This window comes from Corynebacterium sp. sy017, from assembly GCF_017918135.1.
GTDB lineage: Bacteria > Actinomycetota > Actinomycetes > Mycobacteriales > Mycobacteriaceae > Corynebacterium.
This window is the reverse complement of sequence record NZ_RZUE01000002.1, coordinates 519,044-576,714: the sequence shown is the minus strand read 5'-3', so window position 1 is coordinate 576,714 and position 57,671 is coordinate 519,044. Positions and strand designations below refer to the sequence as shown.

Sequence of the window (57,671 nt, the reverse complement as noted above, 5' to 3'; positions counted from 1 at the left end):
GATAGATAGTGGAAAAAGGACCTAGACCACCATGTACAGTGAGCTGTTTTTCTAAAAAAGCATGGTCGAGTGGTATGCGATTCCTGGTTTGTGACGTAGTCATGCATGCGGCGGAGTCCTCAGTGGAATTCATGGTCACATTCTAAGGTTTTCCCTAGTTTTACTTGTTCTAATACCCCTCACATACCCCCACACTAGAAAAGTTTTACATACAATACTAAATTAGTAAAACATGACTATTTCCTCATATTCTGTGGACACTTCTTCCCTTCCTGGAAAAATGACCACCGCTGAAAAAATTTCCGACCTCATCACACGCCGTCGCAAAGCACTCCTGCCACTAGGAAAAGCAGCGCTAGCAAAAGTACGCAGTCAAGGCCGGCTTAGCGCACGCGATCGCCTCGAGTATCTACTTGATGAAGGCTCATTTATCGAAACCGATCAGCTTGCCAAGCATCGCACTTTTTCTTTTTCCATGCAGGAAAAACGTCCAGAAACCGATGGAATCATCACTGGATGGGGCACTATCGACGGGCGGGAAGTCTGCATTTTCTCCCAAGACGGCACCGTGTTCGGTGGCGCATTAGGAGAAGTCTATGGAGAAAAAATGTGCAAAATAATGCGACTAGCCGTCGACACAGGGCGCCCCCTCATTGGGCTTTATGAAGGTGCCGGAGCACGCATTCAAGACGGTGCCGTCTCTCTGGATCTCATCGCGCAAACTTTCTATCACAACATCAACGCCTCCGGTGTCGTGCCACAAATATCAGTAATCATGGGCTCCAGCGCTGGTGGAAATGCGTATTCACCAGCACTGACCGACTTTGTCATCATGGTAGAAAATAGTGCCAAGATGTTTGTTACCGGTCCCGATGTAATTAAAACAGTCACCGGAGAGGAAGTTTCCCAAGAACAATTAGGTGGGGCAGCCATACATATGACCACCGCAGGAAACTCCCACTACACTGCCGAAAGCGATAAAGACGCACTTGACTTCGTCGCTGATCTCATCAGTTTTCTTCCAGATAATAATCGCTGCGTTGCCCCTATCACTGATCATCACGTCGATGAAGGCACTATCGACTCTTGTCTCACCCCCGACGATATGCGCCTCGACACCATTATCCCAGATTCCCCCAGCATCCCCTATGACGTTCATGAGGTCATCAGTGCGCTTACCGACGATGGTGATTATCTTGAAATTCAAGCTCAGCGTGCAGAAAATGTGGTCATCGCCTTCGGGCGCATTGAAGGACAATCAGTTGGTTTTGTCGCCAATCAACCCACACAATTGGCTGGATGTTTGGATATCGATTCCGCAGAAAAGGCAGCAAGATTTATTCGCACCTGCGATGCCTTTAACATCCCTATCATTATGCTGGTCGACGTTCCGGGATTCCTCCCGGGAACTAACCAAGAACACGGTGGCATTTTGCGTCGAGGAGCTAAATTACTCTATGCCTATGGGGAAGCAACAGTACCAAAAATTACAGTCACAATGCGTAAAGCCTATGGTGGGGCATATTGCGTTATGGGTTCTAAAGGTCTTGGTGCTGATGTTAATTTCGCATGGCCAACAGCACAGATTGCAGTTATGGGTGCCGCAGGTGCCGTCGGATTTTTGCACAGAAAAGAAATAACCGCAGCCACAAAAAATGGAATGAGTGCAGAAAATATCGCAGAACTTATCCATTCTTTTGAGCGCGAATATGAAGATCAGATGCTTACCCCCTATCTCGCTGCTGAGCGTGGTTTGATTGACGCAGTTATTTTGCCCAGAGAGACACGCAGTCAACTAGCCAGAAATTTGCGTTTACTCAGAACAAAGCACGTACAGCGCCCCGCACGCAAGCACGGAAATATCCCCCTTTAGCACCCCCTTTTTCCGTTTTCTTTTCCTTTTCTTTTCTTCGATCGAACTTTTTTAACAAAACAGTTCACATAACAAGTCTTGACAACCTAAACTAGGAAAACATGACTGCCACACTCAATAATAATGCCGATAATCAGGCACCAGATCTTTCTACCACCGCTGGTAAACTTGCAGATCTTCGTGCTCGACTTGCCGAGGCACAAGCCCCAATGGGGCAAGCTGCCGTTGAAAAAACCCATGAAGCTGGAAAGAAAACAGCTCGTGAGCGTATCGAATACCTCCTTGATGAAGGGTCATTCGTTGAAGTAGACGCATTAGCACGTCACCGTTCTAAAAACTTTGGTCTTGATGCAAAACGTCCAGTCACTGATGGTGTCGTTACCGGTTATGGCACTATCGACGGAAGAAAAGTGTGTGTATTCTCCCAGGACGGCGCTATTTTCGGCGGTGCACTTGGAGAAGTTTATGGTGAGAAAATCGTCAAAATCATGGATCTCGCCATTAAAACTGGGGTACCTCTCATTGGTATCAATGAAGGTGCCGGCGCTCGTATTCAAGAGGGCGTAGTATCTCTCGGATTGTATTCACAGATTTTCTACCGCAATACCCTTGCCTCAGGTGTTATTCCACAGATTTCACTTATCATGGGCGCTTGTGCAGGTGGACACGTATATTCACCAGCTCTTACCGACTTCATCATCATGGTTGATAAGACATCCAAGATGTTCATCACCGGCCCAGATGTCATCAAGACCGTTACTGGCGAAGAAGTCACTCAAGAAGAACTCGGTGGTGCACATACTCATATGGCAACCTCAGGTACTTCGCACTACACTGCTGCCGATGATGCTGACGCTCTTGATTGGGTACGCGACCTTGTTGGGTTCCTCCCCTCTAATAACCGCGCTGAAGCTCCTCGTGAGCAAGCTGAGATTATGGTTGGTTCCATCCAGGACAACATCACGGATTCTGATCTCGAACTCGACACTCTCATCCCTGATTCACCCAACCAGCCTTATGACATGAAAGATGTCATTACACGCGTTCTCGATGATGAAGATTTCTTCGAGATTCAAGAAGGCTATGCAGGCAATATCATTACTGGTTTCGGTCGAGTCGAAGGACGTTCTGTGGGCATCGTTGCTAACCAGCCAACAGAGTTCGCCGGCTGTCTTGACATTAAAGCATCAGAGAAAGCAGCACGCTTTATCCGCACCTGCGATGCGTTTAACATTCCTATCATCGAGTTCGTCGATGTACCAGGGTTCTTGCCTGGAACAAACCAAGAATATGACGGCATTATTCGTCGTGGCGCTAAATTGCTCTACGCTTACTCAGAGGCTACCGTCGGAAAAATTACTGTTATTACCCGTAAGTCTTATGGTGGCGCATACTGCGTTATGGGTTCCAAAGATATGGGTGCAGATCTCGTTTTTGCTTGGCCAACAGCACAAATTGCCGTCATGGGTGCAGCAGGAGCTGTGGGATTCATCTACCGCAAAGAGCTTAAGGCTGCAGCAGCCGAAGGTAAGGATGTAACCGCAGTCGCTAAGGAATACGAACGCGAATATGAAGAAACTCTCGTTAATCCATATATGGCAGCCGAGCGTGGTTTCGTTGACGCAGTTATTCCGCCATCAGAGACTCGTGGGCAAATCATCGAAGGCTTGCGCCTCTTGGATCGTAAAGTGGTCAATGTCCCAGCAAAGAAGCACGGTAATATCCCACTGTAATGCTTAACAATACGTTGTTGTTCGTTGTTACAGTCCACACAGGAAGATGAATGCCATGTCCGAAAAAGAAAACACTGAGGCCCAGCAGCCAGAAAAGCAGCCTTTTCTGCGCGTTCTCAAAGGCAATCCTAGTGCCAGTGAAGTTGCCGCCCTCACCGTTTTATTCGCTGGTCTTGCTCAGTCCAGCAGTCAAGAACTTGAGCGCGAACGCAACCTTTGGGGCAATATCGAGGAACGACTCCGCAAACCTGCTACCTATAATCCAACAGCGTTTCGCAATGTGAGTTTCTTCTAAGCACTCAGGCTTATCAGCACGTTATCAGGGATCTTAGCATTCTCTTTGCTAAGATCCCTTAACTATGCGCATTGTTCTTGCTTCTGCTTCTCCCTCTCGTAAAGCAATTTTGCTTTCTGCAGGCGTCGAACCGCACATACATCCAGCCCATGTTGATGAGGAGAAACTCATTGCGCAGCTCCACAAGCACAACGCCACACCAGAGCATATCGTTACAGAGCTTGCCACAGCCAAAGCACAATCTATTGCCCCGCAGTATCCGCATGATGTAATCATTGGTGGAGATTCCATGCTGCTTATCGACGGCGCACTTCAAGGAAAACCACACACAATCGACAACACAATCGCTAGGTGGAAAGCACAACGCTCGAAAACTGCGCAACTTATTACAGGGCACCACATTATTACGCCACAAGGTACGCATAGTGAAGCATCATGCACCACTGTGCATTTTGCGAATCCGAATGATGAAGATATCGAGGCATACGCACGAAGTGGTGAACCGCTAAAATGCGCTGGCGCTTTTACGCTAGAGGCATTAGGCGGATGGTTCATCGATAAAATCGAGGGTGACCCCTCTAGCGTAATCGGTTTATCACTTCCTGTTGTTCGTCGAGCGCTTTATCGCTGCGGCTATAGTGTTTCTGATTTTTGGTCTGCTGCTCCCCCAGGGTCGAATCTCTGAGCATCATCTTTCCATATCTTCACATCGGGCAAAAACTTTGGCAGAATCAGTTTTATGACAAAGTTCAACGATATGCTTGCGCCGCCTCCTGTCACACTACCTGCAGAACATATTTCTAGTTCCGTGTCCTATAGCACTGTTCTCGAGCATCCAGACAGCCCACTCATGTGGGCTACCTTGGCAGAAGAAGCAATTGCTCACGCTGCCACTGACCAGGAAAAAGCAACTGCTTATGCTTTCGCCCGAACAGGATATCACCGTAGTCTCGATAGGTTGCGTGCTCATGGTTGGAAAGGCTGGGGTCCAGTACCTTTCACACATGAACCTAATCAAGGTGTGTTGCGAGCAATTGCCGCACTAGGAAAAGCCTCACTGATGATTAACGATCAAAACGAGTACGACCGTATTCGACAAATGCTTTCCGACGCTGACCCTAGCTGTGTTGCCACCTTACTTGACGCATAACTGCCAGGCTTGAGCCGCTGTGCTCAAGCCCACGTTACTTGGGTGTATTAACTTTTTTCTTCCCACATTGGCAGCACCTGTACTTTATTTCTCCTGAGGAACTCCCTCATCCCTGGCATAGCAAAACTTATTTTCCCATGCACAGGTGAATACACCACATGCTTATTCATCAGTCGGATTCGATATTGACTGATGTAATTACTACTGACGTCTAACCGCTGGGCTATATCACTAACCCGCGAAAAGCCTTCATCTTGTGCCATCGCATAGAGGAATGCCTGTTCACGATCACTAAGCGAACGCAAAATAGGACGATGCACATTCATCCCTACAAGAGTTAAGGCTGATTCAGCAGCAGTTTTCACTAATTCTAGTGTTAGCTCACGCTGCTGTAACGTCATAGCTGCGTCAAAGATGCATGACCCCAATGCTTGAATCAAATACGGATACCCTCGAGAAATCTCTAGCGTATTCTGCAAAGCATCGTGATGCCACATTAACCCTTCAGATTGAATAGGTAATTCCAAAGCTAGCCGAGCACTTTCATAGTCAAGAGCTCCTAGCACTTCATGTTGCGCACGACGTAGAAACGTAATTCCTGGTGCATCAAGTAACTTGTCAATGTTCTCAGGCAACCCGGCCATAATTAACGCGATAGGTCGACCTTCGCGAAATAAATGTTGAATTGTTGCAGCAATTTCTTGTAGATCTGCTAATGCCCCTGTGTGCAATTCATCAATGCTCAGCACTAGTCCGGTGCTATGTTTACCTAAAAAATCACACAACGTAGTCAATTGGGATCTCAAACTAGGCGAGGCAACATATTTCTGCTCAGTATGAAAGTTCACTCCGCCCAACCCTGCTGGGATTTGCACACCGGTAATCCGTTTAATTTGCGCTTTTGGATCTAACTCAGATAAGAGAGTGGGTAGGTGCTCCATAACGAGTCGATTTTTTAATCCAGGTATTGCGGTTTCACTTATCACCAACCATCCATTATCGATAGCAGTATTTTCGAGAGCATTCAAGGCAACTGTTTTCCCAACCCCACGTGCTCCAGATAGCAATAACATCCGACGAGCATCTGCTGTTTTTACCTTCAGCCCATCCATAAACGTAGACAGTATTTTATCTCTGCCTACAAAATACTGTGGAGTAATACCGAAGGTAGGAGTAAATGGATTTGCGATATTCATTTTTCTAACTCTAGCTACATAGTGTTTAGTTTTGTTAGTTTTTCTCTATTTTCGCAGGAAAATTTTTTATAAAATAAAAAACAGTGTTTAGTTTTATTAGTTTTTGCTTTCTCGGCGCAATTCCTCATGCAGTCCATAAAGGGCTAAACCCATAAAGAAAAGCACCCCGGAGGGTGCTTTTCTGCGTCAAACAACAATTAAAGAATGACAGTATTAGGCGAACTTCTTTTCTACGCGTGCAATAGCTTCTTTCGCCACTAGCTCTTGAATACCCATATCCAATTCCGAGGTAAATCCAACACAAGAGCAGTTGATCTCACCAAGAACATACGTGTCGGATCCGTCCTCAGCGTCGGCAAGCATGAAGTCTGCGGTCCAGATCAATGGGATGTTGTCGCCACCTAGCTTTTCTGCGATAACTGGACGAGCCTGAGCAAACATATCGATAAGTTCTTGCCATGACTCAGGCTTATCATAGGTGTATTTTGCACCAGAGAAGAGGGTTGCCGAGAAGTTATCCCCACCCTCAGCTGGCTTCTTGTGCACCACGAATACCGGATGAGGACCGACAAGAAGAATGCGGATCTCACCCTCGACGATGCGCGGCATAAAACGCATATCGACGAGCATACCGTTGTCACCAATGATGTACTGATCGCAGAAGTCCATAAACTCACCGAGTTCACGGATTTCTGTGTGATTATCTACCGCTTCAGTACAACGCAACTTTGTATCCAATGGCAATGCAGTACCTGGGGTTACTTGTGCGGCAAGTTCTTTGTCTTCAAGTTGCACACGCCAAATACCAGAACCAGTAGAACCACGATTTTGCTTTAATACGCGCTCGCCATACGACAATGAGGTTGGGAAAGTATTGTGGAAAGTTTCCACATCATAGTAGGCTGCAGTGTCAGCAGGCACAAGGTCAGTGTCGTTGAGCTTTACTAACGCATCTTTGGCACCATATGCCATCATCTCTGCTGGAGTAGACATACCGATAAGACCAGCATCAGATAGCTTGCTGAGTAGATCAAAATATCCTTTTTCACCGCCTGGGATATTGCCAGGATTTACTCTGGAAATATAGGCATCGCAGTTAGTGGATACATACTCGAAAATTGCTTCTGCCCATTCTGGACGATAGAAAATTACTTCGCTTTCCCAGCCTTGTGCTTTGATCGCGTTAACAATTGGCATGGTGTCTTTGCGGTGTCCATCAAAGTATTTATCTGAACCGCCTTCGACCTCGAAAACAACAATGCGCTTGTGCACGATAATTCGCCTTTCCGACGTGAGTGTTTTATGAGTGTGATGTGTGAAGCATTCTGAACCAACATTGTCTTAGCAGGAATCAGGAATAATGCATACACTTTCTATGATATTTAACTAGGCCTCAATGTGCTGAGTGAATAGAAAATCAGTAAGCAATAACACATCTGTGCTGTACATACAGCCTCTATTCAGTAGCGAGAGCTTGATTTTTCTCGGTTTTCACCCAATACCTACCCGATGACACGCTGTTGCCAATCCCCCATCTGTGGCTGCATATCAAGAAAAAAATGCTCACACAACATAAATTGGTTTTATTAGTATTTATGCTATCTACGACATGGAAATTAAGAGATGTATTTTTAATTTTGCACCGTAGTGCATAATATGAATGCCACGCAGATAAATGCGCTTTGGCAGATATAAACCACTAATAAACATAATTACGACAATGAGAACCACATAGTAGAAGAAAGGTTCATTATTCATGGCAGTTCCATTTGATCCACATCCACTCTTACAGGATTATGCCCACCCAGAATGCCTTGTCTCAGCGGCTTGGCTCAGTGCCCGGTTAGGAACAGATGGTATCCGTGTTATCGAGTCTGATGAAGATTCTCTCTTATACGATATCGGTCATATCCCGGGCGCGATTCGGATTAACTGGCTCAAAGATCTCAACGATGGCAGCATTCGAGATTTTATTTCTGGCGAGCAATTCGCGGCTTTGATGGAAGAAAAAGGCATTAGCCGCGACGACACAGTCATTATCTACGGCGATAAAGCAAACTCATGGGCTGCTTTTACTTTTTGGATCTTTAAGCTCTTTGGTCATGAAGATGTGCGCCTGCTTAATGGTGGTCGTGATGCTTGGATGGCAGAAGAGCGCGATACATCTTTTTCCATCCCTGAATACCCTGCCACTCATTATCCAGTAGTAGAGCGTGTAGATGTACCTTTGCGCGCTTTCTTTACTGATGTGTTGGAAAAAAACAACAACACAGTTTTGCTTGATGTCCGAGAGGAAGATGAATATATTGGCAAAAATTCCACTTCCTACCCTCATAAAGGGGCATTACGACAGGGTCATATTCCAAGCGCTATGAATATCACATGGGATAAAACGATCTTACCTAATACTTATTTCCGCTCCCACGAAAATCTCAAAGAGATTTTCCAAACCCTGGATGACTCCATGGAAATAATTACTTACTGCCAAACTGGAGAGCGGGCTGCCCATACCTGGTTTGTTCTTAAATACCTGGTAGGGATTAAAAACGTACGTATTTATGATGGCTCTTGGGCAGAATGGGGCAATATGGTTCGTAACCCTATTATCCGCGGTTCCCTGCCTGCATAATTTTCTTCAGAAAAACTTATTCCCACCGTCGTTAGTTAAGTATCCATGAAGCATTGATATACTGGCTCCTTTTGCGGAATGAACCCATTGCTTTTCGTGGCGAAGAAAATAAAAATATTGTCGTTTTTGCTTTAACTAACTTCAGAATATGCGAAGATATTATGTGTTATTTTCTTTTCCACCTATTACTGTCTTGCTGATAGCAGCACAGTAATATGGTGGTAAAAGTTTAAGTATCGACCTAGAACTCACTACAATCAGGAGAAATCCACCGTGTCTGTAGAAAATAAAAAAATTACAAAGGTACTGATCGCCAACCGTGGTGAAATCGCTATCCGCGTCATTCGTGCAGCTCGTGATGCAGGTATTGCGAGCGTTGCGGTTTATGCTGAACCAGATGCAGATGCACCTTTCGTTTCTCTCGCCGATGAGGCTTTTGCTCTCGGTGGTCAAAACTCTGCTGAGTCTTACTTAGTAATCGAGAAAATCATTGATGCAGCTCAAAAATCAGGCGCAGATGCCATTCACCCAGGTTATGGTTTCCTATCTGAAAATGCTGACTTCGCACAAGCTGTTATTGATGCAGGCTTAATCTGGATCGGTCCTTCCCCGCAGTCAATCCGTGAGTTGGGTGACAAAGTTACCGCTCGCCATATTGCATTGCGTGCAGATGCTCCTATGGCTCCTGGTACCAAAGAACCAGTCAAAGATGCTTCTGAAGTCGTTGCTTTCGCTGAAGAACACGGCTTACCAATCGCTATTAAAGCTGCCTTTGGCGGTGGCGGTCGTGGTATGAAAGTGGCTTATAAGATGGAGGAGGTTGCAGAATTATACGAATCTGCAACACGTGAAGCTACCGCTGCTTTTGGTCGTGGTGAGTGTTTCGTCGAGCGTTATCTAGATAAGGCGCGTCACGTCGAGTGCCAGGTTATTGCCGATCAGCATGGCAATGTTGTTGTCGCGGGTACTCGCGACTGCTCTTTGCAGCGCCGTTTCCAGAAACTCGTTGAGGAAGCACCAGCGCCTTTCCTTACTGAGCAGCAGCGCACCTCTTTGCATGAATCAGCTAAGCGTATTTGTCGCGAAGCAGGATACTACGGTGCAGGTACTGTTGAGTACCTCGTTGGTTCCGATGGATTAATCTCTTTCCTCGAGGTCAATACGCGTCTTCAGGTAGAACACCCAGTGACCGAAGTAACCACCGGTCTTGATTTGGTACGCGAACAATTCCGCATTGCAGAAGGTCAAGAGCTACGTATCAAAGAGGATCCAACTCCACGCGGACACGCATTTGAGTTCCGTATCAATGGTGAAGACGCTGGTTCTAACTTCATGCCTGCACCGGGCAAGATCACAAAGTACGTTGAGCCTGCAGGTTCTGGTGTCCGCATGGACTCTGGCATTGTGGAAGGCTCTGTCATCGGTGGTCAATTCGATTCCATGCTGGCTAAGCTCATTGTCTTTGGTGAAACACGTGAGGAAGCACTGGAGCGCTCTCGTCGTGCACTTTCTGAATACGTGGTTGAAGGTATGCCTACTGTCTTGCCTTTCCATCGTCATATCGTAGAAAACCCTGCATTCGTTGGTGACGGGGAGAAATTCGATGTCTACACCAAGTGGATCGAAGAAGAATGGGATAACCCAATTCCTGCTTATGTTGACCCTGCAGACCAGGCTGAAGAGGAAGCACAAGAGCCAGCACAGAAGGTTATTGTTGAAATTGATGGTCGTCGCGTAGAGGTGGCATTGCCAGCTAATCTCGCTCTCGGCGGTGGCAATGCAGCAGGTGCGAAGAAGAAGGCCAAGAAACGTCGTTCCGGTGGTGCCAAAGCAGGGGTATCCGGTGACACTGTTGCCTCACCAATGCAAGGTACTGTTATCAAGGTCAATGTCGAAGAAGGCGCTGAAGTAGCTGAAGGCGATGTTGTCGTTGTGCTTGAGGCAATGAAGATGGAAAACCCAGTAAAAGCACACAAAGCAGGAACTGTTAGCAGTCTTGCAGTAGCAGCTGGCGAGGGCGTAACCAAGGGTCAAGCACTGCTTGATATTAAGGATTAATCCACTAACGAGCCCATAGCGCGTCAGCCAGCAGAGCAGCGTGCCTAGTATGTCTTTTCCATACTAGGCACGCTATTTTTGTCCTTATCCTGCATATCTTTCAGATGGTATTGCATCCACAACCATAAGATCACCCCCTTGGCTACCCCCATTTTCTGTTCATGCTGCAAAGTTCGTCGAATAGCGTTAGCCTCAATTCGTAAAAAATCTTGGGTATGTGTTTCATGAACCCAGATATCAGCAACATAATTTGGATATTTATATGTCAGATACATCAGTGAAGAAAGCTCATAGTTTCAGTCGTCGTACTTTCCTCTCCTCTAGTGCGCTTACCCTCGGCTTCTTGTCGTTTGGCGCCACGAATGCACAGGCAAATGTTTCCACCCTTGATTCCACAGCTGGATTCCTGCACGGTGTTGCTTCTGGTGACCCACTGCCTGATTCTGTGATCATCTGGACCAGGCTCACCCCTGATGCTGCTGCAGTTCCTGGCTCCGGACTTGGCGCACCAACCCGCGTACGCTGGGAAGTAAGTGCACAGGCTCAGTTCTCCACCATCATTGCTGCTGGTGAAGTCACAACCAGCCCTGATTCTGATCACACAGTAAAAATTAATGTTACTGGTCTTGCCCCTGCAACCACCTATTTTTACCGATTCAGCGTTGTTGATGGTGCACTCAGTGGCACAAGTTCCCCTGTCGGTCGCACTCGTACAGCTCCTGCTGCTGGAGCAACACCACAAAATGTACGCTTTGGTGTCGTTTCCTGCTCTAATATCGAGGCGGGTTATTTCCTTAGTTACCGCGAACTTGCAGCGCGCAATGACGTCGAGTTCATTATTCACCTAGGTGACTACACCTACGAATATGAGTCTGGCAAATACACTGGTCTCTATGGCACTCTCGTGCGCCCTACCCAACCACCTCACCGCACCACCACCCTACAAGATTACCGAGTACGCCTTGGGCACTATCGCCGCGACGTAGATCTCTGCAATCTTCATGCTGCAAAACCAATGATCAGCATTTGGGATGACCACGAATTCGCGGATAATGCATACCGTGATGGTTTCGGTGGTAACTCAGCAACACTCAACGACGACGTACCTGCAATCAAAGCAGCTGCTACCCAGGCATATTATGAATGGATGCCAGTACGTACCTCCAATGACGGAGCCAATGGCACACACCTCTACCGCCACCTACAGTTTGGTAGCCTAGTAGAGCTTATTCTGCCCGATTTGCGTACCTACCGTGATCGCCAATTATTGATGTACGGAAAGGGTAATTTCTTCAAGAGCGACCCTGACTTCCTCAGAGCAACTGGCGATCCACAACGCTCTGCACTAGGCGAGACACAATTTGCTTGGTTAAGCTCCGTGCTGGAAAGTTCGGCAACCCAGTGGCAGGCAATTGGTAACTCAGTCATGATCAGTCCTATGACATTACCGACAAGCGTCGATCCGCTCATCAACACATGGTTGCAGGAGCAATTTGGTCTGCCAAGCGACGGTCTTGCGCTCAACCAAGATCAATGGGATGGCTTTATGGCAGAGCGGCAACGTCTTGTTGATACTCTACGTGCCCAAGGAAAGAATAATGTTGTGTTCTTGACAGGTGATATTCACTCATCGTGGGCATCTGCCGTGCCAGCTAATCCTACCCGTTACCGAGCAGGTGATCGCCAAGCTGCAGCAACGGAATTCGTTGCTCCTTCAGTCACTGCTTCTAATGGTTATGAAGCAATTGTTTCTAAACCCGGCACTGAGGCCTTGGGCGATGTACTCATGAACACGGCTTATGAAGCATTGCGCTTAGCAAATCCTTGGCACCAATGGATCGACATGAAATATCACGGTTTCATGGTGGTTGATTTCAACGCACAACGCACCCAATGCGATTGGTTCTTCACCAATACTGTCTTGGAAAATTCTGCTCAGTTCTACCACGCACGTAGCTACCAAACCCTTGCTGGAGCTCCAGGTCCAGTGGCAGCACCTGCACCTTTGACTCAAACAGCAGTATATTAATTGGCACAAAGATAGCCGAAAGCATAAACGTCGCTAGAAATTTTCTAGCGACGTTTTCTCATGCTTTTATAATGATGTGCTTACTCTAAGTCATCATGTTGAACCAACTGTCGAGCAGCTTCTGTGATGGAACCAGACAAAGACGGATACACAGAGAAAGTGTCAGCAAGGTCAGAAACAGTCAAACCATTAGATACCGCCACTGCAATAGGGAGAATAAGCTCTGAGGCAGTTGGTGCTACCACGACACCACCAATGATGAGCCCGGAATTCTTCCGACAGAAGAGCTTGACAAAACCATGACGTAACGAACGCATTTTTGCCCGTGGATTAGTATGCAAAGGCAACATAATGGTACGTGCCATCACTTCGCCCGATTCAATCTGCGCTTGAGTAATACCCACAGTCGCAATTTCTGGACGAGTAAATACTGCAGTAGCGACAGTCTTCAGCCGAATTGGTGATACACCTTCCCCGAGGGCATGATACATCGCAACACGACCTTGCATAGCTGCTACCGATGCCAAAGGGAATAAATCAGTACAGTCACCAGCAGCATACACACCAGCGACATTTGTCCGAGAAACACGATCAACTTTGATATGACCAGAATCGGTTGTCTCAATACCTACTTTTTCCAAGCCAAGATCTTTTGTATTAGGAATAGAACCAACAGTCATCAAGGCATGAGAACCAAAAATTTCCCGACCATCTGCAGTGCGCACGCACACGCCACCGTCCTCAGTGCGCGTTACGCTATCCACACGTGCATGTTTTTCTAAAGCTACGCCGCGCTCAGCCAACACTGTTTCTAGTACATCAGCAGCATCTGCGTCATCATGCGGCAGAATACGATCACGTGAAGCAACCATCGTTACTTTCACACCTAGCTCTGCAAAAGCAGAAACAAACTCGGCACCAGTCACGCCTGAACCGACGACAACAAGGTGTTCTGGCAATTCTTCAATATCATAGATCTGGCGCCAGGTAAGAATACGCTCACCATCAGGTTGTGCATTAGGCAAAATACGTGGACTAGCTCCTGTGGCCACTAGCACAAGATCACACTCGATAGTTTCTTCTGTGTTTTGCGTGGTTTCTACCTTGATATAGTGCACAGTTTGTTTGTGACTATAATCATCAAAGCTACCGCGACCTTGGATAACACGAATACCATGACGCTGCATTGATTCATAGATATCATGTGATTGCTCATCCGCTAATCCGCGCACACGATGATTCAGCGCTTGAATTTCAAGATAGGTTTCCCCAATTCCTTTATTCAAGCCCATATCATCAGCACGACGTAAATCGGTTTTAATGTTGGCGCCTGCAATAAAAGATTTAGAAGGAACACAGTCATCAATCACTGCGGATCCACCAAGACCGTGGTCTTCGATGAGAGTAATCTCTGCACCATATTTTGCACCAGCTAATGCTGCTTCATACCCAGCTGGGCCACCGCCGATGATGACAATTCGAGTCTTATGTGTAGGCACAGTTCCTCCTGAAGATGAGCAAAAATTATAAGAATCTAAATAACCTAAGTCAGACATAGCGATATTAACTGAAACTACCATTAACAGCCACTTATCGCGTCTTAATGTCACCTACGATCATCACTACGGACGTGTCCACGCATCTGATACTGGTCCAACACCGCCGCAAAAAGCCGGATTCCTACTGCCAAAGACCCCTCATCAGCACGCATATCAGCTTGATGAAGATCCCCCACCTCGCCTATCGTGTCCCAGCACCCCAGTCGAGCCATAGAACCAGGTACATGCTCTAAATACCAGGAGAAGTCTTCCCCACCAGTAGATTGCGCAACCGTAATCACACTTGCAGGATCAAGGGCACGCGCTGCTTGACGCAATAATGAGGTAGCACAATCATCATTGACTACCGGAGGAACCCCCTTGGTATAGACAATGTCATATTCACAACCAGTAGGCGCTAACACTTGGTCAATAAGCTGGCGTAATAACGGTTCCATTTCTCGCCACACGTCAATATCCCCGGTACGTATTGTGCCAGCTACACTACCATGTTCCGGGATAGCATTCGGGGCATAGCCAGCATTAATCGTGCCAAAAACCATCACAGTTGCGCTACGTGGATCAACTCGGCGCGATAATAAACCAGGCAGTTCTGTTACTAATTTTGCCAATGCGTACACCACATCAGTGGTTAAATGCGGACGAGCACTGTGTCCTCCTGCCCCTTTGACCGTGATTTCTACTACATCGCCTGCGGAGGTTATTGCTCCTTCACGCACTCCCACTTGTCCGACCGCTATTTTAGGTTCAGCGTGGACTGCAAAAATTGCGGCAACATCACGCAATGCGCCTTGGGCAATAACTTCAGGCGCCCCACCATCCATTACTTCTTCAGCAGGTTGGAAAATAATGCGCACTCCAGTCTCTAGCTGCGTCGTCTGTGCTAGAAAACACGCTAATGCCAATGCGATAGTGGTGTGTATATCATGCCCACAAGCATGCATAACTCCTGGTTTTACTGAGCTAAAAGGTTCTGCGCTTTGTTCATTAATGGGTAGTGCATCTATATCTGCTCGAAACGCCACGCGGGGTTTATCTTCAGGTCCGATGTCAACATATAACCCAGTTGGGGTAAAACGCACTGGATGAAGCCCATTATGTTTTAGGATTTCTTCAATAAAATCAGTGGTTGCAAACTCTTTATGCGATAACTCTGGGTACTTGTGTATGTGACGACGCCAACCAATGATTTCATCATGGTGTTCTGTTATCCAGTGCTGCGCTTCTTGTAGCAGTGCATTATTCATCCGCGCTTTTCTCCTAACCCCTTTCAATCAGAGTTATTCTAAACTATTTAGCGATAGTTTTTTAGTCGCGGTCGGTAATTGGCGCCTCTAATTCATGTTGCTGCTCAACTTTTTCTAATTCATATTGGTCAAACTCTGGTATCTGCCCTGGATAAGCAGTTTCGATATAATGCGGCGAAAAGGCCACCACATCAATTGCTTGTGTTGGCCAATGAATCTCAATGCTCAGATCCCCTGGAGTGTCTTCGGTAAAGACATCCGCGACGGTCTTACCTACTCCCGGTAACAACACTGCTGGTGGTACATGAAGCACTCGCGCCAGAGTATAGATTGTTTGCAGTGTTGGTCTGGTTGCTGTGCCAGAATTACTTTCATTTCTCTCAATGATAGAGATAGTAGTTCGACTTAAACCAGACAAATCAGCAAGTTTCGTTTGGGATAATCCACGCATTTCCCGGATAGCTTTAAGACGCACGCCGAGGGCATAACCATAGCTTGCCCAGTGCACGTCCACAATTGTCATGCTCTCTAGCCTGCACAATATAGTGAACTATTGATGTCCACTACAGTGAACACCCTTGCCTTGAGGATCTCCTCAAGAGCACTTGCATGACAAAGAGCCAGCTAAAACCTATAGATCAATGTTGCGTGGCCCATAGAGACGATCGCCGGCATCCCCAAGTCCGGGGACGATATAGGCATCGTCGTTAAGTTCTGGGTCAATTGTGGCGGTCACAAGACGAACCGGATAGCCAGAATCAGCTAGTGCTTGCACTCCAGGCTGGGCACTTACCATGCACACTGCAGTAATATCACTGGCACCGCGAGCTACCAATAGCTCCAGTGCGTGCAATAATGAGCCACCGGTCGCAAGCATGGGATCAACGATAAACACGCTTCTACCACTTAAATCTTCCGGCAAGGCTTCAAGATATGGCACTGGTTGGTGTGTTTTTTCATCCCGAGCCAAACCGATAAACCCAACTTGTGCATCAGGAATCATAGACAACGCTGGATCAATCATGCCTAGACCAGCGCGAATCACTGGCACGATAATTGGTGGTTCTTCGAGACGAATTCCCTCTGTCATTGCCACTGGTGTCTGGAGCTTAAACTTTTCTACAGCTAAATCACGGGAGGCTTCATAAATAAGCATTGCACCCAGATCTGCTAATGCAGCTCTAAAACCAGCATTATCTGTGCGTGCATCACGCATGATGGTCAAACGTGAAGACACAAGCGGGTGCTCGATAACTCTAATTTCCATATGCTCTATCCTAATCAATCCTCAGCATTGACACCTAGCTATGATTTTTCACAACAGGGAACCTGCCCCAGGTTCATACAGTCTAACGAGCTATGACTATTGAACTATCTACTACTAATGAACCTAATTTAGCTATCTGTCCGCACGCTATCCGCGCTCTCGTGCAGCAATTATTCGAGCAAACTGAGATTATTTCTCACCCTTTAGCCCGCTTCACGAGCCCAAATCCCAGCATCAATAATGCCCTTATCGCCTTTAATGCGGCAGTGGATAATTTGGTACAGCGCAGCGAGAAACAAAAGCAACATGCGCATTGCTTAATGGAAAAGGCACATGCACTCTTATCTGACATAGAACATCTGGACTCGTCACTCGCCTTTTCCCTGGAAAACTCACTGGTGAGCTCACTCGCACAATACTTGTGAGGCACAGTTATGAATGTTTTTACCCACGTACTCCCCACTCTTAATCGCATCTCGACGCTCACCCCAACGCTCCAGCAACTAACGGTTCCTACTTTTCCTGATTTTTCTCTTGCCCATAACCTGGCTCAACAATTCGGTGCGCCTAAGGCATTATTGGCTAGTCAATCAGAAACATTGCACAATGACCGATACCAAGTAATCTCCTTAGGTACCCGCATTGATCAAGAAACAAAAAATCTTGCGCATAGTTTATATGCACTTGGTCAGCAATTTCTTATCGACGTCTGCCAAAAATTCACCAGCCAATTAGCTACTCTTGGACCAAATCCTTCGAGTGTGCTTGCGCTACGCGCACAATTGGGAGCACTCAGCAAAGAATACGAGTATAAAATCTCCCAGCTACTTGATGATACCCAGTTAAGATTGCAACCAATCATTAGTGAGCTTGGCACTATCGCAACGAAAACAGATGCCGAACATGAATCTCCCCTGTCTCAACCAGCTCACACCAAAAATGATGAACCGTATTTTCCCCAAGAACACACGAGTGAAGGACACGCCAGCGCTTATCAACGCGAACGTGGTCAGCGTGCCGTTGCCGCAGCAAAAAGTGCATTAGGTACGCCCTATGTATGGGGTGGCACCAGCCCAGCAGGATTTGACTGTTCTGGTTTTACTCAATGGTCATGGAGACAAGCTGGAGTAGAATTGCCACGTCTAGCAGAACAACAAAGTGTTGGTACACCTGTGGCACAGTCAGATCTTATTCCTGGCGATTTACTTGTTTGGGATGGTCATGTGGCTATGTATGCTGGTAATGGTGAGATTATTGAGGCTGGTGACCCAGTACAGATCAGCCCTTTACGAACAACAAATATGGGGATGAACTTCAAGGGATACTTCAGACCTAGTTAAGAGCGTGTAGCATTTATGTTCATGGCGAAAAAAGACATTGTTCCTATCAAAATCTCTCTCACCGAAGGTGACTTTTACACCCTATGGGCACCACGTTGGCGTGAACGTGGTGAAGAATGGGAAGCATTCCTGGGATGGAAAGATGATCTCTATGGTTTCACCAGCCCAGAAGAACTCCTGCTTTTCCTGGAATCAGATGCAGAACATGATCTCACTTCACATCCACGTTGGAGTGCATTCCACAATAGTGGTGAGCAACGCGTCGTTCCTAGCGAAGAAGATTATTTTGATCTCATCGGTACCCCTGCTCTCTTGTGCGAAGCACCCGATAGCGCTCGTGCAAGCACAGTGGCACGCAATTTTCATCTCGCACGCAGTCTTGCTGAGACAACAGACACTCCAGAGGTTCTCTCAGTCTTTTCCTCTTATTCTATTTTGGCTAACGTCGATAAGCGCGGTGTTGCGGGTGCACAACGTGATTGGACTACAGTTGGCAGGATTGTCCTAGAGAAATGGGATGGCATCATTGACGCTCTCGATAAGCTCGTGAGCACCCCAGAGGTTTCCGGTGATACCCAAGCAGCGCTAAGCCGTATTGAGCAGGCTCAAGAATTAGAAACACAAAAGCGTCATGAACAAGAGCAGCAAGATAAAGAGAACAAAGCCAACGCTGACCCTTATGACTCTACTGTGTGGGCACAGTCAGGCATTGATCCTATCAAGGTGTCTATCAATGGTCGCAGCATATATACGCTACGCACTTATCTCAATAAGCAGCCTGTTTTCCTTGGCAAATATGGGGAAATTTTCAGTTTCCCGTCCGCCAAAGCACTCGTTCGTTGGCTAGTAGAACACGATGACCACGACCTTGCAGCGATGAGCACCTGGGAAGATATTATGACCTTAGCTCATTCAGGTGATCTGACAATGACAGTTCATGAGGACAATGTCTATTCCTTTAATGGCATTGCCCGTGATATTGCTACGGGAACTCATGCCGTGGATACTCAACAGATGGCTCGTGCTTATGAGTTGCTTGCCGACGCCGCCGACTGGGCAGCAGACGACTCTCTCAACTCATTCTTCCTCGCCAATCCACGTATGCAGGACTACATCTCCTATCTCTTAGGCGATTCTCAAACCGCTGGATACACTCCTACCCCACCTTTCGATGAACATTCCCAAGCCTGGAAAGAACTCGAAGAAATGTTCATCAAACGCCTCAGCAAGATCTAACATTTCGCCCTCCAAGTCCTTCCAAGTACAGTGCATAGTTCTTCTTCGCAAAGAGTTATGCACTGTAGGTTTTCTTAGCCCTCCCCCCCACTACGACCATTATCAATTCAGGGGTAATGGTTTAAGTTCTAGTTAGAATATGGGAGTGTCATCCATACTTCATACCTGATGTCATTGCACGATAACAACCATGAAACGTATCTGCCGCGCCGTCGTAGCTACCAGCATTATTATCTGTGCTCATTCAGGATTTGCACTGGCCGATCCAGCGCCACGCGATAGTGCACCAGATACCAACTCTTGCCCAAACGCCACTTATCCACCAGAGGCGGAAACTACCTCTGAAGCCTTAGCTCCTGGCCAAAAAGAACCCGAGGCTTTACCCACAGTAGAAAACCAATTTGGTTCCTGTGGCATTACTGCCCCCAAAAACTTCCGTGTTCCCGAAAACACCGCAAGCGCATGGCTGGTCTATAACCTAGATACCGGCGACGTGTACGCCACTAAAGATCCACACGGTAGGTATCGTCCCGCTAGCGTCATTAAAGTGCTCCTAGCCACCGTTGCTCTTGAGGAATTACCTCTTGACGACACATACGTGGCTACCCAAGAAGATGAAAATCAAGAAGGATCCGCTGTGGGTCTTAAAGAAGGAATACGATACACCAACAAGCAATTACTCTATGGTCTTTTACTTAACTCGGGAAATGACGCAGCCCATGCACTCGCGCAACAACTAGGCGGCGACAAAGCAACACTTACAAAAATCAATGCCTTAGCCCAAAAACTTGGTGCCAAAGATACACGTGCAGCAAGTTATTCAGGACTAGACGCACCAGGCATGATGACCTCCGCCTATGACCTAGCTTTGTTCTACGAATACGCGTGGCAAAACCCCACCTTTGCCACAATACTGGCCACTGAGTTTATTGACTTTCCTGGACCTACGCAAGCAGAAACCTACCAGGTGTGGAATGACAACGGACTGTTTATGAATGATGAGCAGGGATTTGGTGGAAAAACAGGCTACACTGACGACGCCCACCATACCTTTGTCGGTGGAAAAGATTTTGATGGTACGCGTATCGTTGCCGTTATTTTGGATACCACCATTGATACTGGACGCCCCTGGCAGCAAGCCCAACGACTCATCGATGAAGCATATGCAACAAAGAAAACAGTGGGAACCGTAGAGTTTTCAGATGCTTCCAGCGATACCGACGATTCTGATGATTCTGGTGATTCTGCCTCCTCTGACGCTGAGGAAATGCCCACTGCCGACTCAGACGAAGCCACAAATGCAGCTATCGCAAATCATGACAACACCGACGATCATAAAAATAACACCACTCCAATACTCATTGGTATCGCAGTGGTGGGAGTGATCGTCCTCGGAGTAGCTGCACGGTTAAGAGCGATGAAACGAGCACGTATGCGTGCTCGCAGAACGCATTAATGCACAGACTTCCCGACGAACTTGTTTACTTGAATATAGAAATCAGTGCTGCTACAAGTGCGGCACCGGCTAGTCCTAGCCCGAAGCGAGAAGAACGAGAAGAAGAATTTTTTACTTCCTCACGAACTCGAATCACTGCCGGTGCTGGTGCATCCAGATGTGCCACAGCAAACGCCTCAGGGGTTGTTGCTGCCCACGCAGAGCAATAAAGCACAATGCGCCAAATGAAGTAGAAAAGCACCATGATACCGATAATAGGACCAAAGGTAGCCCCTGCAGGATTGCTGAGCGCATTAGAGAAAAACATTGATCCCAACTGCTTAAAAACCTCGAAGGCCACTGCACCGATAATCGATGCACGAATTGCCGCTGAATTAGGAACTTCACCACGAGGCAATGTTTTGATCATCCAGAAGAATACAAAGAAATTGGCAATAAGACCAACAACCAATGCGATGAAGAATGTGATGACAGACGCACCCGGTACGTCGTCAAGCCCAATTTTTTCCAAGACTGTCATACTCAGCCCAGAACTACCAATAGCAGTCACGCCTAACGCAATAGCCAAAGCGACTAACAGTCCAATGAGCGCCACGAGATCTTTGAGCTTTACCAGCACAAAGTTTCCACCCACAACTGGATACTTCCACATCTTCGACACTCCATAGCGGAGGTTATTCATCCAGCCCAGTCCTGACCATAATGCAGTTAAACCACCGATACCAAACATCGCACCACGCTGTTGCACTGCAGTTTCAATGATGGTGTTGAGAGTATCAGCCATAGAGCCTTCTACTGACTGTGCGATGGAATCTTGTACTTGGCTCATCAGATCTGGTCGTCGCGCAAGCACAGTAGCCAATACAGCAAAGGCGAGCATGAGCAGTGGAAACATAGAGAGCACGGAGAAATAAGTAATACCGGCTGCATATTGATTGCCGCCTTGTTGTCCATAGCGTTCATTCATTAAGAACACATGATCAAACCAAGACCACTTTTGACGGTACTTATCCAGGAGAGTTGGTTCATCGGCATTTGCACGCTCGATACCATACTCGTCTTTTATGTTTTCTTTGGCGGTGGTTGATGTTGCCACGAGTAAGATTCCTTCAATAGCTTTTCTATGGATTGCGTATATCTCTAGTTCTTATTACCCCAGCACATGACAAGCACATGGGACAACATGAAAAATAGTCAAAAGCAGAACCGTTAAAACTTTATCGGTTATCCCCTGCACCTGGCAACCTTTATGTGGTTTTCAACAACTAGAACGCGGGGCAAGAAACCCTACTCGGTCATAAACGTCAGCAAGGGTACGAGCAGCAACCTCACGGGCACGCTGTGCACCTCGCGCCAACGTTGCCTCTAGTTCAGCACGATCGCCCATGTAAAGGTCATAGCGCTGTTTAATCGGCTCCACAAATGCCTCAAGCGCGTCGGCAGTATCAGTTTTTAATACGCCATAACCTTTTCCTTGATACTCAGCTTCTAGTTCTGCCACGGTTCGTGAGGTCAATGCTGCTTGAATAACCAACAAATTAGATACGCCTGGCTTTTTTTCTTTGTCGTAGTAAATAGCACCCTCGTTATCTGTGACCGCAGATTTAATGCGCTTTGCGGATACTTTAGGATCATCAAGCAGGTTAATAAGACCTTTAGGATTTGCGCCTGATTTTGACATTTTTGCGGTTGGCTCTTGCAGATCATAAATCTTGGCAGCGACACCTGGCATAAGCCCCTCAGGAACAACAAATGTTTTCTTATATTTGCTGTTAAAACGCTGTGCAAGTGTTTTGGTGAGCTCTAAATGTTGGCGCTGATCTTCACCAACTGGAACAAATTGTGGTCGGTAGAGCAAAATATCTGCTGCCATAAGCATGGGATACATAAACAAACCAGCTGAGGTACGCTCAGCACCTTGTTTTTGTGATTTGTCCTTAAATTGTGTCATCCGGCTTGCCTCGCCAAAACCAGTCAAACACGTAAGCACCCAATTTAATTCTGCGTGCTCTGGTACATGAGATTGCACAAAAAGAATGGATTTTTCTGGATCAATGCCCAGTGCAAGAAGCTGTGCGGCACTACCAAGCGTACGTGCACGAAGCAATTTTGGTTCTTGTTCTACGGTGATGGCATGGAGATCTGGAATAAAATAAAACGCATCATACGAATGCTGCAGATCAATCCACTGCTTGAGAGCACCAAGGTAGTTTCCTAGATGATAGGAATCACCAGTTGGTTGAATACCGGATAAAACACGTTGGCGCTGCGCTGTTTTAGGCGCTACAGCTGTGTTCTCTTGTACGGTTTGTTCTGATTGCTCAGTGCTATGCGTAGAGTCATGTGTCATAACTATCCAGTGTAGCTGTCTAAAAAGACAAGAACACAATAAGCATGAAATATGTGCAAAAGCGTTGTTGGTTCTTTATGATCCAACAACGCTTCAATGGTTAAAGAATGCTGAGTGATGAACTCGCAGTTATTGCATACGTGGTTTTTCGTCAAGCAAGTAAACCAGTGATGCTACTAAACTTGCTCCACCAGCGCCCATCAATAATGCTCCGTGCAGTGCTCGAACATCATGTCCGCCGAGCATAAGAAGTGAAAGTCCGAATAAAACTACACCAAGAATCAATAAAATAATGCCTTTGATGCGCATATAATTAACCTCATTTTTCTATTAGGCTTAATTAGAATTTTTATGTGTAAAGCTGATTGGCATTGTACTACGTAGTGTCCATGATCACTACTTATCAGCTCATAAGTCCCGATAAACCACAGTCAATGGTGAGTGATCACTCCAGCGTAGGTCATAACGTTCTGCCTTATCTACCCATGCTGTCTGCGCACGCTGTAATAAACTCTCCGTGACAGCTTGATAATCAATCCGCCACCCCGCATCGTTATCAAATGCTTGACCTCGATATGACCACCAAGTATAAGGCGCACCTTCGGGAGCTAGCCGACGTGCCACATCAAACCACATGGGATCAGTTGCCGCTTCACGACGCACATCTGAACTATATTCCACTGCCCCAGCCCACGAACCAGCATCTTTATCCTGCGGCTGCTCATCAGGAAATGCACCAAAAATGTGATCCATAAATGCGCGTTCATCTGCTAAGAAACCTGATTTATCGTAATTGCCCTTAAAGTTTTTGAGATCTTGTTCCCGATGGCAGATATTCCAATCGCCACCAATAACCATCTGCTTATCTTGCCCAGCGCTTCCTTTTTCGGCCAGATAATCGGCAAACACATCGAGAAACTCATATTTTTCATCTTGCTTTGCAGTATTTGCTGAGCCTGAAGGCAAATATAGCGAGGCAACTGTCACATCTGTGCCATTGTCGTCATAACAAGCGCTAATAAAACGTCCAGATTCCTCAAAACCCTCCAGCCCGATCTGTACGTCGCTGAGCTTGGTACGCGATAAAATCCCTACGCCAGCGCGCCCTTTAGCACTAGAAGGAGCGCCGACATAATACCAACCATCATCATATGCTGGTGCCAGTGCAGCATCTGTGTCTTTATCACTAGCGCGGACTTCTTGTAAGAGAACAATATCGGAGCCTGACTGCTCAAGCCATGCGAGGAAACCTTGATTTTCTGCGCTGCGCTGTTTCACCGCAGCGCGAATACCATTGACATTGACCGTGGTAATTTGCATACAGGCAAGCCTACTAAATCCACTGTCTTAGTTGTTGGCGCCAGCTCGAAGTCGATAAGCAAAAAACCAAACCACGATGGCACACGCACCGAGAGTAGCACCTGCCAATGCTGGTGCTGCATAACCAAAACCAGCTGCAATAACCGCACCTCCCATTGCCGCACCCGAGGCATTGGCGATATTGAGCGCAGAGTGATTCAGTGCTGCTGCAAGTGTTTGAGCTTTACCTGCGACATCCATCAATCGGATTTGCAGCCCGGGTACCAAGGTAGAACCCGATAAGCCGATAAGCCCAAAGTTAATGGTGCCCCACACTGGGTGTGCTGAACTAAAGAAGAACAGGATAAGCGTGACCACAATTGCAATGAGAGCACTAAGAATACCCAACTCCATATTCCAATCAGACAGCCTGCCTCCGATGAGATTGCCAATAACCATTCCTACGCCATAGACCATAAGTACAAGCCACATCAGCTCTGGATCCAAAGCTGCACGTTGGGTCATAGTCCAGGAAATGTAGGTGTAAACCGCAAACATTCCGCCAAAACCAACTGCCCCCGTCGCTAGTGAAAGCCACACTTGTATTTTTGTTAATGCGCTTAATTCGGTCATAGGTGAGGTCGGTGGCATTTGTGTCATATGCGGCATGAGGAACCACAGAGCGATAAGTGTGGCAATGCCAATCAAAGCGACACAGATATATGCCATATGCCAGCCGAAGGCATACCCGAGTGCTTGAGCTGCCGGGACACCGATAACTGTGGCAAGTGGTAAGCCCATTCCGACGAAAGCGATTGCTTTACCGCGTCCCCCCTGAGGAGCCATCGACGCAGCAACCAGACCAGAAACAGAAAAATAAGCGCCGTGGGGTATGCCGGCAATAAAACGTGCAACGAGCAACACTCCATAATTATTGGCAAACACAGATAGCGCATTACCAAAAGTAAAAGCAATCATGAGGATGATGAGCAGACGACGACGCGGAATCTTGCCTGTTACTGCTGCAATAAGTGGGGCGCCAATAACTACTCCCATAGCGTAAGCGGTAATAATATGACCCGCTTTTTCCTCAGAAATAGCAAAATCATGCGCAATCTGATCGAGCAATCCCATGGATACGAATTCGGTTACCCCGATACCAAATCCGCCTAGGGCTAGAGCAATCATGGTGATGTATCGGCGTCGCGGTGTTATCTCTGTTTGGGTCGGTAACGCCCGTCTGTTCATTCTTGGCACGTTTGGCTAGGTTAGTACGCAAAACGCAAGTTCGCTAACTAGAGGCGTTTTTCTTGCTCACAATCAAATTTATTCTCAGCAATGACCTAGCGCACAGTTACTCTATCAGGGATTATGTCCTGCGCCTTCCCCTAATTTTATGTATGGGCTCACGCTAAGTGCTTTTGAGCGGTATTCTAGAAGGTGCAATTAGTACAAAAGTACAAAGTCACAGCCTTAGCTTAAGTGCATAAGGATTATCTCTAAGGAGAAGTATGGCAAAAATTATCTATACGCGTACCGACGAAGCACCATTATTAGCAACCTATTCTTTCAAGCCAATTGTTGAGGCTTTTGCGGCAACTGCTGACATCGACGTCGAAACGCGAGATATTTCCTTAGCAGGTCGTATTTTGTCTCAGTTCCCTGATTATCTTAGCGAGGAGCAAAAAGTTGATGATGCTCTTGCTGAACTTGGTGAACTAGCAAAGACTCCTGAAGCAAATATCATCAAGCTCCCTAATATCTCTGCTTCAGTGCCACAGCTTAAAGCAGCTATCGCTGAACTACAGCAGCAGGGCTATCAATTACCTGACTATCCAGATACTCCGAGCACAGATGAAGAAAAAGATATCCGTGCCCGCTATGACTCTGTCAAGGGTTCTGCAGTAAATCCAGTGTTGCGTGAGGGAAATTCCGATCGCCGTGCGCCTATTGCAGTTAAGAACTTCGCAAAGAAGAACCCACACCGTATGGGTGCGTGGAATGCTGACTCTAAAACTAATGTTGCCACTATGGATGCGCATGATTTCCGCCATAACGAGAAATCAGTCATCATTGAGCAGGACGACACCCTCAGCATCAAACTTGTCACTGAGCAGGGTGAGCAGGTTCTTAAAGAAAGTCTCAAAGTTCTCGCTGGTGAAGTTATCGACGGCACGTTCATGTCTGCTAAGGCATTGGATGCTTTCCTAGCAGAACAGGTCAAGCGTGCCAAAGACGAGGGAGTGCTCTTTTCTACTCACCTCAAAGCAACCATGATGAAGGTATCTGACCCAATTATTTTCGGTCATGTTCTGCGCGCTTACTTCGCAGATGTCTATGCTGCTTATGGTTCTCAGCTTGAAGAAGCTGGTCTTAATGGCGAAAATGGTTTGGCTGCTATTTTCTCTGAACTCGACAAACTAGAAAATGGTGCAGAAATCAAGGCAGCATTTGAGAAAGCACTTGCCGAGGGGCCAGCTCTGGCTATGGTGAACTCTGATAAGGGAATCACTAATCTTCACGTCCCATCTGATGTGATTGTCGATGCGTCTATGCCAGCTATGATCCGTACTTCTGGTCATATGTGGAATGCACAAGGCGAAGAGCAAGATACTCTCGCCGTTATCCCTGATTCTTCGTATGCGGGCATCTATCAGACCGTTATTGACGACTGCAAAGCCAACGGCGCTTTCGATCCTGCCACAATGGGTACCGTTCCTAATGTTGGTCTTATGGCACAAAAAGCAGAGGAATATGGTTCCCACGATAAGACCTTCAAGATCCCTGCTGCAGGTACGGTACAGGTAGTGAACTCTGCAGGTGATGTCCTTATCTCCCATGACGTTGAGGCTGGCGATATCTGGCGTGCGTGCCAGACTAAGGATGCTCCTATTCAGGATTGGGTGAAACTTGCTGTTACTCGTGCTCGTCTTTCTGGTATGAAAGCAATTTTCTGGCTAGATCCACAGCGTGGGCATGACCGCAACCTCATCTCTCTTGTCGAAAAGTACCTTGCTGATCACGACACTGATGGTCTTGATATTGAAATTTTGTCACCAGTAGAGGCAACAAAGGTATCCATTGACCGCATTCGACGCGGTGAAGATACTATTTCTGTCACAGGCAATGTTCTGCGTGACTATAACACTGACCTATTCCCTATCCTTGAGCTTGGTACTTCTGCAAAGATGTTGTCTGTTGTGCCACTCATGGCAGGCGGCGGTCTATTTGAGACTGGTGCTGGTGGTTCTGCGCCAAAGCACGTCCAGCAGGTTCAAGAAGAAAATCACTTGCGCTGGGATTCTCTTGGCGAGTTCCTTGCCCTTGCTGAGTCGCTACGCCACATCAGCAACAATGGCGGAACTGCTCAAGCTAGTGTGCTTGCCGACGCGCTGGACAAAGCAACTGAATCTCTGCTCAACGAAGGTAAGTCACCATCACGCAAGGTCGGTGAGATCGACAACCGTGGTTCTCACTTCTATCTCACCAAGTTCTGGGCAACTGAGCTTGCGCAGCAAACTGAGGATGCTCACCTTGCTGAGATTTTCGCACCGGTGGCAACAGCACTTGCCGACAATGAGGAATCGATCACTGCTGAGCTTCTCGCTGTACAAGGCAGCCCTGCCGATCTTGGCGGCTACTATCAACCAGATGATGCCAAGACAACTGCGATTATGCGCCCTGCTCAGGCTTTCAACGAGATTATTGATTCGCTCAAAAAATAATTGCTAATCAAGGAATGTGAGGTGGTTTGTGACAACCACCTCATATTTTATTTCATTCACTATTCCCTCAGTGTCCCTGTCCGTTAACTGCCCTGCTAGCCTTGAGCCAAAGACGTGAAAGTGTGAATATCTCGGCCACACATTCACGAGTGCTGCACTTTTATTATCAGGAGGGTCTTGTGTTTGGCACTGGAAAATTAGAACAGCTCAATATCGGCTCAGTCACGACGGAAGCTGGTAGCGTCATTGATGATGTGGTTATTGCATACCGCTGCTGGGGCTCGTTCAACTCTGATAATCTCATCCTTGTCGAGCACTCTTTAACGAGCGACTCTGATGTCTCTAGCTGGTGGAGTGATTTGATCGGCCCTGGGCGCGCACTCGATACAGATAAATACTGTGTACTTTGCACCAATGCCCTGGGCAGCTGTTATGGTTCCACCGGTCCTAGTAGTTGCCATCCTGATGGCCAAGCGTGGGGCTCTCGTTTTCCGGCGATTTCCATTCGCGATCAGGTCAAAGCCGAAAAAATTTTTCTTGACGCCTTAGGGATAGACACTATTCACAGTGTTATTGGTGGCTCTATGGGTGGAGCACGCACATTAGAATGGGCGCTCACTTACCCAGACATGATAGGTGCTGCGCTTGTTATTGCGATTTCTGCACGAGCAAGTGGTTGGCAAATTGGTATCCAGACTGCACAAATATCAGCAATTGAGCGTGATCCGCTTTGGAATAATGGAGACTACTATGCTGATTCTCCTCCTCTGGAAGGACTTGCTGCTGCACGTCGTTTAGCACATCTGACCTATCGCGGCGAGCTTGAGATTGATGAGCGCTTTGGGGCACGTGCGCAGCAGGGGGAAAATCCACTTGGTGCTTTCCGACATCCACAGCAGCGTTTTGCAGTGCAAAGTTATCTGGAATACCAAGGGGTAAAACTTGCTGAGCGTTTCGACGCAGGCTCATATGTTACTTTGACTGAGGCCTTGAATCGGCACGATATTGGTCGAGGGCGAGGAGGGTTGAATAAAGCTCTTGCTAGTTGCCAGGTTCCCACAATGGTTGCAGGTGTTGATACTGATATTTTGTATCCCTATCACCAGCAAGAGCACTTGTCCCGAAATCTAGGCAATCTCTTGGCTATGTCAAAAATATCTTCCCCAGTGGGTCATGATGCGTTTTTGACAGAATCGCGCCAGATGGATCGTATCATTCGTCTCTTTTTCCAATTGTCTCGTGGCGAAAAAGACGCAGGGGTTGAGTACCACCTGTGATATTCGACCCTAACTCCCCAGGGAGTCAATCGAGAGGGAGAAAAAGATAATGAGTAGTCCGCAGCAGGCACTGAAAACCATGTCAAAACGTCGAGAGCGCACTGCAAGGATACCAAGTACTTGAGAGTCACAACTTGCTCGTACAGCGGCAAGCCACATGAGTGCTATGCCGAGTGTAAAAGTGGCTCGCCGCCAGTGCTCAGTCAAAGAAAAAAGCCCTGAGAGCACTACCAAAATAACAAAAAGCACCACAAAGGCATACTGTGCTAGCTGCGGGATTTTTGATGGAGGCAATCCTTTGTCATGGGGATTCATTGCCGCTCTGCTGTCTCCACAACATTTTTTACCAAAAACGCTCTGGTCAGTGGTCCCACTCCACCTGGGTTTGGGGAAACATAACCAGCTTTGTCCCATACGTCAGGGGCTACATCGCCTAGGAGTTTGCCAGCTACCCGAGAAACACCAACATCGAGCACTGCTGCACCTGGTTTGACCATATCGGCAGTGAGCATATGCCCTTTACCTGCCGCAGCAATAATAATGTCTGCTTGACGAGTATGTGCAGCAAGGTCTTGAGTTCCCGTGTGGCACAGGGTAACAGTAGCATTTTCACTTCTTCGGGTGAGCATAAGACCGATGGGGCGGCCAACTGTCACACCACGTCCAATGACCACCACTTGTTTTCCTGCTATTTCTACGCCAAAGCGCTTGAGCAAATGAATGGCACCATTGGGAGTGCATGGCAAGGGTGCAGGCTCATTGAGCACTAATTTTCCCAGATTGATTGGGTGCAGCCCATCTGCGTCCTTTGCAGGATCTATGCGCTCAAGGACAGCGTTTTCGTCGATATGCTTTGGCAGAGGAAGCTGAACGATGTAGCCGGTGCATTGTTCATCAGCGTTGAACTCGTCGATAACTTCTAATAATGCCTCTTGGCTAATATCGCCGGGAAGGTCTTTGCGGATTGAAGTAATGCCTACTTCTTCGCAGTCACGATGTTTCATTTTGACATACGAGTGGCTGGCTGGATCGTCACCGACCAGCACTGTTGCCAACCCGGGTGTGATACCTTTTTCTTTCAGCGCAGCTACTCGAGTTGCTAGATCTGCAAAAATTTCGTCGCGGTATAATTTGCCATCAAGTTTTATTGCACTCACTCGTTCTATTATTCCATCAATCTAGCTCTTGCCCAATTTTTGTGCATGGCAACCGCGCAGGAGCAGAAAACAAACCTAGAATTTCGCCTATGTCTATCTTGAATGTCATTTTCCATCACCCTGTTATTCCACCTAATACTGGAAATGCGATTCGTATGTGCGCTGGATCAGGCGCGCATTTGCATTTGGTGAATCCTGGTTTTGATTTGGCAGAAAAGAACCTCCGACGTGCTGGTTTGGATTATCACGACCTTGCCCAAGTCAGTGTCTATGACACTATTGATGAATGTTTTTCTCATATTCCAGGGCGCGTTTTTGCTTTTACTACCCGAGCTCACACGTTTTATACTGACATAAGCTATCAGGAAGGTGATGCATTATTATTCGGCACTGAACCAAGTGGTTTAGATGATTACGCTTTATGCCACGATCGTATCACTGAGCAATTGCGTATCCCTATGTTGCCGTCGCGCAGATCGATGAATCTTTCTAATGCCGCGAGTATCGCCACTTATGAAGCATGGCGTCAGCTAAGTTTTTCTGGCGCTATTTAATTCTCTTAATGCAGTGTTATCAGCGAGTTTCCCGACGCTAGCGGGAAAAAATTAATGAATCCACTCAAAAAATAGACAAAGCTGTATATTTAGAATAGACTTCTTGGAGTTTATCTTTTTGGAGCATTGCTCTACATGAAAGGAATCATTATGAAACTTCGTCGTACGCTCGCTGCTGTTACTGCAGCTGTCATTGGCACCGGTAGCTTGGCTGCGTGTTCCTCAGGTTCACAAGACACCCTCGCCGATGACGCCACCACTATCCGCATTGGCACCACCGACGGCAGCAAAAAAGCATGGGCCGTCTTTGAGGATAAAGCCAAAGAGGCAGGTATCACTCTTGATATTAAAGACTTCTCTGACTACTCCACACCCAACCTTGCACTAACCCAGAATCAAATTGATGTTAATCTGTTCCAACATCTGAAATTCCTGGCAGAATACAATGTGAAGAATAATCAATCACTCGTGCCTATTGGCGCCACAGAAATTGTACCATTAGCTCTCTATTGGAAAGATCACTCCGACCTTAACGGAATCGAAGGAAAAACAGTTGCGATTCCTAATGACACCACAAACCAAGGTCGCGCCTTACATATGCTTGACGACGCAGGACTGGTAACTATCAAAGAAGAAGCGAAAGACCTGGTAGATATTACCCCTGCCGATATTGATGAAAAAGCCTCTAAAATCTCATTGGCACTCGTCGACCCAGCACAAACCACTGCTGCATATGGTGAGGGCACTCCTGCGGTGATCAATAACTCTTTCCTCGATCGAGCAGGAATTGACCCAACAAGCTACATCTTTGCCGACGATCCTAAGTCGCCTGCAGCAGAACCATATATCAATGTTTTTGTAACCAAACCAGAAAACAAAAACAACAAGACGCTTGCTAAACTTGCCCAGCTGTGGCACACCGAAGAAGTACAAAAAGCCGTTGCTGAAGATTCACGCGGTACTTCTGTGCCATCACAGCTTCCACCTGCACAGTTGGAAGAAATCTTGAAGAAAATTGAAGAGCAAAAGAAGAACTCTTAATTTTCTAACCACCAATTGAGGCAACGAAGAAAGAGCTGTACACAGTGACTGGAACCAAAATTGAGTTTGAGAACATCACCAAAGTTTTCAACTCTGGCAAAAAAACAATCACCGCCCTAGACGGGGTGAGCTTAACAGTCGAACCCGGGGAAATACTCGGTGTCATTGGTTACTCAGGTGCCGGCAAATCCACCCTAGTGAGGATGATCAACGGTCTTGACTCCCCTACCAGCGGCAGTTTGCTACTCGACGGCACAGATATTGTGGGATTGAGCGAGAAAAAACTTCGCGGTATTCGTCGCAATATCGGCATGATCTTCCAGCAGTTCAATCTTTTCTCATCACGCACCGCTGCAGGCAACATCGAGTATCCACTTATCTTGGCCGGTGTTGATAAAGCAGAGCGCAAAAAACGCGTTGCCCAATTGCTTGATTTTGTGGGTCTGGGTGATCGCGGCAAGAATTACCCAGAGCAGCTTTCTGGTGGACAAAAACAGCGTGTTGGTATTGCCCGCGCCCTAGCAACCAACCCTGACCTCTTGCTTGCCGATGAGGCTACCTCAGCACTAGATCCAGAAACCACTCACGAGGTGCTTAATTTGCTGCGCAAAGTCAATCGTGAGCTTGGAATCACCATTGTCGTTATTACGCATGAGATGGATGTTGTACGCACCATTGCCGACAAAGTCGCTGTTATGGAAAATGGCAAAGTAGTGGAATACGGTTCCACCTATGAGATCTTTTCCCACCCACACAGCGCAGTTACTCAACGCTTTGTGGCAACATCATTGCGCAACACTCCTGACGCACTAGAATCCGAAGATCTACTGGCACACCAGGGACGCTTATTTACCATCGTGCTTAGTGAAGAATCCGGTTTTTTCGATGCGGTGAGCTCTGCACGCGCCAAAGGAGTGTCCATCAATATCGTCCACGGTGGGGTCACCACTTTGCAAAAGCATAGTTTCGGTAAGGTCACCGTACGACTTAATGGCGATGAGCAAGCTATCAACGACTTCTACGCCTATCTTTCCACGACCACTGATATTGAGGAGATTGCTCGATAATGCACACCAGTATTCTTGCAGCAGATTGGTCCAGACTCGGCGATACCTACAAGCAAGCTATCAGCGACACCTTGGTTATGGTTGCAGTCACCCTAGTGGCAGCTGGTATCTTTGGGTTGGTTCTAGGAACTTTGCTCTATACCACTCGCAAAGGCGCAATTTTAGAAAATCGCATCGTTTATGCGTTGATTAACTTCCTGGTCAATCTGGTACGCCCAATTCCTTTTATTATTCTCATTTCAGCTATAGGTCCGTTGACCATTGCTGTCGTCGGCACGCAAATTGGGCGTGAAGCAGCAATGTTCGGTATGTCCATTGCAGCGAGTTTTGCTGTGGCACGTATCGTGGAGCAAAATCTTGTCTCGATTGATCCTGGAGTCATTGAAGCAGCTCGTGCCATGGGAGCCAGTCCCTGGAAAATCATTACCTCAGTGATTATTCCTGAAGCTCTTGGCCCACTTATCCTCGGATACACTTTTATTTCCATCGCGATTGTCGATATGTCTTCCATGGCAGGTTATATCGGCGGCGGTGGACTAGGTGACTTCGCTATCACCTATGGTTATCGCGCATACGATTGGCAGGTAACTCTCGTTGCTACCGTAACAATCATCATCTTGGTTCAGTTCATCCAGATTTTTGGCAACTGGCTCTCCAAAAAAATCATGCGACGCTAACCAATCGCTTTGCCCCAGCACACAATAATGATGGCGCTGGGGTTCTTTTTTATCTACTCAGCCTGTGCCACTGGGCTTTATCCCACCAAACAAAGCAATGAACATAATAGAAAGCATAAATGTTTCACAACAATATCAACATTGCCCTCTTCTACGTCTTCCTTTCTTCACAAAGGAAGATTAGGGTGGAACTATGACTACTCACTCTGCTTATCTTCGTCGTCTTGCTGTCGCAGCTATTGCTGCTAGTGCTCTTGGACTGGCTGGATGCGACGACACTACTACAGAACAAAAAAAGAATGCAGAATCGAGCACCCACGCATCAGGGGAAAAAGGCGCAACCCAAGAAACAGTTGTCGTGACCTCCACGCGTACTATTTCGCGCTCCAACACCACTACTGCCCCACAACAGACAGCTCAACTTCACAGTGGAACCCCAGAGAATAGCACTTCTATTCTGGGCACCCCTGATACCTCTGATAAACAACAACAGCCCGACCACGGCGCTTTGGTGCCTATCGGGATACGAGTAGCTAGCCATGATACTTTTGACCGCATTGTGATCGACCTAGAAGGAACCGGAACACCTGGTTGGGCAAGCCAACTGACCACTGAACCCACTCAACTCACCAGTGGCGAGGTCATCACGTTCAACGGCACCCAAGCACTACTGCTCAATATCACAGGCACCTTGTACCCATTCGAGTTAGGAATCAAAGACCCTAATCTCAACGCCGATATTGATCCAACAAGCACCGGTGTGGTAACTGAGGTACGTAGCCTTGGTACTTTTGAGGGATCAAGTCAATTTCTCATTGGATTAGATCGCACACATCCGTATTCCATCCAGTCACTTAGCAACCCCAACAGACTAGTCATAGACATCCAGCACTAATTATTCATTGACTAATCACTTCCCTGCCGCATCTTCATGGTGCCCGCTATATCCACACCAACCCAAGGCAGTACACTATTTCTTATGAATGCCCTTGCACCTACAACACCACCTTCTGTTCGACTTAGCACATCAGTGTTATTCGGTCTTGGGGTAGCCAGCTTAACCACAGCGCTTCCCCGTGGAATTCAAGTAGCCATTATGCTCGCAAGCATTGGCATCGGTATCCTGCTCATTTTCTCGCACCCATATCGTGCTCACATACGTGCCTTCCTCGAGCAGCGCAATCTCTATTACCGCCCCAAGTTCTCCCAAATAGTTCCACTATTTTTAGTATGGCTTATGCTCATGCTCGCACCGCTACTCGCCCCGGCACCGTGGTGGGCAACATTGGGCAGTGGACTCATTGTTTTTGGCTGGATGTGGCTTATCTTCCCGCACGTCGACGGTACTCGCACCCTTGCATATCTTGACTAATATGCAAAAACACCAGACTGCCTATCGTGCAGCTGGTGTTTTATAGTGCCAGGATTACTCCCACTCTATTGTTCCTGGTGGCTTTGAGGTGACATCCAATACCACTCGATTAACATCAGGTACTTCATTAGTAATACGAGTAGAGATTTTCTCCAGCACATCATACGGCAACCGCGTCCAATCTGCGGTCATTGCGTCCTCAGAAGATACCGGGCGCAGCACAATAGGATGCCCATACGTACGACCATCGCCCTGCACACCGACTGAGCGGACGTCGGCAAGCAATACCACAGGGCACTGCCATATCTCTTCATCCAATCCAGCAGCACTAAGCTCAGTGCGCGCAATCAGATCAGCTGCCCGCAGAGTCTCTAGGCGCTGAGCTGTTACCTCACCAATGATCCGAATGCCTAAACCAGGACCTGGGAAAGGCTGACGTGCCACAATTTCTTCAGGCAACCCCAACTCACGACCAACAGCGCGAACCTCATCCTTAAAGAGCAAGCGCAATGGCTCAACTAGCTCAAACTCAACATCATCAGGCAATCCACCAACATTGTGATGGCTCTTGATATTGGCAGTACCAGCACCACCACCGGACTCCACCACATCAGGATACAAGGTACCCTGCACCAAGAACTCAACCTGCTGCCCTTCCAACACACCAGCGACAGCGCGCTCAAAGGAACGAATAAACTCTGCACCAATAGCTTTGCGCTTTGCCTCTGGTTCACTAATACCAGCAAGTTTGTTTAAGAACGCTTCCTGTTCCGAAACAACCACTAATTTTGCACCAGTAGAGGCAACGAAATCTTTTTCTACTTGCTCGCGCTCACCAGCACGCAACAAACCATGATCCACAAACACACACGTAAGACGATCCCCAATTGCTCGCTGCACCAATGCCGCTGCTACAGCCGAATCAACTCCGCCGGATAGTCCACAAATAGCGCGCCCTTGCCCCACTTGCTCACGCACTGCTTCAATAAGTTCATCAGCGATATTTGCAGCAGTCCAATTCTGCTCCAAACCAGCAACCTTAGTAAGGAAGTGCTCTAGCACCTGCTGCCCATGAGGAGAATGGCGTACCTCAGGGTGATATTGCACACCAGCCATCTTCTTTTCCACGCACTCAAATGCAGCGACAGGAGCTCCCTGACTGGATGCGGTAACAACAAAGCCTTCAGGCGCTTCAGAAACAGCATCTCCATGACTCATCCACACAGTATGTTGTGCTTCAAGCCCCTCGTGGAGTGCACCACCCACGACGGTAATATCAGTGCGACCATATTCACGATCCCCAGTAGCACTTACTGTTCCGCCGAGTGCTTTTGTCATGTACTGGAACCCATAGCAAATACCAAAAACAGGAATACCCAGTGAAAGAATCTGTGGGTCTAGCTCTGGTGCCTCAGGAGCATAAACAGAACTAGGTCCACCAGATAGCACTAATGCTGCAGGATTTTTTGCTTTTACTTCTTCTAATGAAATACTATGCGGAACTACTTCCGAATAGATTTTTGCTTCTCGAATACGCCGTGCAATAAGTTGCGCATACTGCGCACCAAAATCAATAACAAGCACTGGTCGATGTTTCACAGCAGGTTGCGTTACATTTTGTTGGCTCACGCTTTCCTAGTCTAGCGCGCACAAAGCGCTAGAGCGAAACTCTTGAAAAACCAGCCCTCGCCAAAGACTAGGTGCGCACATCATTGCACAGATATCCCGACCTTTTGGAAACTCTTTAATTCCGTATAACCACACTTTGCCATCGCACGCTTGAGGCCACCAACGAAGTTTTCTTCACCAAACGCATCCGAGGAAGGTCCATGCAAAATAACTTCCAAGCCCACTCGTTCTTCCGGCGCTATGTCATAATCGCTGAGCTCATCATAGCCTATCATTCCGCGTGGGAAACGAGGATGAGCAGCACTTGCCTGCCAGTACAAACCATGCGCCGCAGCTTCTCGCGCTCTGGAAAGTGGTTGCCCAAGAACCACAGCGTCGGCACCACAAGCAATAGCCTTGACCACATCGCCGGAGTCATGAATAGAGCCATCGGCAATCACATGCACATAGCGGCCGCCAGTTTCGTCGAGGTAATCGCGTCTAGCTGCTGCAATATCAGCAATCGCGGTGGCCATAGGCACATGAATACCCAATGTTGACTCATGCGCACTACTACCACTACCGACGATAACCCCCACAGCACCAGCACGCATCAAATGTAATGCCGTGGTGTAATCACTCACACCACCTGCGATAACCGGGACGTCGAGAGTGCCAATAAACTCTTTGAGGTTAAGTGGCTCCCCACCCGTGGCAACGTGCTCAGCCGAAATGATGGTGCCCTGGATAAGCAGAAGTTCTGCACCAGCTGCAATCACCACTGGTGCTAACTCTCTAGCATTCTGTGGTGATACACGTACTGCCACCGTAGCACCACTATCACGCACCTGAGCTATTCTTTCGCTGAGCAAGTCATAATCAATGGCTTGGGTATGGAGCTGTTGCAATTTCTTTGTTGCATTGCTGGCAGAAAAACGAAGAAAGCTATTTTTATTGTCATACGCATCGATAACTTCTTGAATTGCTTGATCTAGATCGCGATGGCGCCCCCACAGTCCTTCTGCGTTAATAACACCTAATCCACCTTGTTTGTCCATTTCGATGATGAACTCAGGCGTGGCTAATGCATCAGTTGGGTGCGATAGGAAAGGAATGGAAAAGGTATAAGCGTCAATGTTCCATTCCGTATTGACATCTTTTGAGGAGCGGGTACGACGAGCAGGCAACACAGACAACTGATCTAAGTCATATGTTTTTCTTGCTTGGCGCCCAATGCCAATCTCTACGTAGTCACGCATTGTGACCCTTTCTGTTCTATTTTTGGCTTTTCTTTAAGCTGTGTACCGATGCAACCTTAGCGATAATTTGGCGCTTCGACAGTCTGCTGAATATGGTGTGGATGAGATTCCTTCAAGCCAGCAGAAGTAATCTGCACAAAGCGTGCCTGTTGCAAATCGCTAATAGACGCAGAACCGGTATATCCCATTGCTGCCCGCAAGCCCCCGACGATTTGGTGCGTAATAGCACCAAGAGGACCACGGAAAGGCACTTGACCTTCAATACCTTCTGGAACCAACTTATCTTCGCTCTTCACGTCAGCTTGGAAATAGCGATCTTTAGAATAAGAGCGCTTTTCCCCAGTTAAACCACGCCCTTGCATCGCCCCCATGGAACCCATACCACGGTAACGCTTATATTGTTTACCGCCAACCACAACGATTTCACCTGGCGCTTCTGTGGTACCAGCCAGCATAGAACCAAGCATAACCGACGACGCACCTGCCGCCAATGCCTTAGCAACATCGCCAGAAAATTGCATACCACCATCGGCAATAATTGGTACTCCTGCAGCATGAGCTGGAACAGCTGCTTCCATAATGGCAGTAATCTGTGGAGCGCCCACACCGGCAACAACACGTGTAGTACAAATGGAACCTGGACCAATGCCTACTTTGATTGCATCAGCACCAGCCTCAATCATCGCTTTCGCCGCTGCTCGAGTAGCAAGATTGCCACCGATCACGTCGATAGTATCGCCAAACTCTTTCTTGACTTTAGCCACCATGTCTAGCACACCCCGCGAATGAGCATGAGCGGAATCAACAACCAACACATCTACTCCAGCATCAACAAGGGCGCCTGCGCGTTTCCACGATTCCTCACCAACACCGATACCAGCGCCGACAAGCAAGCGCCCAGAAGAATCTTTAGAAGCTAATGGATATTGCTCAGTCTTGACAAAGTCTTTCACGGTGATCAGCCCGGTGAGTTTGCCATTTTTATCTACAATTGGCAGCTTTTCCACTTTGTTTGCAGAAAGTAGCTGTAATGCTTCTTCTTTGCTCACACCTTCTTGGGCAATAACCAATGGCATTGGTGTCATTACTTCAGCAACACGACGGTTATAGTCAGGCTCAAAACGCATATCACGATTGGTGCAAATTCCCACCAACGTGCCTTCCTCATCGACAACTGGCAAGCCTGAGATACGGAACCGGGCGCATAATGCGTCAACCTCAGAAATGGTCATATCAGGTGTAGCAGTTACTGGGTCAGTAACCATGCCAGATTCCGAACGCTTCACGGTTTCGACGTGTTGTGCTTGTTCGTCGATAGAAAGATTGCGGTGCAAAATACCCATACCGCCTTCTCTGGCCATAGCAATAGCCATACGAGATTCAGTCACAGTATCCATTGCCGCAGATACAATCGGTATATTCAACGAGATATTGCGCGTCAATTGTGTCTTGGTTGTTACCTCAGAAGGAATCACATCTGAGGCATCAGGAATAAGTAGTACATCATCAAATGTCAGACCGACAAGTGCTACTTTTTGTGGATCATCACCACCGGTAGAAACATACGACTGTGACATCTTTTCTCCGTATTTCTCTTTGTCAGTTTTTCTGTGCAAGATAAGGTTTTAACTTTTATTAACGCACGTGCTTTCGTGTGTTATCTCTACCCTAGTACGGATCAAGCATGAGCGTTAATTGTGCGTTTTCCCCCAAGCAATCAGAAGATAAAAACTGCCCAAAACCAACGCCTGCCACTTAATTTCCAAACTATTTTAATGAACTGGATTGAGAACATCCCCAGGAGATTCATCAGGAAGATGTGCCAAAGAATCTCGAAGCTCGTCGAGAAGCTCTATAGGTTGCGTCAAGGGCGACTGGGGTTCAGGTACAGCGGCAGAAATTACTTCTTGCTGTGCAACAGGCTCTGCCATTTCTACCGCTGATGTATGAGGTTCTATCACTGTAGGCGTTTCTGGCACCATAACATCACTAGGCGTATATGGCTGCGTGCCAGGTAATTCCGCCCCAACAACGCCATTGGGTGCGTCCGTCGGAAGTGGCATATTAGTTTTTTCAGCACCAGTTACCTGTGGTGGCTGCACTGCGCTTGGCTGTTCAGTAATACTTTGCTCAGTTTTCTCAAGCACTTCTTTTGCCTGCTCACGATCTACCGGCGCAAGATTATCCACAATAGACTGCGCTTGCGTCAATAACCGCTGCACACCTTCAGTATCCCCTGCAGCATTGAGTTCACGCACTTGATCTAAAGTGCTAGCTAATTGAATAACATCCTCATGAGATTCTTGGTCGCCGAAAAGCACTTGGCGCAAACCATAAAGCGCAGAATCTTGTTGTGCAGAATGAATAGCTAGTCCACCGCCTGCGATAACAAATGTTGCTGCCGCAGCCCCCATGAGCGCAGCAGAAAAGAATCCACGGTATCTCCGAGATTTCGCACCAGCCAACGGCTCCGATACAGACCCCGACGCATCAGTAATTCCTAATTGCGCCAATGTAGGTGGGGGTGGCACATCAGTCAGAATCTCTTTACGCAAAGCTAATAATGCGGTAGCACTAGGATCAATCGTGCCATCATGCCCTGATGCCGGGACTTCGCCTCGCGACAAGCACGCTATGTACTCTTCATCGCTTTTTAGCTCATGAAGAATTGAAGAATTCAAGCCCCCCCCCCCGACTATTTTTCTCATCTCGCTTACCCATTATTTTCTCCTGATTCAATAATTTTTCTTAATGCCGTTAACGCACGATGCTGTGCAACCCTTACCGCTCCTGGCGTACTTCCTACTATTTCTGCTGTTTCTTCGGCACTTAACCCAACAAAAACTCTCAGTATTAAAACCTCGCGCGCTTTTTCACTCAGTGAATCGAGAAGCTGACGGACTTTGTTACTACCATCGCTTACCAGAACATACTCTTCAGGAGAATGTCGATCTTCAACTTCTGGCAATTCTGCAGTTGGACTCGATAAGTCCTTAAAATAACTTCGATGCGCATCGGCTATTTTATGAGAAGCAATCGCGTAGACAAATGCCATAAAAGGTCTTCCACGATCCGTGTAGCTTCTCATAGAAGTAGCTACTGCAAAACAAATTTCCTGGGCAACATCATCTGCCGTCGGATGCTGATCGCCATTTATCCTGGCGCGAGCATAACGCACGACGAGTGGGTGAATAATCCGAATTACTTTTTCTAGAGCATGAAGATCACCAGCAACAGCCAAAGGCACCACCTTTGCTAGTTCTTCTTCATGACTATTCACAGACTTTAATCCTTTATCGATTTCTTGCCAGGCTATGTTCTACAAAAGAACATAATCCTTTTCATATCACGATGCTTAAAGTTTTAACTGAGATATCTAGAATATCTACCAAAATATAAATATAGGATACCGCAGCAAAGTACAAAGAATTAAAATATCCCTGAGAAACATTCTTAGACTTCTTTTAGTCAGTCTTAGGATCAGATCCTTAGGCTTGGAATCAAGAAAATTTTTCCCTCCACATATCCGATTACCCCTTTGTTCTCTGCATTTTCCGTTATTTCCCGTCCCCTTGTATCTTGACTAACGCAACGACGCTTTTCTGCTATTTTCTATCATTTTATAGAACCTTGGGAAAAATTAACCTTTTTTTAACTTTTTCCATTTGCGCAGACCAGGGCAGGTGCACATTACCCCAAAAATGTCTTTTTGATTAATTTTCGCTTTTTCTCAACGAATCAGTCAAAAGTGTTTTACCAACTGTTCACCTAAAGAATTCACACTAGGCTAAGCAATCAGCACAAGTTAGAGGAGATTTTTATATGTCTCAACCAAATCTACTCCCTGGTCCTAACTCAGATTTTTGGGACTGGCAATTACACGGTGCCTGCCGCGGGGAAAACTCAGATGTTTTCTATCATCCAGATGGAGAGCGTGGACGTGCTCGCCAACAACGCGAACTACGTGCAAAAGCAATTTGCAATTCTTGCCCAGTTCTTGAGGCATGCCGCGAACACGCACTAAGCGTTGCCGAGCCTTATGGCATTTGGGGTGGAATGTCAGAGACAGAAAGAATGGTTATTCTTCGTTCTCGTACTAAACGACGCGCAAGCGTAACCGTCTAGAAAGTGCAAGCACTTACTGCAAGACAGAAGTTGGCTAGTTAGCTATCGTGCGAAAATAGCAAAAACTCCTCAGCACTGTGCTGAGGAGTTTTTATAATCTCATGACCTACTCTCAAAGAGTAAGAATCACTATCCCACTACTCGTCTTTTAATGACTATGCCCAGCCGCATTCGGTGCAGCTTCATCTTGTGGTTTCTCTACTACAGATGCTTCTGTAGTCAATACCATACGAGCAACTGACGTAGCATTAACCACTGCAGAATGGGTAACCTTCACTGGGTCAATAATGCCCTGCTCAATGAGGTTTCCGTATTCAAGGGTTGCCGCGTTAAAACCAGAACCATTTTCTTGTTCAGCAATACGCGCAACCACAACTGCACCATCTAAACCGGCATTGTGTGCAATCCAGTATGCGGGCTTACGCAAAGCACGAGCCAAAGCAATAATGCCTACACGTACATCTGCATCATGTTCTTGTGCAAATTCCTCTAATCCAGCAGAAATCTGAACCAACGCAGAACCACCGCCAGCAATCACGCCCTCCTGCGCAGCAGCACGAGCAGCATTAATAGCATCTTCGACACGTAGCTTACGCTCAGATACTTCTGTCTCCGTTGCAGCACCTACTTTGATGACAGCAATACCGCCAGAAAGTTTAGCCAAACGCTCTTGTGCCTTTTCTCGATCCCACGATGAATCAGTATTCTCAATCTCTCGTCGAATCTGCGCACGGCGATTTTCTACCGCTTCTGCACTACCAGCGCCATCAACGATGATGGTTTCATCTTTGGTAACAGTTACCCGACGCGCGCGGCCAAAAACCTCAGCGGAAGCGTCGTGAAGATTTACACCCACCTCAGGATCAATGACCGTAGCATTAGTAACTACCGCCAAATCATCCATGAATGCTTTACGACGCTCACCGAAATACGGTGCCTTAACTGCAACAGCTTTAATAGTTTTGCGAATTGAATTGACCACTAATGCTTGTAGCGGTTCACCCTCAACATCCTCAGCAACAATAAGAACTGGCTTAGCAGACTCCACGACCTTCTCCAACAGTGGAAGAAAATCTGGAAGTGAAGAAATTTTATTGCGAACCAGAAGAACCAATGGTTCCTCAAGCACTGCTTGCTGACTATCAGTATCAGTAATGAAATAAGGCGAAAGGAATCCTTTATCAAAGGACACACCTTCAGTTACATCGAGGTAGGAATCAATTGATTGTGATTCCTCCACAGTAACCACACCATCTTTGCCCACTTTTTCCATTGCTGCTGCAACCATCTCACCGACTACTTCATCGCGAGAAGACACAGTAGCAACATTGGCAATATCAGCAGACGATGATACTTCAGTAGCACGTGCAATAAGCTGATCCACTACATAATCAGCACCGACTGCAATTCCTTTATTAAGCTCAATAGGATTGGCACCAGCAGCTACGTTGCGCAACCCTTCAGCGATAAGCGCCTGCGCAAGCAATGTTGCAGTGGTGGTACCATCACCAGCGATATCATTGGTTTTTACCGCCACGGACTTAACAAGTTGCGCACCAAGATTCTCAAAAGGATCTTCTACATCAATATCACGCGCAATGGTGACACCGTCATTAGTAACTGTTGGCGATCCGAAAGACTTATCTAAAACCACATTACGACCACGTGGCCCTAAGGTTACTTTCACTGCATTAGCGAGTGTATCTACACCTCTCAGGATGCCCTCACGAGCTTCCTGGTTAAATGCAATTAGTTTTGCCATTGTGTTATACGTCCTCTATTACTTTTCGACGATAGCCAGTACGTCGCGAGCGTTAAGAAGAAGGTACTCTTGACCGTCATATTTCAGCTCAGTTCCACCGTACTTAGAGAATACGACGGTATCGCCAACCTTAATGTCCATAGGGACACGATCATCACCATCAAAACGACCAGGACCTGCTGCTACAACAACGCCCTCCTGTGGCTTTTCCTTTGCAGAATCAGGAATTACCAAACCAGAAGCAGTGGTAGTTTCTGCCTCACTGATCTGGACGAGAACACGATCCTCAAGCGGTTTAATACTGACGTTAGCCACGATGTTCCTTTCGTGAGTTAAGAGTTTTCTTATCATGTGCCGGTTGTGATTCCAGCACAGCCGTCGTCGCGGGTGAACAACTGTGTGTTTTGACAACCTTATTGGCACTCTACCCTCACGAGTGCCAACCCTCAACATTGGCACTCATATTTTTGCTAAAAGCGAACATGAGGATATATTCACGACATCTTCCTCCTTATTCCGCCGCAATAAGCAACGGTACTTCTACGTCCAACCCCGTATCGGTACCAACAGTCAAACTCGACTCCGCAGCACCAGCAGCAATTAACTCTGCCGCTAACGCCGCAATCATGACGCCATTATCCGTGCACAGTTTGAGTTGGGGAACCCGCAGCTCAATTCCTTGTGCGCTACACCGATCACCAAGCAATCGACGCAATCGAGAATTCGCAGCAACCCCACCACCTAAGAGCAATACCTGCGCACCTGTATCTTTGCACGCTTGAACAGCTTTAAGACTTAAAACATCACAGACCGCTTCTTGAAAACAAGCACATACATCATGAATATCGACGCTCCGACCTTCTTTTTCTGCTTGCTCAAGATAACGCGCAACTGCAGTTTTTAAGCCAGAAAAAGAAAAATCATAACGATGCTCACCACGCATATCTTCTTTCTTTGCCAAAGCACGCGGAAAAGCAATAGCTTTTTTATCCCCTTGAGCAGCATACTTATCAATAATGGGTCCACCAGGATAACCCAAACCTAGCAAGCGAGAGACTTTGTCATAGGCTTCCCCTGCAGCATCGTCCAAAGTAGAACCCAATTCTTTCATAGGTTTCCCAACCGCAGTCACTTCCAATAACTGAGTATGCCCACCAGAAACCAACAGAGCAATGGAATGTGGAAGTTTTTGCCCATCCAAGTTTGCTACTGCCACATGCCCACCCAGATGATTAACACCATAAAACGGCACCCCCCAAGCAGCTGCATAGGCCTTTGCCGCTGAAGCCCCCACCAAAAGCGCCCCAGCCAGACCTGGACCAACAGTTGCCGCCACCACATCAGGCTTATCAATTCCAGCTTGCGCCAACGCCTCTTTCATCACTGGTTGCATCGCTTCCAGATGAGCTCTAGACGCTATCTCTGGAACTACACCACCAAAGCGTGCATGCTCTTGCATCGAGCTGGCAACTGCGTCAGCCAACACCGTTACTGTGCCATCGTCGGCAAGCTCGACAATGCCAACGCCTGTTTCATCACAAGAGGACTCGATACCCAAAATAATCACAGACATATCCTAGCTTTATTTCTTTAAGAGTTGCGGTGAGCGTCGCATAGTAAAAGCGTCAGCGCCCGAGGGTTGATAATAACGCTTGCGCACGCCTATCTGCTCAAACCCATAGGCACGATACAACGACACTGCTGGTTCATTGTCAGTACGCACTTCCAGGAACATAGCACCCCCATAAGAATCGGCAATATGAGTGAGGTTATCCATGAGCAATCGCGCAATTCCGCGACGCTGAAAACGCGGATCGACGCCTATCGTATGCACCTCAAACTCTGGTTCCGTAGCAACACCCAACATAGCCAACCCGGCATAACCCACCAATAGCTGTTCCCCCTCAGCAGTGGTAATCACCGCACCAATATAAAACGTGTGCGATTGGGCAATCTCATGGACGAAATCTGATAGCGTCCAGGGGCTATCACCTGGGAATAATACTTCCTCTAATTGTGCGAGTCTGGCACAATCGTCGGCGGTAATCTCACGCAGTTCAACATTCATCTCGTCTTTTATTTTCTTTTATTTTTCATAAAAGCAGATCAAGGCTGCTTCGGATAAACTAAGGCAGATGATACACGCACCGGTACTGGAACCTGCGCATCAGGACGTCGTAGATACAATGGTTGAAGCTGTGCAGGAGCTGCCCAATCCACCGCTTTTACCAAAGATAATGCGCCAGGACGCGCATGAGTACGTGCGACCTCAGATAAAGATTCTGGTAGTCGTGCAACAAGATGATCTGGAATAGACACCACATCAATATGATCCCCAGATAAATCTTCAGGTTTTCCTACCTGTGGATAATGCTGCCGAACACCATCTACATACTCTGCCCAATACACTTCTTTACGACGCGCATCCGTGGCAATAAGCACCCGCCCGTGATACTGCCGCTGGCACTCGAGAGCAGCCGCATCGAGTGAGCATACACCCCAAATAGGCGCCGATAATGCGTCAGCAAAAGCTGCAGCAGTAGCAATGCCCACACGCAACCCAGTAAAAGGTCCAGGCCCTAGCCCAACCACAAATCCAGACACATCACGCAAAGTGAGATCATTATTAGCCAAAAGCTGCACCGCGGTAGGGGTGAGTAGCTCATTGTGTTGGCGAGTATTCACCAACACCTGCTCGTCGATAAGCTCATACTCTTGTGGCTGCGACGCGGAAGCCGAGGTATGAGCATCATCAACGCGCACTAATCCCACTACTAAATCAGAAGTGGAGGTATCTATTGCAAGAATAAGCACAATTACCTAATACCTAATCCTAATTTTGACAATGCCGACAAATGCTAACAATGCTTAAGAGGACGCTCAGAGTGGAGAATACGCGAGCAAAATCCAGGTATCCTGCTCTGGATTATGAATAAAAGTGAGTACGCCATCATCGACAATAGGGGTCCCCGACAAACCTGATGTACACAAATCAACCTTATTGCTGTCAAATTTCTCTAAACTAGGCTTGTAGTTCTCACCATTTAAGATAACGAAATAGCTTTCATCACGCTGTGGTCCATTGACTGGATAAGAAACAGAAGATAAATCAATGCCCATCTGCTTAAATGAACCAGCAGTAATACCAGGACACGCGGCAATAATACCAGCGGTATCTTCACCATAAACATCAGAAATTTTTATTGCCGCTGTATTCATACCATTAGCGGAAATACTCTTAAGTTTCTTCTCTAATGGTCCGGTTTGATCTGCAGCTGGACTCAACTGACCGAAAGCCACCAAAGCGCCCAGTCCAATAGCGAAAAGCACAATCAATGCGGCAACAGCTGCTTTGAGCTTGGGTGCAAGTGTCATTATTATTCCTACCTCACTAATCTCATTTCTGCTAAAAGCCTAGCAGAGCTTAGGAACAGGTAATAACTGGCTCAGTCACACTGACCGCAGGCACTGCTACGTGCCTTCCACCCATTGCCAACTAAGAATACGCGCCTGTGATTGCGCATCTTGTTCCCAAGCAGTCCTACGATCAAACTCAATGACTAAATAGTTCTCAGCTATGCGCTCAATCAACCCCCCACCCCACTCGGCTACAACCACTGCCTGCTCCAACTCAGTCTCTAGATCCAAACTATCAAGCATCCCGACGGCATTTCCCGCCTCGCCATCAATAAGACGATAAGCATCCACATGGATAAGCGCAGGACCATCGCTCAAACTAGCGTGTTCCCGAGCGATAATAAAGGTCGGCGAGGTAACGCGCCCTTTCACCCCTAATCCTCGAGCCAATCCTTGAGTAAATGTGGTTTTTCCTGCCCCCACAGGGCCTGACAAGATAACCACATCGCCTGCCTCAAGATGCTTACCTAGCTCCTCAGCAAAATCTTGCGTGTCAGATACTGTTTCTAGGCGACGTCGTCCGCTTAATGGAAAATCATGCACTTTCTCTGCCCCTTCTTAGTGATACACTCGCACGCTACGTCCGCTAGGGCGACAAATGATCTCATAGTTTATCGTACCTAGCCGTTGCGCTAACTCCGTGGCGCTCATGCCGCCAGCCCCAAAGATAATTGCCTCATCACCAGGAGATACACCATGAACATTATCTCCCAAATCCACCACTATCTGATCCATACAAACACGACCCACTTGTTTATAGCGATGTCCTCTAATGGTAAGTTCGAGATGATCCTGAGCCATACGCGGCAAACCATCTGCATAACCCACCGGAACCACAGCAATATAACCATCGCGTTTACTATGCCAGGTCAGAGAATAGCTACTGCCCTCACCCGCTCGAATAGGTTTAACCACAGTAATTTTCCCCACCCATGATAATGCTGGACGCAGGTTATGCGTACGCCCAGCAATTGGCTCCATACCATAAATCGCCACACCAGGGCGAACCATATCACAATGGGTATCAGGGCGCGATAAGGTCGCAGGAGAATTAGCAATGTGGTTTTTCGGAATGCTTAACCCCACAGCACGGGCGCACTCAATTGCTTCATGAAAAACAGCCAATTGTTGATCCGTATAGGAACTAGATACATCATCTGCACACGCAAAATGGCTAAATAAACCGGTCACTTCCAGCTCCGGGTGCGATTTTAAGAATCCAAACACATCCAGCCAGTCCTGCCGATCCACTCCAGAACGATGCAATCCAGTATCTACTTTCACACATACTCGCGCGTTCTTACCTGCCAGGGCGTAAGCATGGTGAGGCGAAACGATCGCCAGGTCAATATCTGCGGCAATCGCTGCAAGAATATCTTGCTCCGGCGACCAGATCCAACACAAGATTGGTTGTGTGATACCACTGCGACGCAGTGCCAATGCCTCATCTATCGTTGCAACACCAAACTGATCTGCCCCATGTGCAGCCATCACAGGCGCTACACGTGCAGCGCCATGATTATATGCATCTGCTTTTACCACGCACATGAGCTGTGCAGGAGCAACCATTTTTTTGAGGTGCGCTGTGTTATGTGCAATGGCAGAAAGATCAATGCGGGTTTCAAGCAAGTGCATGGTTAATATCATGCCATTAGTTTGAGTTAGTCTTGGAATTTGATCAATACCTCTGCGCAATATGCCCATACGAGGAAAATCTCATCAACCATTCAAGAGACAATTTCCTTAAAATCCGCCCTCTTTGTGCTAAATCCTCTATTCTTGGTAGTTGTGGCTGAAAATCTAAACAAACATTTGTCAAAATTATCCAAGCGTGGTCCACATCGAGTTCTCGTTGGCGACCTTGATTATGCCGGTTTACCTGGAAAAATCTATACTCCTGCCGAGGGGAAGAACATTCCAGGCATTGCTTTTGGGCATGACTGGATGAAAGACATCTCAAAGTACCATGCAACGCTACGTCACCTAGCTAGTTGGGGAATTGCCGTGGCTGCACCGAATACAGAAAAAGGATTCCAACCTAACCAACATGGCTTTGCAGCTGATTTGGAATCATGCTTGCAGATACTTTCTGGTGTGCGTTTGGGTACTGGAAATATTACGGTGTCTCCTAGCAAGCTCGGTGTTGTGGGGCATGGTATGGGTGCCGCAGCAGCGATTCTTGCTGCTGCACATCGTCCTAAAATTGCAGCGGTTGCAGCTTTATTTCCCTCTGCTTCTACTCCACCAGCTGAGATTAGTGCTCGTTCTGTAGAGGCACCAGGTCTGATTTTAGCTGCTGAAGAAAATCCCATTTTCGACTATGGCAATGCGCCGAAAATTGCAACGGCGTGGAAAGGTAGCGTTGCTTATCGTGAACTTGAGGATATTACCCACCAAAGTCTTACCGAGGACACGTTCTTCAAGCTTTTCACTGGTATCGGCAGCATTAAAATGTCTCACCGTGAGCTAATTCGTGGTCTGACCACAGGATTCCTTTTGCATCAGCTTGATGGGCAAAAGAAATACTCTGGTTTTAGCGACGAAGCAGCCGAGGCGAAAAAGGTTACTTCTTTCTGGGGAGAAGAACTAGAAGAAAAAGCCGATGTAGTTTCCACATCAAAAATCCCTTTTCTTAGTTAACCACCCCGAGTAACTATTCACTACAATTTTTTCAGCACACCGCGTACCTTGCCTCGTCTATTTCTGCCCTGGTGCTGGGGCAGAATACTCGAGGCAGCTCTATCTCTCAAGCTGTATTCTTCCATTGCTTTTCGACGACCATCGCCATCTTTTTCAGTGCCATTACCTGCTAAAGCCTCTGCTTTCACCTGGGCTACTGCCCGCTCAAACTCTTCTAATCTTTCCTGAGTGCGTTTCTTAAATCTTTCGATAAATTCCTCATATTCCATTACCAAGCACCTGCCTTTTTAACAGAAATATCACTCGATTGAGAAAGATCCGCACTAATTTTTCCGCCTGTCCGCACTTGGGCACCCACTATTGGTTTTGTCTCTGCTGCACAGGTTTTTTCATCATTAGGTTGAGGTTGTGCTACCGACTGCTCAGGCTGTGGTGGTGCCTGCGTAGCGTGAGCAGAGTCTGATTCTGGTTTCTGTTGAACAGGTGGATCAGCAGGCGTAGCGACAGGCGGATCAGCAGGTATATGTGCAGCAGGTTCAGGTTGCGTGACGATGTTCTTTTCTTCCGGCTGAGAGGGTTGAGAAGGTGTAGTATCGTTAGCTGATGTGTCGGTAGCAAGGTCAGCACTAGCCTGTTCCTGCTCGACTGTATCAAGTTGAGTTAAAGATTCCTCATATTGCTGCGCCTGTTCTAGTACCCAATCCAGACCAGTGCTCATAAAACGTGCCCCGATTCCAGATAGCGTCTGACATAGTTGTTGTCCTTGTGCACTCAATGCAGTGATAGCCTCAGCACTACCTTGATAAGAGAACGCACCAGTATCTGTACTCAGCAAAGAATTGCTACCCAATAGCGATGCATCTGCGCCGATATTTTGTGATGGTGGCTGCGTGTACTGCATTGGTGTTGGTTGTAAGCCGTAGTGTACCTGCTGATATTGCGGTGTTCCCGTTCCTGCCACAGATGGATTATCTGTAGGAACCATTGCCGGCATGGTGCTATTAGTCCCTAAGGAAATATGAATGTTTTGGGTCATTGCCCCTGCTGGAGCTGTTGGCACCTGTGTAGTAACCGGAGCAGTTGGTACTGCTGCCGCAGGTTGCGTAGCTGTAGATAATGCATTTACAGGTGGTGGCTGCACTTCCGGTGTAGTAGGAATAACAGCAGGCTCAACAGGTGGCGGCACAGATCTACTTTGTGTCGCGGTACCAGTAGGTGGTGCCGGACAAGTATTCTGTCCTTGCCCTATTTGAGCACTATTCTGGTTTTTAGTAGGCTCTGGTGTTTTCTCTTGTTCGCATATCCTACTTTGCTCAGAAGATGTTTCAGCTGCCCCCTGATCACCAATTGCTTGACAGTGATCGACCAGTTTTTGGAAACAGCCTTCAATATTTTCATCTCGACTCTGCGATAATTGCAAAATTGCCTGTGCACATTCGTCGATAAGGCTGGAACCGGATTTTACTAGATCAATAAACTCCGGTAATTGTTTCTCAGGATCCAAACTATTGAGTGTGTCACTGATAGTTGTAATCACATTGAGCAATTGTTCTGTGAGTTGCTGTGTTCGGGCACAATGCTCTTCGTCTATTTCTTTTATTGCCTCAGTAGCAGCTTGTGTTTCTTTCTTAGCGTCTTTTGCTCCAGAAATAGCGTCATCAATTTTGTCGATGAGCTTCTTGATTCCTTCCACAAGAAACCCACCGGCTGTATCAACGAATATGTCATACAGTGGCTTATACAATGATGGCAATCCACCGAGTTTTTGTATGCCAGCTGCACTCGCTTTCTGGAGACCAGCTACATCCAACCCCTGCGTGGCACCCAGTGCATGATTTAATTCTCCGATACCAATTGCTGGACCTGCGTATGTACCGCGTGAAGCAGTTGCCAACGACTGCACAGATCGCGAAAATAACCTGATAGCGGCATTGATAAGTGGTGCTGTCACAGTTTATTCCCCCAATGCCCGAGCATTCTGCTCATCTGTACGCACAATACTGTGCACTTGCTGCCGTGCTTTTTGCGCACCAGCTGCCAATAAATCTAATCTATGTGCCGTATTGCGATAAATTTTTTCATAAGCAGCTTGTAATGCTTGAGCATAAACACTGAAATCGCGTCCTCCCATATCAGGATCGACGCAAGGAGGCAGTGCTTCATGAGTTGCTCGTCTCTCCCCAAGAATATCCGATAACGTCTGAAGCACTGACAATGATTCATTCACACGCAATTGCATGCCCCACCCCTTATTGTTGTTTACTTTTCTTCCTTAACTACAAAAGACGACTCCTCACACACATAGGTTCCATAATTTATTTTTTAGCTGACCTTAGCCACCACAGCCGCCAAATCCGCTGCAATACGTCGCGCAGTATCAGACTCAACAGCCTCCACCATCACACGGAATAATTCCTCTGTTCCCGAGGCACGCAGCAATACTCTGCCAGTATCGCCCAATTCCTGTTCCGCCTGGTTAATTGCCTCAATAACGCTAGGAGAAGAAGTAATAATCGTTTTATCAACAACAGGCACATTGATCAGAACCTGTGGTAGCACACGCATAGCTCCAGCCAATTCGCTCAGCGTTTTACCAGTTTCCGCCATGCGCCCCATCAAAGCCAAACCAGTCAAAGTACCATCACCAGTGGTACCAAAATCTGGCAGCACAATATGCCCTGATTGCTCACCACCAAGGCTATAGCCACCAGTCCTAAGCTCCTCTAATACATAACGATCGCCGACTTTCGTCGTAAGTAAATCAATACCTGCTTCTTCCATCGCTAACCGTAGACCCAAATTACTCATGACAGTTGCCACCAAGGTTGATTTACGCAACTCACCATTTTCTTTCATGGCTAAAGCAAGAATCGCCATAATCTGATCGCCGTCGACGACGGTCCCTGAAGCATCAACAGCCAAACACCTATCAGCATCGCCATCATGCGCCAACCCCAAATCAGCACCATGCTCTTGAACCGCTTGTTGTACCTGCTCAATGTGCGTCGAGCCGCAATTATCATTGATGTTATAGGCGTTAGGACTGTTATGGATCGCAATCACTTTTGCTCCTGCGGCTGCGTAGGCCTTAGGAGCGATATCGCTTGCGGCTCCGTTGGCGCAATCAACAACCACAGTGATTCCTTCAAGAGATCTAGGCATTGCTTGTTCCAAATGCTCCAGGTAATGCTGCTGTGCATCCACAGCCTCCTCAATTACCCGACCAATTCCATGCCCTGTGGGACCAGTTTCCGGCAACTCCTCTAATGCTGATTCGATTTGCTCTTCGACGCTATCTGGTAGTTTATGCCCGCCTTTAGAAAAAAACTTAATGCCGTTATCTGGCATGGGGTTATGTGATGCAGAAATAACAACCCCCATATCTGCACCATAAAAATCAGTGAGATACGCTACTGCAGGAGTAGGGACAACTCCCACGCGCAAAACATCCACCCCTCTACTTGCCATACCAGCAGCTAAAGCAGCTGCAAGCATTTCTCCTGAAACACGTGGATCACGCCCGATCACAGCTAATGGTCGACGCTTTGCAGAACTATGCCCAGCAGTAAGCACATGAGCTGCTGCCGCACCTAAGCGAAGCGCTAAGGTTGCCGTAAGGTTTTTGTTTGCCAGTCCGCGTACACCATCGGTACCAAATAATTCAGTCATGAACTCCATTATGCAAGATAGTCAAGTATTTTCTTGTTGCAATGCCAAGAGTCTCTCGTGAACTCTCGGAAGCACTCCAATGACACCTCGCTAAAATAAAAAATCTCACCTAATCAGAAAAATAAAAAAGCTTCCCACGAATGGGAAGCTAAAACATAAAGCGAAGAAATTAACGCTTGGAGTACTGAGGCGCACGACGTGCCTTGTGCAAACCAGCCTTCTTACGCTCAACAGCACGAGCGTCACGGGTAAGGAAGCCAGCTTTCTTGAGCGCAGGACGATCAGAAGGATTGTATACATTCAGCGCACGAGCAATCGCTAAACGGAACGCACCTGCTTGACCTGTTGGTCCGCCACCGCCAAGGTTTGCGTGAATATCGAACTGACCATCACGATCGATAAGCATAAGAGGAGCTTTAATGAGCTGCTGGTGCAACTTATTTGGGAAGTATTCCTCAAATGGGCGACCATTACATACAATCTGTCCAGATCCTTCAACCAGACGAACACGTACAATAGCACGCTTACGACGTCCAACAGTCTGGATAGGCCCCTCATGATATGCAGGAGCAGTTGTTTCTACATCAGCTTCAACAGCCACCGAATCACCAATAGTATTGGTGAACTCTTCTGTCGCTGCAGTAGCAGCAGCGATGTCTGCTGCCTCAGCTTCAAGGTTATTTACGTTTTGATCGGTCACTGTGTCACCTGCTTAATTTCGTAAGTTTCTGGCTGCTGACCAGCGTATGGGTGCTCAGAACCAGCAAAAACGTGCAATTTCTTTACAGAAGCACGGCTAAGACGATTGTGTGGCATCATTCCACGAACAGACTCTTCAATAACACGCTCTGGATGAAGATCCAAAGAACGTCCAAGAGTCATAGACTTCAGACCACCTGGGTAACCAGAGTGGCGGTAACGCATTTCACGCTCACGCTTATTAGAGGAAACATGAACTTTATCAGCGTTGATAACGATCACATGATCGCCACAATCAACGTTAGGGGCAAATTGTGGTTTACCTTTACCACGTAGAAGATCTGCTACGTGTGTTGCCAGGCGCCCCAGAACCACATCAGTGGCATCGACGACATACCACTTACGGGTAATGTCACCGCTCTTTGGGTGGTAAGTAGACACTATGACTCCTTCATAAGTCTGTCTAGATTGCTGCCAGCCAAAACGAACATAAGCATAAATACCGGCGGCCGGTGGTGACCCGATACTACATTCTGCATATTTTAAGATAATGCACCTTATAGGAACCCCTATAAGCTACTTCAGACAAATATGCCTTATGCACACGAATAATCAATAGTAAAGCATTAAAACGCTTTTTCCAAATATCCATTAGAAACGTTATTGAGCTCCTTGGCTGGGCAGCGTCACCTGCCTTGACTAATAAGGACGCCAAAGGAGCTCATGAATAAAAGAAGATTAGAAGAATTGTGTTATAGGAAGTAGCCTGTGGATTTTATCCCCAGGAAGCAGCTGCCATACGGTTCACCTCACTCATACGATCATTACCATTACGAACAGTTTGAGCAATAGTTTCTAGCACCGTGTTCAGTTCTGCTGCAGACTGATCCCATAGCCGTTGTGCTTCTTGATACGCAGTAGCAGAACTGCCTTCCCATGCAGAAACCATAGGCTGAATCTGTGCTTTAAGTCCTTCCAGCAAGGAATTAATTCGACCAGAAGTTGATTGAATATCACCCGCAGCGGTTTCAATTTCGCCGAAACCATATTTAATCATGTCCATATTTCCCCCTTATTTTCTGATTGCATACAATAATTTCAGGCCATATATTCATGACCGCTTATTGCTTTTCTGAGTCGCCGAGCTAGATATCGCGCTAATTGCCGATATTTTTTAGCAAGAAGAAGTTGTATTTCTCCTCCCATGTTTATCGCTATCACAACGCTAAACCTTGACCGCCCACACTAGAAAACGCTTGTGCATTATCTGCTTCAACATTCTCAAATGAACGCGCATTGGATCGGATATTATCACTGATCGATCCCAGTGCTTGCTGCAAGTTCTGCGCTGAGCTATTCCAACGTTGCATGAGATTATCAAAGCTGACTTGCGCCGAACCTGCCCATGCTCCACGAATAGAATCCACCACTCCACGCAACCTATTCAATTCGCCCTGCACTTCGTTGTTGGTGTCATCCACTCGAGCCGCAGTAGATACCATCACTTCGGCTTCTGTTCTCAATAATCCAGACATAAGTCCCCTCCTATCATGCTTTATCTGGAACACTGTTAGGTTCTTCTAAAATAAAGCGATAAAAAGAGTTCAGCCTAATGAAAAATTCCAATACTTCCATATTAGAGTTCCATTGAGCTCACTCATTATGAATACGTAATAGCCCACATCATTGTGGACTTATTGTTTTAGACGCTCTATGTTTTCTCTAGGTTCCCTGAGTTATAAAAAATATCTGAAAAGTATTCATGCTATTTTCTTTTTCTTCTGTTTCTCATGCATTTCTAGGTGCCACACTCTCAATCGCCATCCGACACGTTGCCCGTTGAGAGATATTGAGTGTTTCTTGAGCTCGTACATGGCATCCCACGGAGTAGATCGACGCATTTTCTACCCACACCGACCATTGCACCGTTGAACCATCTCCAGGGCTTTCACGGTACCCAATGTGTTCCTTACCCCGCTTTGTTTCCAGAGGAGCAGTATGCGATAGAGTTGGATCAAGATCAATTGTTGTGCGCATTTCATCGATTATTTGCTGCGGTGATAAATCATGCATCGGTTCAATGGATAACAAAATACGTAAATCTTTATCTTGCCCAGTAGCTGTAAGAATTTGGTTAGTATCTACTTGACCAGACTCCATTTTTTCTTCCCAATGAAAACCCATCGGTAAACTAACCAGGAGCACTTCGGATTCAAGCACCACTTGCCCTGAATCCTGTTGTTTTTCTTGATTTTTGCTGTGCTTAGCTCTCTCTTTGGTTTCTTCACTAATTCTTGAGCCACTGCGCTGCTCTGTTGCGTCCTCTTGTGCTTGAGCTTCGTAAACAGAATTGTGAGTGTTCTCTTTAGTCTCTTTGCCTAAAGTGATCCAGGAAAGAATAATTACCATTACGACAACAAAAATAATTGCTAATCTCAGCGGATTGACCCAGCTAAAGATATTTCTTTGCACTGATTTTCTCGGTCGTTGTATTTCTTCATACGATTGAGCCGTATCTGGCAGCTCTTGTTCCCTTATCACTTCAGCTGCATACGCATTTATTCCTCTCTCGACGAAGTACCCAACAAGATGCTCAGCGACTTCTGCAGTTGCATCTACTGCGATCTCTGCGTCTGACCAGATCGCCGCAAGCATCGTCCGGGCTTGATCCGCAATAGCTTCGAGAGCCCATCCAAGAGTTACACCACTAGCAGGTAGGTCATATCTATAAACCGAATCTGCACCAGATCTCTCAAAAATCGTCGCTGTATCTATAACGCTAATGATGAGATCTGGTGTCATTTCTTCTGGTTCAATCAGATCATATGTATTTGCTGGATAAGTTGCCATTTATTCGCCCCCTCATTCTTGTTTTACTCACTCCCCCATGGTCCTTCTCAGCATT

The 57,671-nt window shown here is 47.1% G+C and carries 59 protein-coding genes (1 of these 59 cut by a window edge); 22 read left to right on the top strand and 37 right to left on the bottom strand.

What is annotated here, in order from left to right; all coding sequences use genetic code 11:
- Positions 1-133, bottom strand: partial view of a biotin--[acetyl-CoA-carboxylase] ligase gene (locus EML15_RS06065; protein WP_246858140.1) — the start only. The gene continues 764 nt to the left of window position 1, outside the view; the window shows 133 of its 897 coding nt (coding positions 1-133); it begins with the start codon at positions 131-133; the stop codon falls past the left edge of the window.
- A 99-nt stretch (positions 134-232) separates the two neighbouring features.
- Here EML15_RS06065 and EML15_RS06060 point away from each other — a divergent pair, with 99 nt between their 5' ends.
- From EML15_RS06060 to EML15_RS06040, 5 genes are all read left to right on the top strand, one after another.
- Positions 233-1,873, top strand: coding sequence for an acyl-CoA carboxylase subunit beta (locus EML15_RS06060; protein WP_144273951.1), 1,641 nt, complete (start codon positions 233-235; stop codon positions 1,871-1,873).
- A 101-nt stretch (positions 1,874-1,974) separates the two neighbouring features.
- Positions 1,975-3,606, top strand: a complete 1,632-nt coding sequence (locus tag EML15_RS06055) for an acyl-CoA carboxylase subunit beta (RefSeq protein ID WP_144273949.1) — start codon at positions 1,975-1,977, stop codon at positions 3,604-3,606.
- Between the two features lie 55 nt (positions 3,607-3,661).
- Entirely contained in the window at positions 3,662-3,901 is a 240-nt protein-coding gene (locus EML15_RS06050; RefSeq protein ID WP_144273947.1) for an acyl-CoA carboxylase subunit epsilon, read from the top strand.
- A gap of 64 nt (positions 3,902-3,965) precedes the next feature.
- Entirely contained in the window at positions 3,966-4,586 is a 621-nt protein-coding gene (locus tag EML15_RS06045; protein ID WP_144273945.1) for a nucleoside triphosphate pyrophosphatase, read from the top strand.
- Between the two features lie 54 nt (positions 4,587-4,640).
- Complete coding sequence (locus tag EML15_RS06040; RefSeq protein WP_144273943.1) at positions 4,641-5,051, top strand: DUF3151 domain-containing protein; 411 nt, start codon at positions 4,641-4,643, stop codon at positions 5,049-5,051.
- 47 nt (positions 5,052-5,098) lie between these two features.
- Here EML15_RS06040 and EML15_RS06035 read toward each other — a convergent pair whose 3' ends face one another.
- The 3 genes from EML15_RS06035 to EML15_RS06025 all read right to left on the bottom strand — a co-directional run bounded on the left by EML15_RS06035 (position 5,099) and on the right by EML15_RS06025 (position 8,005).
- Positions 5,099-6,247 (bottom strand): ATP-binding protein, encoded by a 1,149-nt coding sequence (locus EML15_RS06035; RefSeq protein WP_144273941.1) that lies wholly within the window; start codon positions 6,245-6,247, stop codon positions 5,099-5,101.
- A 213-nt stretch (positions 6,248-6,460) separates the two neighbouring features.
- Positions 6,461-7,519 carry a Cj0069 family protein gene (locus EML15_RS06030; protein WP_144273940.1) on the bottom strand — a complete coding sequence of 353 codons (1,059 nt, stop codon included), beginning with the start codon at positions 7,517-7,519 and terminating at the stop codon, positions 6,461-6,463.
- 330 nt (positions 7,520-7,849) lie between these two features.
- On the bottom strand, positions 7,850-8,005 hold the full coding sequence (locus EML15_RS06025) for a hypothetical protein (RefSeq protein WP_185967191.1): 156 nt from the start codon (positions 8,003-8,005) through the stop codon (positions 7,850-7,852).
- Here EML15_RS06025 and EML15_RS06020 point away from each other — a divergent pair.
- The 3 genes from EML15_RS06020 to EML15_RS06010 all read left to right on the top strand — a co-directional run bounded on the left by EML15_RS06020 (position 8,004) and on the right by EML15_RS06010 (position 12,963).
- Positions 8,004-8,876 carry a sulfurtransferase gene (locus EML15_RS06020; RefSeq protein WP_144273938.1) on the top strand — a complete coding sequence of 291 codons (873 nt, stop codon included), beginning with the start codon at positions 8,004-8,006 and terminating at the stop codon, positions 8,874-8,876. The two genes, EML15_RS06025 and EML15_RS06020, sit on opposite strands and share 2 nt — an antisense overlap.
- Positions 8,877-9,149: 273 nt before the next feature.
- Positions 9,150-10,934 carry an acetyl/propionyl/methylcrotonyl-CoA carboxylase subunit alpha gene (locus EML15_RS06015; protein ID WP_144273937.1) on the top strand — a complete coding sequence of 595 codons (1,785 nt, stop codon included), beginning with the start codon at positions 9,150-9,152 and terminating at the stop codon, positions 10,932-10,934.
- 262 nt (positions 10,935-11,196) lie between these two features.
- Complete coding sequence (locus EML15_RS06010) at positions 11,197-12,963, top strand: alkaline phosphatase D family protein (protein ID WP_144273936.1); 1,767 nt, start codon at positions 11,197-11,199, stop codon at positions 12,961-12,963.
- A gap of 80 nt (positions 12,964-13,043) precedes the next feature.
- Here the strand turns inward: EML15_RS06010 and EML15_RS06005 are convergent, their stop codons facing one another.
- From EML15_RS06005 to upp, 4 genes are all read right to left on the bottom strand, one after another.
- Positions 13,044-14,462: an NAD(P)H-quinone dehydrogenase gene (locus EML15_RS06005; RefSeq protein WP_146338526.1), complete on the bottom strand. Its 1,419-nt coding sequence runs from the start codon at positions 14,460-14,462 to the stop codon at positions 13,044-13,046.
- Between the two features lie 107 nt (positions 14,463-14,569).
- Positions 14,570-15,769 (bottom strand): amidohydrolase, encoded by a 1,200-nt coding sequence (locus tag EML15_RS06000; RefSeq protein WP_144273935.1) that lies wholly within the window; start codon positions 15,767-15,769, stop codon positions 14,570-14,572.
- Between the two features lie 61 nt (positions 15,770-15,830).
- Positions 15,831-16,292: a helix-turn-helix transcriptional regulator gene (locus EML15_RS05995; RefSeq protein ID WP_144273934.1), complete on the bottom strand. Its 462-nt coding sequence runs from the start codon at positions 16,290-16,292 to the stop codon at positions 15,831-15,833.
- A 108-nt stretch (positions 16,293-16,400) separates the two neighbouring features.
- Positions 16,401-17,036, bottom strand: a complete 636-nt coding sequence (upp, locus tag EML15_RS05990; RefSeq protein WP_144273933.1) for a uracil phosphoribosyltransferase — start codon at positions 17,034-17,036, stop codon at positions 16,401-16,403.
- Positions 17,037-17,128: 92 nt separating this feature from the next.
- Here upp and EML15_RS05985 point away from each other — a divergent pair, with 92 nt between their 5' ends.
- The 4 genes from EML15_RS05985 to EML15_RS05970 all read left to right on the top strand — a co-directional run bounded on the left by EML15_RS05985 (position 17,129) and on the right by EML15_RS05970 (position 21,068).
- Entirely contained in the window at positions 17,129-17,461 is a 333-nt protein-coding gene (locus tag EML15_RS05985) for a hypothetical protein (RefSeq protein ID WP_144273932.1), read from the top strand.
- 9 nt (positions 17,462-17,470) lie between these two features.
- The gene (locus tag EML15_RS05980; protein WP_144273931.1) at positions 17,471-18,376 is read left to right on the top strand and encodes a C40 family peptidase; all 906 of its coding nucleotides are present in this window, start codon (positions 17,471-17,473) and stop codon (positions 18,374-18,376) included.
- A 21-nt stretch (positions 18,377-18,397) separates the two neighbouring features.
- A complete protein-coding gene (locus EML15_RS05975; RefSeq protein WP_144273930.1) occupies positions 18,398-19,612 on the top strand; it encodes a hypothetical protein in 1,215 nt (404 codons plus the stop codon).
- 190 nt (positions 19,613-19,802) lie between these two features.
- Positions 19,803-21,068 (top strand): serine hydrolase, encoded by a 1,266-nt coding sequence (locus EML15_RS05970; RefSeq protein ID WP_144273929.1) that lies wholly within the window; start codon positions 19,803-19,805, stop codon positions 21,066-21,068.
- A gap of 25 nt (positions 21,069-21,093) precedes the next feature.
- Here the strand turns inward: EML15_RS05970 and yhjD are convergent, their stop codons facing one another.
- The 5 genes from yhjD to EML15_RS05945 all read right to left on the bottom strand — a co-directional run bounded on the left by yhjD (position 21,094) and on the right by EML15_RS05945 (position 25,974).
- Entirely contained in the window at positions 21,094-22,173 is a 1,080-nt protein-coding gene (yhjD, locus tag EML15_RS05965) for an inner membrane protein YhjD (protein WP_185967201.1), read from the bottom strand.
- Between the two features lie 153 nt (positions 22,174-22,326).
- Positions 22,327-23,418: a tryptophan--tRNA ligase gene (gene trpS / locus EML15_RS05960; protein WP_144273927.1), complete on the bottom strand. Its 1,092-nt coding sequence runs from the start codon at positions 23,416-23,418 to the stop codon at positions 22,327-22,329.
- Between the two features lie 129 nt (positions 23,419-23,547).
- On the bottom strand, positions 23,548-23,727 hold the full coding sequence (locus EML15_RS05955) for a hypothetical protein (protein WP_144273926.1): 180 nt from the start codon (positions 23,725-23,727) through the stop codon (positions 23,548-23,550).
- Between the two features lie 99 nt (positions 23,728-23,826).
- The gene (locus tag EML15_RS05950; RefSeq protein WP_144273925.1) at positions 23,827-24,738 is read right to left on the bottom strand and encodes an exodeoxyribonuclease III; all 912 of its coding nucleotides are present in this window, start codon (positions 24,736-24,738) and stop codon (positions 23,827-23,829) included.
- A 27-nt stretch (positions 24,739-24,765) separates the two neighbouring features.
- Positions 24,766-25,974 carry an MFS transporter gene (locus tag EML15_RS05945; protein WP_144273924.1) on the bottom strand — a complete coding sequence of 403 codons (1,209 nt, stop codon included), beginning with the start codon at positions 25,972-25,974 and terminating at the stop codon, positions 24,766-24,768.
- A gap of 254 nt (positions 25,975-26,228) precedes the next feature.
- Between EML15_RS05945 and EML15_RS05940 the strand changes: the two genes are divergently transcribed.
- Both EML15_RS05940 and EML15_RS05935 read left to right on the top strand, forming a co-directional pair.
- Complete coding sequence (locus tag EML15_RS05940) at positions 26,229-28,442, top strand: NADP-dependent isocitrate dehydrogenase (RefSeq protein ID WP_144273923.1); 2,214 nt, start codon at positions 26,229-26,231, stop codon at positions 28,440-28,442.
- Positions 28,443-28,621: 179 nt separating this feature from the next.
- Positions 28,622-29,719, top strand: a complete 1,098-nt coding sequence (locus EML15_RS05935) for a homoserine O-acetyltransferase (RefSeq protein WP_185967200.1) — start codon at positions 28,622-28,624, stop codon at positions 29,717-29,719.
- Between the two features lie 9 nt (positions 29,720-29,728).
- Here the strand turns inward: EML15_RS05935 and EML15_RS05930 are convergent, their stop codons facing one another.
- Together EML15_RS05930 and EML15_RS05925 are read right to left on the bottom strand one after the other, a co-directional pair.
- On the bottom strand, positions 29,729-30,034 hold the full coding sequence (locus tag EML15_RS05930) for a DUF3017 domain-containing protein (protein WP_144273922.1): 306 nt from the start codon (positions 30,032-30,034) through the stop codon (positions 29,729-29,731).
- Complete coding sequence (locus tag EML15_RS05925; RefSeq protein ID WP_144273921.1) at positions 30,031-30,876, bottom strand: bifunctional methylenetetrahydrofolate dehydrogenase/methenyltetrahydrofolate cyclohydrolase; 846 nt, start codon at positions 30,874-30,876, stop codon at positions 30,031-30,033. Before EML15_RS05925 ends, EML15_RS05930 begins: the two co-directional genes overlap by 4 nt.
- Positions 30,877-30,965: 89 nt before the next feature.
- Between EML15_RS05925 and EML15_RS05920 the strand changes: the two genes are divergently transcribed.
- From EML15_RS05920 to EML15_RS05895, 6 genes are all read left to right on the top strand, one after another.
- The gene (locus tag EML15_RS05920) at positions 30,966-31,430 is read left to right on the top strand and encodes a tRNA (cytidine(34)-2'-O)-methyltransferase (RefSeq protein ID WP_144273920.1); all 465 of its coding nucleotides are present in this window, start codon (positions 30,966-30,968) and stop codon (positions 31,428-31,430) included.
- Between the two features lie 150 nt (positions 31,431-31,580).
- Positions 31,581-32,471, top strand: a complete 891-nt coding sequence (locus EML15_RS05915) for a MetQ/NlpA family ABC transporter substrate-binding protein (protein WP_144273919.1) — start codon at positions 31,581-31,583, stop codon at positions 32,469-32,471.
- Positions 32,472-32,515: 44 nt separating this feature from the next.
- Positions 32,516-33,538 carry a methionine ABC transporter ATP-binding protein gene (locus EML15_RS05910; RefSeq protein ID WP_144273918.1) on the top strand — a complete coding sequence of 341 codons (1,023 nt, stop codon included), beginning with the start codon at positions 32,516-32,518 and terminating at the stop codon, positions 33,536-33,538.
- Entirely contained in the window at positions 33,538-34,215 is a 678-nt protein-coding gene (locus tag EML15_RS05905; RefSeq protein WP_144273917.1) for a methionine ABC transporter permease, read from the top strand. Before EML15_RS05910 ends, EML15_RS05905 begins: the two co-directional genes overlap by 1 nt.
- A gap of 193 nt (positions 34,216-34,408) precedes the next feature.
- Positions 34,409-35,110 (top strand): hypothetical protein, encoded by a 702-nt coding sequence (locus EML15_RS05900; RefSeq protein ID WP_144273916.1) that lies wholly within the window; start codon positions 34,409-34,411, stop codon positions 35,108-35,110.
- Between the two features lie 84 nt (positions 35,111-35,194).
- Entirely contained in the window at positions 35,195-35,587 is a 393-nt protein-coding gene (locus tag EML15_RS05895) for a hypothetical protein (protein WP_144273915.1), read from the top strand.
- Between the two features lie 54 nt (positions 35,588-35,641).
- Here EML15_RS05895 and guaA read toward each other — a convergent pair whose 3' ends face one another.
- From guaA to EML15_RS05870, 5 genes are all read right to left on the bottom strand, one after another.
- Complete coding sequence (gene guaA / locus EML15_RS05890; RefSeq protein ID WP_144274168.1) at positions 35,642-37,186, bottom strand: glutamine-hydrolyzing GMP synthase; 1,545 nt, start codon at positions 37,184-37,186, stop codon at positions 35,642-35,644.
- A gap of 110 nt (positions 37,187-37,296) precedes the next feature.
- Positions 37,297-38,454 (bottom strand): GuaB3 family IMP dehydrogenase-related protein, encoded by a 1,158-nt coding sequence (locus EML15_RS05885; protein WP_144273914.1) that lies wholly within the window; start codon positions 38,452-38,454, stop codon positions 37,297-37,299.
- A 56-nt stretch (positions 38,455-38,510) separates the two neighbouring features.
- Positions 38,511-40,031, bottom strand: a complete 1,521-nt coding sequence (guaB, locus tag EML15_RS05880; protein ID WP_144273913.1) for an IMP dehydrogenase — start codon at positions 40,029-40,031, stop codon at positions 38,511-38,513.
- 195 nt (positions 40,032-40,226) lie between these two features.
- A complete protein-coding gene (locus EML15_RS05875; RefSeq protein WP_210471996.1) occupies positions 40,227-41,135 on the bottom strand; it encodes a hypothetical protein in 909 nt (302 codons plus the stop codon).
- A 32-nt stretch (positions 41,136-41,167) separates the two neighbouring features.
- Entirely contained in the window at positions 41,168-41,734 is a 567-nt protein-coding gene (locus EML15_RS05870) for a sigma-70 family RNA polymerase sigma factor (RefSeq protein WP_144273911.1), read from the bottom strand.
- A gap of 542 nt (positions 41,735-42,276) precedes the next feature.
- Here EML15_RS05870 and EML15_RS05865 point away from each other — a divergent pair.
- A complete protein-coding gene (locus tag EML15_RS05865) occupies positions 42,277-42,579 on the top strand; it encodes a WhiB family transcriptional regulator (protein ID WP_144273910.1) in 303 nt (100 codons plus the stop codon).
- Between the two features lie 148 nt (positions 42,580-42,727).
- On the opposite strand, the gene groL is transcribed toward EML15_RS05865, so the two are convergent.
- The 8 genes from groL to alr all read right to left on the bottom strand — a co-directional run bounded on the left by groL (position 42,728) and on the right by alr (position 49,393).
- A complete protein-coding gene (gene groL / locus EML15_RS05860; protein ID WP_144273909.1) occupies positions 42,728-44,341 on the bottom strand; it encodes a chaperonin GroEL in 1,614 nt (537 codons plus the stop codon).
- 18 nt (positions 44,342-44,359) lie between these two features.
- Complete coding sequence (groES, locus tag EML15_RS05855; protein WP_144273908.1) at positions 44,360-44,656, bottom strand: co-chaperone GroES; 297 nt, start codon at positions 44,654-44,656, stop codon at positions 44,360-44,362.
- Between the two features lie 196 nt (positions 44,657-44,852).
- Entirely contained in the window at positions 44,853-45,908 is a 1,056-nt protein-coding gene (gene tsaD, locus EML15_RS05850; RefSeq protein WP_144274166.1) for a tRNA (adenosine(37)-N6)-threonylcarbamoyltransferase complex transferase subunit TsaD, read from the bottom strand.
- A 15-nt stretch (positions 45,909-45,923) separates the two neighbouring features.
- Positions 45,924-46,409, bottom strand: a complete 486-nt coding sequence (gene rimI, locus EML15_RS05845) for a ribosomal protein S18-alanine N-acetyltransferase (protein ID WP_144273907.1) — start codon at positions 46,407-46,409, stop codon at positions 45,924-45,926.
- 38 nt (positions 46,410-46,447) lie between these two features.
- Entirely contained in the window at positions 46,448-47,155 is a 708-nt protein-coding gene (gene tsaB, locus EML15_RS05840; RefSeq protein WP_144273906.1) for a tRNA (adenosine(37)-N6)-threonylcarbamoyltransferase complex dimerization subunit type 1 TsaB, read from the bottom strand.
- A 66-nt stretch (positions 47,156-47,221) separates the two neighbouring features.
- A complete protein-coding gene (locus tag EML15_RS05835; protein WP_144273905.1) occupies positions 47,222-47,716 on the bottom strand; it encodes a hypothetical protein in 495 nt (164 codons plus the stop codon).
- Positions 47,717-47,812: 96 nt separating this feature from the next.
- Positions 47,813-48,301 carry a tRNA (adenosine(37)-N6)-threonylcarbamoyltransferase complex ATPase subunit type 1 TsaE gene (tsaE, locus tag EML15_RS05830; RefSeq protein ID WP_144273904.1) on the bottom strand — a complete coding sequence of 163 codons (489 nt, stop codon included), beginning with the start codon at positions 48,299-48,301 and terminating at the stop codon, positions 47,813-47,815.
- 15 nt (positions 48,302-48,316) lie between these two features.
- The gene (alr, locus tag EML15_RS05825; protein WP_144274164.1) at positions 48,317-49,393 is read right to left on the bottom strand and encodes an alanine racemase; all 1,077 of its coding nucleotides are present in this window, start codon (positions 49,391-49,393) and stop codon (positions 48,317-48,319) included.
- Positions 49,394-49,546: 153 nt separating this feature from the next.
- Between alr and EML15_RS05820 the strand changes: the two genes are divergently transcribed.
- Positions 49,547-50,398 carry a dienelactone hydrolase family protein gene (locus tag EML15_RS05820; RefSeq protein WP_144273903.1) on the top strand — a complete coding sequence of 284 codons (852 nt, stop codon included), beginning with the start codon at positions 49,547-49,549 and terminating at the stop codon, positions 50,396-50,398.
- 20 nt (positions 50,399-50,418) lie between these two features.
- Here the strand turns inward: EML15_RS05820 and EML15_RS05815 are convergent, their stop codons facing one another.
- The 9 genes from EML15_RS05815 to EML15_RS05775 form a co-directional block, all read right to left on the bottom strand.
- Positions 50,419-50,667 carry a hypothetical protein gene (locus EML15_RS05815; RefSeq protein WP_144273902.1) on the bottom strand — a complete coding sequence of 83 codons (249 nt, stop codon included), beginning with the start codon at positions 50,665-50,667 and terminating at the stop codon, positions 50,419-50,421.
- Positions 50,667-52,349 carry a hypothetical protein gene (locus EML15_RS05810; RefSeq protein ID WP_144273901.1) on the bottom strand — a complete coding sequence of 561 codons (1,683 nt, stop codon included), beginning with the start codon at positions 52,347-52,349 and terminating at the stop codon, positions 50,667-50,669. Before EML15_RS05810 ends, EML15_RS05815 begins: the two co-directional genes overlap by 1 nt.
- A 3-nt stretch (positions 52,350-52,352) precedes the next feature.
- Positions 52,353-52,637, bottom strand: a complete 285-nt coding sequence (locus tag EML15_RS05805) for a hypothetical protein (RefSeq protein WP_144273900.1) — start codon at positions 52,635-52,637, stop codon at positions 52,353-52,355.
- 83 nt (positions 52,638-52,720) lie between these two features.
- On the bottom strand, positions 52,721-54,067 hold the full coding sequence (glmM, locus tag EML15_RS05800; RefSeq protein ID WP_144273899.1) for a phosphoglucosamine mutase: 1,347 nt from the start codon (positions 54,065-54,067) through the stop codon (positions 52,721-52,723).
- 169 nt (positions 54,068-54,236) lie between these two features.
- The gene (gene rpsI, locus EML15_RS05795) at positions 54,237-54,767 is read right to left on the bottom strand and encodes a 30S ribosomal protein S9 (RefSeq protein WP_144273898.1); all 531 of its coding nucleotides are present in this window, start codon (positions 54,765-54,767) and stop codon (positions 54,237-54,239) included.
- Positions 54,764-55,207 carry a 50S ribosomal protein L13 gene (rplM, locus tag EML15_RS05790; RefSeq protein ID WP_144273897.1) on the bottom strand — a complete coding sequence of 148 codons (444 nt, stop codon included), beginning with the start codon at positions 55,205-55,207 and terminating at the stop codon, positions 54,764-54,766. The genes rpsI and rplM overlap by 4 nt, the downstream gene beginning before the upstream one ends.
- A gap of 334 nt (positions 55,208-55,541) precedes the next feature.
- Positions 55,542-55,829 carry a WXG100 family type VII secretion target gene (locus EML15_RS05785; protein WP_144273896.1) on the bottom strand — a complete coding sequence of 96 codons (288 nt, stop codon included), beginning with the start codon at positions 55,827-55,829 and terminating at the stop codon, positions 55,542-55,544.
- A gap of 154 nt (positions 55,830-55,983) precedes the next feature.
- The gene (locus EML15_RS05780; protein WP_144273895.1) at positions 55,984-56,301 is read right to left on the bottom strand and encodes a WXG100 family type VII secretion target; all 318 of its coding nucleotides are present in this window, start codon (positions 56,299-56,301) and stop codon (positions 55,984-55,986) included.
- A 253-nt stretch (positions 56,302-56,554) separates the two neighbouring features.
- The gene (locus tag EML15_RS05775) at positions 56,555-57,616 is read right to left on the bottom strand and encodes a type VII secretion-associated protein (RefSeq protein WP_144273894.1); all 1,062 of its coding nucleotides are present in this window, start codon (positions 57,614-57,616) and stop codon (positions 56,555-56,557) included.
- Between the last annotated feature and the right edge of the window lie 55 nt (positions 57,617-57,671).

Coding starts and splice junctions, on each gene's coding strand:
- EML15_RS05900 (WP_144273916.1), top strand. CDS start 34,409: ATGACTACTCACTCTGCTTATCTTCGTCGTCTTGCTGTCGCAGCTATT.
- EML15_RS05985 (WP_144273932.1), top strand. CDS start 17,129: ATGACTATTGAACTATCTACTACTAATGAACCTAATTTAGCTATCTGT.
- guaB (WP_144273913.1), bottom strand. CDS start 40,031: ATGTCACAGTCGTATGTTTCTACCGGTGGTGATGATCCACAAAAAGTA.
- EML15_RS05905 (WP_144273917.1), top strand. CDS start 33,538: ATGCACACCAGTATTCTTGCAGCAGATTGGTCCAGACTCGGCGATACC.
- EML15_RS05970 (WP_144273929.1), top strand. CDS start 19,803: ATGAAACGTATCTGCCGCGCCGTCGTAGCTACCAGCATTATTATCTGT.
- EML15_RS06060 (WP_144273951.1), top strand. CDS start 233: ATGACTATTTCCTCATATTCTGTGGACACTTCTTCCCTTCCTGGAAAA.
- EML15_RS05895 (WP_144273915.1), top strand. CDS start 35,195: ATGAATGCCCTTGCACCTACAACACCACCTTCTGTTCGACTTAGCACA.
- EML15_RS05940 (WP_144273923.1), top strand. CDS start 26,229: ATGGCAAAAATTATCTATACGCGTACCGACGAAGCACCATTATTAGCA.
- EML15_RS05920 (WP_144273920.1), top strand. CDS start 30,966: ATGTCTATCTTGAATGTCATTTTCCATCACCCTGTTATTCCACCTAAT.
- EML15_RS05775 (WP_144273894.1), bottom strand. CDS start 57,616: ATGGCAACTTATCCAGCAAATACATATGATCTGATTGAACCAGAAGAA.
- rimI (WP_144273907.1), bottom strand. CDS start 46,409: ATGAATGTTGAACTGCGTGAGATTACCGCCGACGATTGTGCCAGACTC.
- upp (WP_144273933.1), bottom strand. CDS start 17,036: ATGGAAATTAGAGTTATCGAGCACCCGCTTGTGTCTTCACGTTTGACC.
- EML15_RS05915 (WP_144273919.1), top strand. CDS start 31,581: ATGAAACTTCGTCGTACGCTCGCTGCTGTTACTGCAGCTGTCATTGGC.
- glmM (WP_144273899.1), bottom strand. CDS start 54,067: ATGACTGAATTATTTGGTACCGATGGTGTACGCGGACTGGCAAACAAA.
- alr (WP_144274164.1), bottom strand. CDS start 49,393: ATGCACTTGCTTGAAACCCGCATTGATCTTTCTGCCATTGCACATAAC.
- EML15_RS06010 (WP_144273936.1), top strand. CDS start 11,197: ATGTCAGATACATCAGTGAAGAAAGCTCATAGTTTCAGTCGTCGTACT.
- EML15_RS06020 (WP_144273938.1), top strand. CDS start 8,004: ATGGCAGTTCCATTTGATCCACATCCACTCTTACAGGATTATGCCCAC.
- EML15_RS05955 (WP_144273926.1), bottom strand. CDS start 23,727: ATGCGCATCAAAGGCATTATTTTATTGATTCTTGGTGTAGTTTTATTC.
- EML15_RS05995 (WP_144273934.1), bottom strand. CDS start 16,292: ATGACAATTGTGGACGTGCACTGGGCAAGCTATGGTTATGCCCTCGGC.
- EML15_RS06035 (WP_144273941.1), bottom strand. CDS start 6,247: ATGAATATCGCAAATCCATTTACTCCTACCTTCGGTATTACTCCACAG.
- EML15_RS05865 (WP_144273910.1), top strand. CDS start 42,277: ATGTCTCAACCAAATCTACTCCCTGGTCCTAACTCAGATTTTTGGGAC.
- EML15_RS06040 (WP_144273943.1), top strand. CDS start 4,641: ATGACAAAGTTCAACGATATGCTTGCGCCGCCTCCTGTCACACTACCT.
- EML15_RS05815 (WP_144273902.1), bottom strand. CDS start 50,667: ATGGAATATGAGGAATTTATCGAAAGATTTAAGAAACGCACTCAGGAA.
- EML15_RS05780 (WP_144273895.1), bottom strand. CDS start 56,301: ATGTCTGGATTATTGAGAACAGAAGCCGAAGTGATGGTATCTACTGCG.
- EML15_RS05930 (WP_144273922.1), bottom strand. CDS start 30,034: ATGAATCCCCATGACAAAGGATTGCCTCCATCAAAAATCCCGCAGCTA.
- EML15_RS05950 (WP_144273925.1), bottom strand. CDS start 24,738: ATGCAAATTACCACGGTCAATGTCAATGGTATTCGCGCTGCGGTGAAA.
- EML15_RS05975 (WP_144273930.1), top strand. CDS start 18,398: ATGGCGAAAAAAGACATTGTTCCTATCAAAATCTCTCTCACCGAAGGT.
- EML15_RS06055 (WP_144273949.1), top strand. CDS start 1,975: ATGACTGCCACACTCAATAATAATGCCGATAATCAGGCACCAGATCTT.
- EML15_RS06025 (WP_185967191.1), bottom strand. CDS start 8,005: ATGAATAATGAACCTTTCTTCTACTATGTGGTTCTCATTGTCGTAATT.
- EML15_RS05835 (WP_144273905.1), bottom strand. CDS start 47,716: ATGACACTTGCACCCAAGCTCAAAGCAGCTGTTGCCGCATTGATTGTG.
- EML15_RS05885 (WP_144273914.1), bottom strand. CDS start 38,454: ATGCGTGACTACGTAGAGATTGGCATTGGGCGCCAAGCAAGAAAAACA.
- EML15_RS06050 (WP_144273947.1), top strand. CDS start 3,662: ATGTCCGAAAAAGAAAACACTGAGGCCCAGCAGCCAGAAAAGCAGCCT.
- groL (WP_144273909.1), bottom strand. CDS start 44,341: ATGGCAAAACTAATTGCATTTAACCAGGAAGCTCGTGAGGGCATCCTG.
- EML15_RS05980 (WP_144273931.1), top strand. CDS start 17,471: ATGAATGTTTTTACCCACGTACTCCCCACTCTTAATCGCATCTCGACG.
- EML15_RS05805 (WP_144273900.1), bottom strand. CDS start 52,637: ATGCAATTGCGTGTGAATGAATCATTGTCAGTGCTTCAGACGTTATCG.
- EML15_RS06000 (WP_144273935.1), bottom strand. CDS start 15,769: ATGAATAATGCACTGCTACAAGAAGCGCAGCACTGGATAACAGAACAC.
- trpS (WP_144273927.1), bottom strand. CDS start 23,418: ATGACACATGACTCTACGCATAGCACTGAGCAATCAGAACAAACCGTA.
- EML15_RS05785 (WP_144273896.1), bottom strand. CDS start 55,829: ATGGACATGATTAAATATGGTTTCGGCGAAATTGAAACCGCTGCGGGT.
- EML15_RS06045 (WP_144273945.1), top strand. CDS start 3,966: ATGCGCATTGTTCTTGCTTCTGCTTCTCCCTCTCGTAAAGCAATTTTG.